The 55,145-nt window shown below is 58.1% G+C and carries 56 protein-coding genes (1 of these 56 running past the window's edge); 31 read left to right on the top strand and 25 right to left on the bottom strand.

The genetic code is table 11. From position 1 onward, the window contains the following. Window positions 1-527, top strand: the 3' portion of a protein-coding gene (locus G5253_RS13930) for an arylesterase (protein ID WP_421203574.1). Its footprint begins 85 nt before the window's first position; only the last 527 of its 612 coding nucleotides appear in the window; its start codon lies beyond the left edge, outside the window; its stop codon occupies window positions 525-527. 17 nt (window positions 528-544) lie between these two features. Here the strand turns inward: G5253_RS13930 and G5253_RS13925 are convergent, their stop codons facing one another. Beyond that, window positions 545-4,000, bottom strand: a complete 3,456-nt coding sequence (locus G5253_RS13925) for a NahK/ErcS family hybrid sensor histidine kinase/response regulator (protein ID WP_421203567.1) — start codon at window positions 3,998-4,000, stop codon at window positions 545-547. A 346-nt stretch (window positions 4,001-4,346) separates the two neighbouring features. Here G5253_RS13925 and G5253_RS13920 point away from each other — a divergent pair, with 346 nt between their 5' ends. Genes G5253_RS13920 through G5253_RS13910 form a run of 3 tightly spaced genes read left to right on the top strand, consistent with a single transcriptional unit; the run spans window position 4,347 to window position 6,399 of the window. After that, entirely contained in the window at window positions 4,347-4,958 is a 612-nt protein-coding gene (locus G5253_RS13920) for a DUF2975 domain-containing protein (protein WP_201949613.1), read from the top strand. Window positions 4,959-4,965: 7 nt separating this feature from the next. After that, complete coding sequence (locus tag G5253_RS13915; protein ID WP_201949611.1) at window positions 4,966-5,175, top strand: helix-turn-helix domain-containing protein; 210 nt, start codon at window positions 4,966-4,968, stop codon at window positions 5,173-5,175. Between the two features lie 6 nt (window positions 5,176-5,181). Next, window positions 5,182-6,399 carry a hypothetical protein gene (locus G5253_RS13910; RefSeq protein ID WP_421203566.1) on the top strand — a complete coding sequence of 406 codons (1,218 nt, stop codon included), beginning with the start codon at window positions 5,182-5,184 and terminating at the stop codon, window positions 6,397-6,399. A 77-nt stretch (window positions 6,400-6,476) separates the two neighbouring features. On the opposite strand, the gene G5253_RS13905 is transcribed toward G5253_RS13910, so the two are convergent. The 9 genes from G5253_RS13905 to G5253_RS13865 all read right to left on the bottom strand — a co-directional run bounded on the left by G5253_RS13905 (window position 6,477) and on the right by G5253_RS13865 (window position 18,106). Then, a complete protein-coding gene (locus tag G5253_RS13905) occupies window positions 6,477-7,631 on the bottom strand; it encodes a 3-phenylpropionate MFS transporter (protein WP_421203565.1) in 1,155 nt (384 codons plus the stop codon). A 480-nt stretch (window positions 7,632-8,111) separates the two neighbouring features. After that, entirely contained in the window at window positions 8,112-8,432 is a 321-nt protein-coding gene (locus G5253_RS13900; protein WP_421203563.1) for a hypothetical protein, read from the bottom strand. 393 nt (window positions 8,433-8,825) lie between these two features. Then, on the bottom strand, window positions 8,826-9,200 hold the full coding sequence (locus tag G5253_RS13895) for a lysozyme inhibitor LprI family protein (RefSeq protein WP_421203562.1): 375 nt from the start codon (window positions 9,198-9,200) through the stop codon (window positions 8,826-8,828). Window positions 9,201-9,202: 2 nt separating this feature from the next. Next, the gene (locus tag G5253_RS13890) at window positions 9,203-9,520 is read right to left on the bottom strand and encodes a hypothetical protein (protein ID WP_421203561.1); all 318 of its coding nucleotides are present in this window, start codon (window positions 9,518-9,520) and stop codon (window positions 9,203-9,205) included. A 23-nt stretch (window positions 9,521-9,543) separates the two neighbouring features. Continuing rightward, the gene (locus G5253_RS13885; protein ID WP_421203559.1) at window positions 9,544-11,757 is read right to left on the bottom strand and encodes a hypothetical protein; all 2,214 of its coding nucleotides are present in this window, start codon (window positions 11,755-11,757) and stop codon (window positions 9,544-9,546) included. 34 nt (window positions 11,758-11,791) lie between these two features. Beyond that, complete coding sequence (gene tssI, locus G5253_RS13880) at window positions 11,792-13,873, bottom strand: type VI secretion system tip protein TssI/VgrG (RefSeq protein WP_421203557.1); 2,082 nt, start codon at window positions 13,871-13,873, stop codon at window positions 11,792-11,794. A gap of 362 nt (window positions 13,874-14,235) precedes the next feature. Further along, complete coding sequence (gene hcp1 / locus G5253_RS13875; RefSeq protein WP_010634242.1) at window positions 14,236-14,754, bottom strand: type VI secretion system effector Hcp1; 519 nt, start codon at window positions 14,752-14,754, stop codon at window positions 14,236-14,238. A 229-nt stretch (window positions 14,755-14,983) separates the two neighbouring features. Continuing rightward, window positions 14,984-15,784, bottom strand: coding sequence for a LuxR family transcriptional regulator (locus tag G5253_RS13870; protein WP_421203555.1), 801 nt, complete (start codon window positions 15,782-15,784; stop codon window positions 14,984-14,986). A 216-nt stretch (window positions 15,785-16,000) separates the two neighbouring features. Further along, window positions 16,001-18,106, bottom strand: a complete 2,106-nt coding sequence (locus tag G5253_RS13865) for a TonB-dependent hemoglobin/transferrin/lactoferrin family receptor (RefSeq protein ID WP_270656370.1) — start codon at window positions 18,104-18,106, stop codon at window positions 16,001-16,003. Window positions 18,107-18,298: 192 nt separating this feature from the next. Between G5253_RS13865 and G5253_RS13860 the strand changes: the two genes are divergently transcribed. The 3 genes from G5253_RS13860 to G5253_RS13850 are packed head-to-tail and all read left to right on the top strand — an operon-like array spanning window position 18,299 to window position 20,271. Then, entirely contained in the window at window positions 18,299-19,270 is a 972-nt protein-coding gene (locus tag G5253_RS13860) for a ChaN family lipoprotein (protein ID WP_421203553.1), read from the top strand. Between the two features lie 25 nt (window positions 19,271-19,295). Beyond that, on the top strand, window positions 19,296-19,850 hold the full coding sequence (locus G5253_RS13855; protein ID WP_005335255.1) for a cysteine hydrolase family protein: 555 nt from the start codon (window positions 19,296-19,298) through the stop codon (window positions 19,848-19,850). A gap of 37 nt (window positions 19,851-19,887) precedes the next feature. Next, window positions 19,888-20,271, top strand: a complete 384-nt coding sequence (locus tag G5253_RS13850) for a hypothetical protein (protein ID WP_005335256.1) — start codon at window positions 19,888-19,890, stop codon at window positions 20,269-20,271. Window positions 20,272-20,357: 86 nt separating this feature from the next. Here G5253_RS13850 and hutZ read toward each other — a convergent pair whose 3' ends face one another. Further along, window positions 20,358-20,915: a heme utilization protein HutZ gene (gene hutZ, locus G5253_RS13845; protein WP_005335257.1), complete on the bottom strand. Its 558-nt coding sequence runs from the start codon at window positions 20,913-20,915 to the stop codon at window positions 20,358-20,360. Next, window positions 20,912-21,424, bottom strand: a complete 513-nt coding sequence (gene hutX, locus G5253_RS13840) for a heme utilization cystosolic carrier protein HutX (RefSeq protein ID WP_421203551.1) — start codon at window positions 21,422-21,424, stop codon at window positions 20,912-20,914. Before hutX ends, hutZ begins: the two co-directional genes overlap by 4 nt. 170 nt (window positions 21,425-21,594) lie before the next feature. On the opposite strand from hutX, the gene G5253_RS13835 reads away from it, so the two are divergent. From G5253_RS13835 to pepE, 5 genes are all read left to right on the top strand, one after another. Then, window positions 21,595-22,446: a heme/hemin ABC transporter substrate-binding protein gene (locus G5253_RS13835; RefSeq protein WP_421203549.1), complete on the top strand. Its 852-nt coding sequence runs from the start codon at window positions 21,595-21,597 to the stop codon at window positions 22,444-22,446. After that, window positions 22,443-23,474, top strand: a complete 1,032-nt coding sequence (locus G5253_RS13830) for a FecCD family ABC transporter permease (protein WP_005335261.1) — start codon at window positions 22,443-22,445, stop codon at window positions 23,472-23,474. The genes G5253_RS13835 and G5253_RS13830 overlap by 4 nt, the downstream gene beginning before the upstream one ends. Before the next feature lie 11 nt (window positions 23,475-23,485). After that, window positions 23,486-24,298, top strand: a complete 813-nt coding sequence (locus G5253_RS13825) for a heme ABC transporter ATP-binding protein (protein ID WP_199416793.1) — start codon at window positions 23,486-23,488, stop codon at window positions 24,296-24,298. 229 nt (window positions 24,299-24,527) lie between these two features. Further along, entirely contained in the window at window positions 24,528-25,889 is a 1,362-nt protein-coding gene (locus G5253_RS13820) for an endonuclease/exonuclease/phosphatase family protein (protein WP_421203546.1), read from the top strand. A 244-nt stretch (window positions 25,890-26,133) separates the two neighbouring features. Continuing rightward, window positions 26,134-26,871 (top strand): dipeptidase PepE, encoded by a 738-nt coding sequence (gene pepE / locus G5253_RS13815; RefSeq protein ID WP_421203544.1) that lies wholly within the window; start codon window positions 26,134-26,136, stop codon window positions 26,869-26,871. 120 nt (window positions 26,872-26,991) lie between these two features. Here the strand turns inward: pepE and G5253_RS13810 are convergent, their stop codons facing one another. The 3 genes from G5253_RS13810 to dnaB all read right to left on the bottom strand — a co-directional run bounded on the left by G5253_RS13810 (window position 26,992) and on the right by dnaB (window position 30,078). Beyond that, window positions 26,992-27,411: a secondary thiamine-phosphate synthase enzyme YjbQ gene (locus G5253_RS13810; RefSeq protein WP_421203542.1), complete on the bottom strand. Its 420-nt coding sequence runs from the start codon at window positions 27,409-27,411 to the stop codon at window positions 26,992-26,994. Then, window positions 27,411-28,484, bottom strand: a complete 1,074-nt coding sequence (gene alr / locus G5253_RS13805; protein ID WP_421203540.1) for an alanine racemase — start codon at window positions 28,482-28,484, stop codon at window positions 27,411-27,413. Before alr ends, G5253_RS13810 begins: the two co-directional genes overlap by 1 nt. Window positions 28,485-28,683: 199 nt before the next feature. Continuing rightward, entirely contained in the window at window positions 28,684-30,078 is a 1,395-nt protein-coding gene (gene dnaB / locus G5253_RS13800; protein WP_026035132.1) for a replicative DNA helicase, read from the bottom strand. A gap of 363 nt (window positions 30,079-30,441) precedes the next feature. Between dnaB and G5253_RS13795 the strand changes: the two genes are divergently transcribed. Further along, the gene (locus G5253_RS13795; protein WP_005335275.1) at window positions 30,442-31,302 is read left to right on the top strand and encodes a Tim44 domain-containing protein; all 861 of its coding nucleotides are present in this window, start codon (window positions 30,442-30,444) and stop codon (window positions 31,300-31,302) included. Between the two features lie 214 nt (window positions 31,303-31,516). Here the strand turns inward: G5253_RS13795 and ushA are convergent, their stop codons facing one another. Further along, the gene (gene ushA / locus G5253_RS13790) at window positions 31,517-33,241 is read right to left on the bottom strand and encodes a bifunctional UDP-sugar hydrolase/5'-nucleotidase UshA (RefSeq protein ID WP_421203538.1); all 1,725 of its coding nucleotides are present in this window, start codon (window positions 33,239-33,241) and stop codon (window positions 31,517-31,519) included. Between the two features lie 268 nt (window positions 33,242-33,509). On the opposite strand from ushA, the gene G5253_RS13785 reads away from it, so the two are divergent. From G5253_RS13785 to G5253_RS13775, 3 genes are all read left to right on the top strand, one after another. Further along, complete coding sequence (locus tag G5253_RS13785; protein ID WP_421203537.1) at window positions 33,510-33,854, top strand: DUF2956 domain-containing protein; 345 nt, start codon at window positions 33,510-33,512, stop codon at window positions 33,852-33,854. A 143-nt stretch (window positions 33,855-33,997) separates the two neighbouring features. Next, window positions 33,998-34,333: a hypothetical protein gene (locus G5253_RS13780; protein ID WP_107684268.1), complete on the top strand. Its 336-nt coding sequence runs from the start codon at window positions 33,998-34,000 to the stop codon at window positions 34,331-34,333. A gap of 113 nt (window positions 34,334-34,446) precedes the next feature. After that, window positions 34,447-35,316 (top strand): hypothetical protein, encoded by an 870-nt coding sequence (locus G5253_RS13775; protein WP_421203536.1) that lies wholly within the window; start codon window positions 34,447-34,449, stop codon window positions 35,314-35,316. 55 nt (window positions 35,317-35,371) lie between these two features. Here the strand turns inward: G5253_RS13775 and G5253_RS13770 are convergent, their stop codons facing one another. Both G5253_RS13770 and fkpA read right to left on the bottom strand, forming a co-directional pair. After that, window positions 35,372-36,778 (bottom strand): sigma-54-dependent transcriptional regulator, encoded by a 1,407-nt coding sequence (locus tag G5253_RS13770; protein ID WP_421203534.1) that lies wholly within the window; start codon window positions 36,776-36,778, stop codon window positions 35,372-35,374. Window positions 36,779-36,929: 151 nt separating this feature from the next. Continuing rightward, window positions 36,930-37,733 (bottom strand): FKBP-type peptidyl-prolyl cis-trans isomerase, encoded by an 804-nt coding sequence (gene fkpA, locus G5253_RS13765; RefSeq protein WP_005335283.1) that lies wholly within the window; start codon window positions 37,731-37,733, stop codon window positions 36,930-36,932. A 118-nt stretch (window positions 37,734-37,851) separates the two neighbouring features. Here fkpA and G5253_RS13760 point away from each other — a divergent pair, with 118 nt between their 5' ends. Beyond that, window positions 37,852-38,820, top strand: a complete 969-nt coding sequence (locus G5253_RS13760; RefSeq protein ID WP_421203532.1) for a hypothetical protein — start codon at window positions 37,852-37,854, stop codon at window positions 38,818-38,820. A gap of 14 nt (window positions 38,821-38,834) precedes the next feature. Next, the gene (locus G5253_RS13755) at window positions 38,835-39,050 is read left to right on the top strand and encodes a SlyX family protein (RefSeq protein ID WP_216952985.1); all 216 of its coding nucleotides are present in this window, start codon (window positions 38,835-38,837) and stop codon (window positions 39,048-39,050) included. Between the two features lie 102 nt (window positions 39,051-39,152). On the opposite strand, the gene slyD is transcribed toward G5253_RS13755, so the two are convergent. After that, window positions 39,153-39,755 carry a peptidylprolyl isomerase gene (gene slyD / locus G5253_RS13750; RefSeq protein ID WP_160881135.1) on the bottom strand — a complete coding sequence of 201 codons (603 nt, stop codon included), beginning with the start codon at window positions 39,753-39,755 and terminating at the stop codon, window positions 39,153-39,155. A gap of 143 nt (window positions 39,756-39,898) precedes the next feature. After that, the gene (locus tag G5253_RS13745) at window positions 39,899-40,102 is read right to left on the bottom strand and encodes a YheV family putative zinc ribbon protein (protein WP_005335287.1); all 204 of its coding nucleotides are present in this window, start codon (window positions 40,100-40,102) and stop codon (window positions 39,899-39,901) included. Between the two features lie 39 nt (window positions 40,103-40,141). On the opposite strand from G5253_RS13745, the gene G5253_RS13740 reads away from it, so the two are divergent. From G5253_RS13740 to G5253_RS13730, 3 genes are all read left to right on the top strand, one after another. Continuing rightward, a complete protein-coding gene (locus tag G5253_RS13740) occupies window positions 40,142-40,801 on the top strand; it encodes a hypothetical protein (protein WP_227342037.1) in 660 nt (219 codons plus the stop codon). 153 nt (window positions 40,802-40,954) lie between these two features. Further along, on the top strand, window positions 40,955-41,854 hold the full coding sequence (locus G5253_RS13735; RefSeq protein WP_227342036.1) for a chemotaxis protein: 900 nt from the start codon (window positions 40,955-40,957) through the stop codon (window positions 41,852-41,854). A 64-nt stretch (window positions 41,855-41,918) separates the two neighbouring features. Further along, window positions 41,919-42,905, top strand: coding sequence for a hydrolase (locus G5253_RS13730; protein WP_227342035.1), 987 nt, complete (start codon window positions 41,919-41,921; stop codon window positions 42,903-42,905). Here G5253_RS13730 and G5253_RS13725 read toward each other — a convergent pair. After that, complete coding sequence (locus G5253_RS13725) at window positions 42,884-43,987, bottom strand: GGDEF domain-containing protein (protein ID WP_227342034.1); 1,104 nt, start codon at window positions 43,985-43,987, stop codon at window positions 42,884-42,886. The genes G5253_RS13730 and G5253_RS13725 overlap by 22 nt on opposite strands. Before the next feature lie 145 nt (window positions 43,988-44,132). Between G5253_RS13725 and G5253_RS13720 the strand changes: the two genes are divergently transcribed. The 3 genes from G5253_RS13720 to G5253_RS13710 are packed head-to-tail and all read left to right on the top strand — an operon-like array spanning window position 44,133 to window position 45,828. Beyond that, window positions 44,133-44,357: a YheU family protein gene (locus tag G5253_RS13720; RefSeq protein ID WP_216952980.1), complete on the top strand. Its 225-nt coding sequence runs from the start codon at window positions 44,133-44,135 to the stop codon at window positions 44,355-44,357. A 52-nt stretch (window positions 44,358-44,409) separates the two neighbouring features. Next, window positions 44,410-45,279 (top strand): phosphoribulokinase, encoded by an 870-nt coding sequence (locus tag G5253_RS13715; protein WP_157162054.1) that lies wholly within the window; start codon window positions 44,410-44,412, stop codon window positions 45,277-45,279. 15 nt (window positions 45,280-45,294) lie between these two features. After that, window positions 45,295-45,828 (top strand): DUF4136 domain-containing protein, encoded by a 534-nt coding sequence (locus G5253_RS13710; protein ID WP_216952979.1) that lies wholly within the window; start codon window positions 45,295-45,297, stop codon window positions 45,826-45,828. Window positions 45,829-45,976: 148 nt separating this feature from the next. On the opposite strand, the gene G5253_RS13705 is transcribed toward G5253_RS13710, so the two are convergent. Together G5253_RS13705 and G5253_RS13700 are read right to left on the bottom strand one after the other, a co-directional pair. Further along, the gene (locus G5253_RS13705; protein WP_216952978.1) at window positions 45,977-46,273 is read right to left on the bottom strand and encodes an MliC family protein; all 297 of its coding nucleotides are present in this window, start codon (window positions 46,271-46,273) and stop codon (window positions 45,977-45,979) included. A gap of 97 nt (window positions 46,274-46,370) precedes the next feature. Next, window positions 46,371-46,775, bottom strand: coding sequence for an OsmC family protein (locus G5253_RS13700; protein ID WP_216952977.1), 405 nt, complete (start codon window positions 46,773-46,775; stop codon window positions 46,371-46,373). A gap of 300 nt (window positions 46,776-47,075) precedes the next feature. Here G5253_RS13700 and crp point away from each other — a divergent pair, with 300 nt between their 5' ends. From crp to G5253_RS13680, 4 genes are all read left to right on the top strand, one after another. Continuing rightward, window positions 47,076-47,714 (top strand): cAMP-activated global transcriptional regulator CRP, encoded by a 639-nt coding sequence (gene crp / locus G5253_RS13695; RefSeq protein WP_005335304.1) that lies wholly within the window; start codon window positions 47,076-47,078, stop codon window positions 47,712-47,714. Window positions 47,715-47,839: 125 nt separating this feature from the next. Then, complete coding sequence (locus tag G5253_RS13690; RefSeq protein ID WP_421203528.1) at window positions 47,840-48,640, top strand: putative RNA methyltransferase; 801 nt, start codon at window positions 47,840-47,842, stop codon at window positions 48,638-48,640. 343 nt (window positions 48,641-48,983) lie between these two features. After that, window positions 48,984-50,090: a porin gene (locus tag G5253_RS13685; protein WP_216952975.1), complete on the top strand. Its 1,107-nt coding sequence runs from the start codon at window positions 48,984-48,986 to the stop codon at window positions 50,088-50,090. A gap of 176 nt (window positions 50,091-50,266) precedes the next feature. Next, window positions 50,267-50,896 (top strand): murein L,D-transpeptidase catalytic domain family protein, encoded by a 630-nt coding sequence (locus G5253_RS13680; protein WP_216952974.1) that lies wholly within the window; start codon window positions 50,267-50,269, stop codon window positions 50,894-50,896. A gap of 73 nt (window positions 50,897-50,969) precedes the next feature. Here the strand turns inward: G5253_RS13680 and G5253_RS13675 are convergent, their stop codons facing one another. Next, a complete protein-coding gene (locus G5253_RS13675; protein ID WP_216952973.1) occupies window positions 50,970-51,401 on the bottom strand; it encodes a universal stress protein in 432 nt (143 codons plus the stop codon). Between the two features lie 193 nt (window positions 51,402-51,594). Here G5253_RS13675 and G5253_RS13670 point away from each other — a divergent pair, with 193 nt between their 5' ends. Next, entirely contained in the window at window positions 51,595-52,344 is a 750-nt protein-coding gene (locus G5253_RS13670; RefSeq protein ID WP_421203526.1) for a substrate-binding periplasmic protein, read from the top strand. Between the two features lie 18 nt (window positions 52,345-52,362). Here G5253_RS13670 and G5253_RS13665 read toward each other — a convergent pair whose 3' ends face one another. Next, a complete protein-coding gene (locus tag G5253_RS13665; protein ID WP_100653003.1) occupies window positions 52,363-52,815 on the bottom strand; it encodes an RNA methyltransferase in 453 nt (150 codons plus the stop codon). A 204-nt stretch (window positions 52,816-53,019) separates the two neighbouring features. On the opposite strand from G5253_RS13665, the gene G5253_RS13660 reads away from it, so the two are divergent. Next, window positions 53,020-54,111: a PfkB family carbohydrate kinase gene (locus G5253_RS13660; protein ID WP_421203524.1), complete on the top strand. Its 1,092-nt coding sequence runs from the start codon at window positions 53,020-53,022 to the stop codon at window positions 54,109-54,111. Further along, window positions 54,105-55,013, top strand: coding sequence for a pseudouridine-5'-phosphate glycosidase (locus G5253_RS13655; protein ID WP_421203522.1), 909 nt, complete (start codon window positions 54,105-54,107; stop codon window positions 55,011-55,013). The genes G5253_RS13660 and G5253_RS13655 overlap by 7 nt, the downstream gene beginning before the upstream one ends. The last annotated feature ends 132 nt before the right edge of the window (window positions 55,014-55,145 follow it).

Genomic DNA, 55,145 nt, shown 5'->3' with positions numbered 1-55,145 from the left:
ACAGCCTGAGCGCCGGCTATCAGATGCAGGTTGAGCAGAGCTGGCCTGCCCTGCTCAACCAGAAATGGCAGGAAGAGGGGGGCAAACACACCCTGCTCAATGCCAGCATCAGCGGTGAAACGACACAAGGGGCGCTGGCCCGTCTGCCCGCTCTGCTGAAGGAGCACAAGCCAGACTGGCTTCTGATCGAACTGGGGGGCAACGATGGCCTGCGTGGCTTCGCGCCGACCATTACCCGCCAGAATCTGGCCAGCATGATCGCGCTCGCCAAGGAGCAGCAGACCCGTGTGGTGTTGACCCAAATCCAGCTGCCCCGCAACTACGGTGCCCGCTATCTGCGCCAGTTCGAACAGATCTTTCCCGAGTTGGCCCAGGCTAACGATCTGCCCCTGCTGCCCTTCTTCATGGATGATATTGCGCTGCGCCCTGAACTTATGATGAACGATGGTATTCATCCCACCCCTGCGGCCCAGCCCAAGATCCGCGACAAGGTAGCCGGTTTTATTGAGCCCCTTATGGAGCCATAAAAAACATCTCCCCCTGTTTAACTCAGCAGCAGGCTGTTCATCAGGGCCCGCAGTTTGAGTGGTTTGACCGGTTTGCTGATGTAGCCATACCCCCGCTCGCGGATCTGCGCCTGCAGCTCGCTCTTGCGATCAGCGCTGATGATGATCCCTCCCAGTTCATCGCCACACACTCGTTGCAGCGCAGCGAGCGCCTCCAACCCGGTCTTGCCATCGTCGAGGTGGTAGTCAGAGAGCACCAGTCTCGGTACAAACCCCTCCGCCACCAGCGCCTCGGCTTCGGCCAGATCGACGGCGCAGCGCACCTCGCAGCCCCAACGGCCGAGCAGAGTGCTCATGGCGGTCAGAATGTCCCGCTCGTTGTCGATACAGAGCACGGCTACCCCCTCCAGCTGGCTGTCGCGCGCCACCGGCGCAGCCAGCTGATGGGCCGTGACCGGCCGGGTCGCCAGATTGAGGGTCACCGCAAAGACCGATCCCTTGCCCGGCCAGCTCTGCAATGTGAGCTGATGACCGAGCACCTGCGAGATGCCGCGGGCGATGGCAAGCCCCAGACCCAGCCCCTGCTCCTTGGCGGTGCGGGAGTGATCGAGGCGGGAGAACTCGTCGAAGATCGCCTCCTGTTTGTCTTGCGGGATGCCGGGGCCGTTGTCCCATACCTCGATGCGGATCTTCTCCCCCATCCGGCGACAACCGAGCAGCACCCGGCCACCCGGGTTGTAGCGAAACGCATTGGTGAGGAAGTTCTGCAGCACCCGACGCAGCAGCCGCACATCGCTGTGTACCGCATGCTTGCTCTCCACCACCGAGAAGTGGATCCCCCCCGCCTGCGCCAACACGCCAAACTCAGCCTTGAGGTTGTCGAGCAGATCGCGCAGGGCAAAGTCGAGCTTCTTGGCCTTGAACTTGCCCGCTTCGAGCCGCGAGATATCGAGCAGATCGGTGATGAGATCCTCGGTCGCCCCCAGCGCATCGTCGATATGGCGGGCGATGCGGGCCTGCTCGCCAGCATCGGGCAACATCTCCAGCAGGGAGGAGGTAAACAGCTTGGCCGCATTGAGGGGCTGGGTCAGATCGTGGCTGACCGCCGCCAGAAAACGGCTCTTGGATTGATTGGCCCGCTCCACCTGCTGGTTCACCAGCAATAGTTGGCGGTTGAGTTCGGAGAGCTCACAGGTACGCTCGGCCACCCGCGCCTCCAGATGTTCGTTCGCTTCGCGCAGCACCCGCTCCGCATCACGAAACGGGGTGATGTCGGTAAAGGTCATGACGAAACCACCGGCGGGCATGGGGTTGCCCTGCATCTCGATCACCCGCCCGTCCGGGCGTTCCCGCGCCGAAATATGGGCGCTGCCCCGCTTCATAAAGGCGACCCGCCGCGCCACGTGATCCTCGATATCGCCGGGGCCACAGAGCCCCTGCTGGGCGTTGTAGCGGATGATCTCCTCAATGGGGCGCCCTGCCTGAATAAGCCCCGGCGGATAGTGGAACAGCTCGATGTAGCGGCGGTTCCAGGCGACCAGCCGAAGCTCCCTGTCCACCACCGAGATCCCCTGCCCGATATGCTCAATCGCCCCCTGCAGCAGGCCGCGGTTGAAGCGAAACACGTCGGATGCCTCATCGACGATGGTGGCGATCTCCTCGAGCTGCATGTTGCGCCCCTGCAGGGCAGAGGCAAGCACCAGCCGTGCCGACGAGGTACCAAACACCCCCGCCAGCAGCCGCTCGGTGTGTGCAATCAGCTCGGCCGAAGCCTGCATCTGGGGCGCAAGGGTGCCGCCCCGCTCTCCGGCGAAGCGACCAAAGGCACGCTTGACCCGGCTTGAGCCGACAAAACGAGCCGCCAGCATCTCCAGCTCCTTGACCGAGACCCGCGCCTGATAGAGGGCAGCGGTATCGCGGCTCGGCTTGCCGACAAAGTTGGCCGCCTGCAGCCGCTCGCTCACCGCAGGGCGCGACAGCAGGGAACCGGCCACATAGCCGAGCAGGTTGAAGAGCAGGCTCAGGAAGATGCACCAGGCTCCGAGACTCAGCTCGCGAAACGCGGGCCAGTCCGGCGGCGCCAGCAATTCGGCCAGTGGTGAACCGGCCAGCAGCCCGCTCTCCACCAGCAGGGTCACGAACCAGAGGCTCACCCCGAGGCTCAACCCAAGATAAACCCCCTTGCGATTGCCATGACGCCAGTAGAGGCCAAGCAGCAGGGCTGGTGCAAACTGGGCCACTGCGCCAAAGGAGAGATAGCCGATGCGGGAAAGGCTGGTGAGATCGCCGAGCCAGAGGTAGAGCCCCCAGGCCGCCAGCAAGATCAGCAGGATGGCGCCACGGCGCACCTGCAACAGCAGCCGCACCAGCCGCTCGTCGCGCCCCTGCCGCCAGAAGCGGCGCAGCAGCACCGGCAGCACCAGATCGTTGCTCACCATGATGGCCAGCGCGATGGTGCAGACGATCACCATGCCGGTGGCCGCCGAGGTGCCGCCGAGAAACGCCAGCATCGCCATGCCATCGAAACCGAGGGCCATCGGCAGACTGATCACATAGGTGTCGGAGGCCATGTCGGCCCCCACCCACTGTTTGCCCGCCAGTGCCAGCGGCCAGATAAAGAGCCCCATCACGAACAGGTAGAGCGGGAAGATCCAGCGCGCCCAGTGCAGATCCTGCCCCTGATTGTTCTCCACCACAGTCACATGAAACTGGCGCGGCAGGCAGATAACAGCGCACATCGCCAGCACCGTGTAGATGGCAAGCTCCAGCAGGTTGCCGGGGCTCACCGCCACCACCTGCGCAAAGAAGTCACGGGTCACCTGCTCGTGAGCCTCGCCCGGTTTGCTCAGGATCAGCCAGAGGGCAAAGCCCCCCACCGCGATAAAGGCCAGCAACTTGACCACCGACTCGAAAGCAATGGCCACCACCATCCCCCTGTGGTGCTCGGTGGCATCGAGATGGCGGGTGCCGAACAGGATGCTGAACAGCGCCAGCAGCAGAGTGACCCCGAGCGCCAACTCGCTGGTATTGCTGGTCGGGCTGATGCCGCCACTGTTGACCATCAGCAGATCCAGCCCGGTGACGATGGCTTTGAGCTGCAATACCAGATAGGGGAGGATCCCCATGATGGCGATGAGGGCGATCACCATGGCGAGCCGCTGGGATTTGCCGTAACGGGCGGCGATAAAGTCAGCGATGGAGGTGATGTGCTCGCGCTTGGCCACCAGAATAAGGCGGGCCAGCAGCCGCCAGCCAAACAGAAAGACCAGCATGGGGCCAAGGTAGATGGGCACCGGCGACCAGGGCGATTCACTCGCCTGCCCCACGGTGCCGAAGAAGGTCCAGGAGGTGCAGTAGACTGCCAGCGACAGGCTGTATAGCAGCGGTTGCCCCTTGAGACGGTGCCGTTTGTGCTTGTCTGCCACGAAGGCGATCAGAAACAGCAGCCCCAGATAGGTGAGCGACAATCCGATCAGCAGCCATCCCTGGTGCATCGATAACTCCTTGTCCATGTTGAGTTTTTGTATACAACCTCGCCAGTCTAGAGAGGCAGCAGCCAAAAGTCATCCCCTTCGAACGGATTGAAATTATCGTTTTTCAATAAGTTTAGCCTTGACTCTATATCGCAAAACGATAAACACTAGCATCTGTTTATTGATAAACAATAATTTCATGCGCGCACGCTCCATCTTTTTTCTCTTTCAAGCAAGAGGTGAAACGATGAAACACCATACGCTCGGACACATCAGCGACCTGATCGAATGGTGCCTGCTGCTGACCCTGCTGACAGCACCGTTCATGGCCCTAATCTTTCTGTCACATTCCATCTGGAGATAAACGATGAAACACAACAAGCTCGAACGAATGAGCGGCCTGATCGAGTGGGTTCTGCTATTTGCACTGGTGGCCACCCCACTTATGACCGTCATGGGAGCCTGGTCACACCTGTTGGGTGGCAACGACTATCTGCATCAGGAGCTGGTCGATGCCCTGGCAGTGAATGACGGTTCCACACTCAGTAATGTCCCACTGAACATGCCCTCACCAGTAGTGACCACTACGGCCCCCTCGATTGCCGACTACCCCCTCAATGTGGGTACCCGCCTGCTGGCGACCTTGGTCATGCTGCTGCCTGATGTAGTTTTCATGCTCATCCTGTGGCAACTGCTCCAGCTGTTTCGTGGCTATCGATGCGCCATGCTGTTCACCTTCGACCAGATCCGTCGTTACAAAATGATCGGACTGCTGCTGTGTGCCAGTTTCATCGCCGAGATCATCACCACGCCACTGCTGGATATAGCGCTCACTCTGCAAGGCCCTGAACTGCACGGCACCATCAATATCAGCTCCTCAAACTTTCAGTTGCTGCTGGCCGGATTGATCGTCTCGGCGCTGGCACTGGTCATGCGCGAGGCCAAACTGCTGGCCGATGAACAGCAACTGACGGTGTGAGGAACATATGCCCATTATCATCCGCCTCGATGCCCTGCTGGCCGAGCGCAAAATGACCGCCCGCGAGCTGGCCCAGCGCATCGACATCACCGAGGCCAATCTCTCGATCCTCAAGAATGGCCACGCCAAGGCGGTGCGCTTCTCCACTCTGGAGGCCATCTGCCGTGAACTCAATTGCCAGCCCGGCGATCTGCTGGGCTACGAGCAGGAGCACTAACCCCTTATGAGTCGTCATATCACCCTGTTTGCCCTGTGGCTGCTGCCGCTGTGGGCCTGCGCTGGCAATGACGCGAGCGGCCCCCGCTATCTTATCGAGCGGGGCGCCAGCGCCAATGTGCTGCAAGTGCGCCTCACCATGCAGGGCAAGCCCCCTTTTACCCTGCTCCCCGCTCGTCAGTTGCCGGGCAGTGCCACGCCGGTTTCCCACGCGCAGGTCTGCCTTGCAGACAACCAGCCGGTTGCCCTCAACCAGCCCTTCTCCTGCAAAGAGGTTGGCTGGCAGATCACGCTCACACCGGCTCCGACAGTGGGTGCGGATGCCTCGGCCCAACAGTCGCTGCTGTTCGCTCCCAACCAGTGGCTATTGACCGAATGGGGTAACTTTGTGCGCCAGCAGGGGAGCCGCCAAGGGAAGGTATGTCTGCCGGATGGCAGCTGCCAACCGTTACCGGATGTCAACCAGCCACCGCTGATCTTGCCATTTGGTCTGCAAACTGTGCCCGTCACCAAGCCGGATCCGCGGCTGGTGCTGAGCCATGACGAGACCGCCAATCAGCTCGATCTGCCGGCCTTGCAGCAGCAACTGAATGAGATCATCGACTATCTGGCCTTCCAGCTCGATGTGGATCCACCCACTCACCCGTGGCAACTGGTGTGGCTGGGGCGGGATGTGGCGACCCGCTCTCTCGGCGGCGCCGCCGGAGATCAGGTGTTTGTCGCCAACTACCCCACCGAGGCTGGCAAACCGACGCCACAGGCCCCCTTGCGCCTGCTGCGCACCTCGGCCCACGAGGCGGTGCATATCCTGAGCGCTCGCCACTCTGCTCCACAACCCACCTGGGTCAACGAGAGCCTCGCCGAGTACCTCGCCATCAAGGCGCTGCGCCGCTTTCGGCTGCATCAGGTCACAGCGGTCAACGAGCTGGCCGAGCGGGGCAAACTGCTACCTCATAGCGAGAGCGGCCTCTATCGGGCAGCTCGCGAGGTGCTGGCGGGCGATCGCTCCTACTACCCGCTCTTTTACGTCAAGGGGAGCGCCTTCTGGGAAGCGCTGGAGCGGGAGCTGCAGCACAATGACGTGACGCTGGCGCAACTGCTGCCCCAACTGAGCTGGCTGCCGGATGGCCGCTTTGATGCCGCATCCAATGAGCTGCTTGCCGGCACCATCGGCTCGGATACCTGGCGCCGCCTCAGCCGCCTCTATCTGGGCGAGCAGCAGTAACGCCGCAAACCGCAGCAACGAAAAAGGGAGAGCCGTGGCTCTCCCTTTTGTTAGGTGATGATTCAAATAGACAAATATCAGGCTGGAGCCCTCTCCTGCGCAGAGGGCGCAGAGGGGCGCAGCCGCAGGAAGAAGACCGGCAAGACCACCAGCACCATCAGGAAGAAGATGCCGCCGCCAAGGGGCTCGAACATCACGCCGCAAAGTGCCATCAGGGCTGCCACCGTCATGCCGAGGCCAAGGGCCGCATAGAGCGCCTGAGTCGGGATCAACTGCTCGGCCGGTAGCTGACGGGTCATAAAGCGCACCGCCCCGAGATGACTCATGCCGAACGTCACCGAGTGGAGCAATTGCCCCAGCACCAGCACCCACAACTCGGTCGAGGCACCCAGCAATACCCAGCGCACCACACAACCGATGGCACCGGCGATAAAGAGACTCTGGGCGCCAAAGCGCTGCAGGAAACGCTTGTCGGCGGCAAACATGCAGATCTCGGCCACCACCCCGAGCGCCCAGAGATAGCCGATGATGGTGCCGCTATATCCTTGCGCCTTCCAGTAGATGGCGCTGAAACCGTAATAAGCGGCGTGGCTCCCCTGCAGCAGCGCGGTCAGCAACAGGAAGCGGCGCACCGGTGCGCTGCGCAGGGTTGCCAGCAAGGATGCTTTGGCCCGCTCGCCCTGACTATCCTGTGGCGCCGGATAGAGCGGCAGCCAGCTGAGCAGCAGCATCAGCACCAGCCCCGCCACCATGGTGTGCAAAATCCAGTCACTACCGAAGTTGCCCACCAGCGCCCCCACCAGGGTAGAGGCGACGATAAAGGCAAAGGAGCCGCACAGCCGCACCTTGCCGTAATCGAGGTGCGCCTGCACCACCATGCGGGTCGCCAGCGCCTCCCCCACCGGCATCAGGGTCGGATAGATAAAGTTCGCCAGCAGGGTCAAGCCCACCAGCCACCAGAGGTTATGACTGAGATAGAAGCCGAGAAACGCCAGCAGACTGAGCAGGGAGAGCAACCGGGTAACCGGCAGCAGATGGCCCGCCCCCTTGATCTGCCCCATCACCATCAGGTTGCCGGCAAAGCGGATCGCCATCCCTGCCCCCAGCAGCAGACCAATCATCTCGGCGCTGACGCCCACCCCCTCCAGCCAGAGCGACCAGAACGGCAAGTAAGCGCCGTAGACAAAATAGAAGGCGCCGAAAAAGAGCGCTAACCAGGAGAACGCGGGCATAGATCCTCTGCAACCGGATGACGGGAGCAGAATGATAACCCATCCTCCCCCGCAGATCCCGATGGAAACCCCGCGAAGAAATCGAAAAACTTCAATAAAATTGAACTATTACCGAATAGGCGAGGTCTACCTGGTAACACCTCCTCCTGGTTAGTGTTGCAATCCTTCCACCCGCCCATGGCGGGTTTCTTTTTTGTCCCCTAATCACTTTTTCTCATAAACAGGATCTGCACCTCGGATTCAAACTTAAATCCATCTTCACAACAAAAGATCATCTGGATACAGCACATCTTCGAGCTATCCTGCACCAAAACTATTTGTAGCGATAAAAAAACACCGGCGTTAAGCCGGTGTCAGGTGATAACTAGATCTATACACTCACTATTTCACAACCACGGCAATCAAAAACAATCCTCGTAATTTTCCAATGCCTGAGAGAAATAATACTGCTTTCCTTTAGCATTTATATAAAAAACATTGTCAAATGTTAGCACCCTGGTAACCAAAGTGATACTGCCCATTAACTTTGCCATCAATTATTTCAACCCAGTCACTATTAACTGCATATGGTCGACCTTCATCATTCGTCTCTTCTTTATGATTCACTTGAACTATAGTTATTTTATCTTTGCTTTTCCCATATTGAACATATCCTCCAACCCAACCCACAGTGGAGGCCCACATCATTCGCATTTTAATTTTACCATCTGTACTAACAAAGCAGCGATAGTCTACTCCGACATTTTCAGCACAACAAATAGAAGAAAACAGAATAAAAACCAAGACCAAATATTTATTCATTTAAGTTATTCTATAGTTATAATACTCTGCTCAACAAAATCTCGCCAATCTCGACAAAGCCGTCCATACCACTTTTCACCCATCTCCTACGGAGTACATGGTTGAGTATCTAGCAGAGTCAAAAATATTGGGTTCCCAGATTTCCCCACCGTACGGACTTACTGGTTCAACGCCTCCTCATGATGGATGCCTGGACTGAATTTGTTACTGGATAACTACCGTTCAAATTAAAGAAGCGACTTGGACAGGCCACTTCCATCTATATTTTTTGCCTAATATGTTGTTTTGTAAATATATGCTACACAACCATCTGATGGGCATAAAACTGATGCAGAGCCGCCCTTGGCCATCAGCCTTGCCTATCAAGGTAAATCATGAATGAATTGAATCTCATTATTCAAAAAATAACACTCTTTCCTTTGTTACATTCATAAGACATTTTTTAATTTCTATCAGTTGAGCAATAGAACTGTCTTCAAAAAAAGCTCCCCTCGCGTAACACTGAGCATCTCTGAGCTTAATCCAATATCTTTGGGATTGAACCAGTTGACTCCAGTATTTTTCTTTAGATTGCTTATCATAACCGCTAGATAACAATGTAGATTTTAAATTATTATATGTTTTGTTTAACTCAGCATCAGCTTGTTTTGATTTACTTTCATAACAAGCAGCAATATTGGTAGATGGCGCAGAGATATCACAATTACGATCTGTGTTTGAAAATACACTCAATGATATAAAAAAAAGAGCAAAAGATAGTCTTTTCACAGTTATTCTCCAGTTAGATATTTAGCTCTGTTACGCCCAGGCTCATATTGGCTCAAGGAGGGGTTGTTTTTGATGTAATCGGCGTATTTTTGTCTGTCATTTAACATGCCATAGACCATGGGTCTGGGGCCTTTCGTAAAACCCTGATAAACTAAATCAACAATAACATCTTTAACCTTATCATCTAAGCTTTCCCAATTGGTTTTATCAGATATAGATACACCTGGGATATTAGCATCCTGAATACTTTGAGCTGTAGTCCAGCGTTCATAGTTTGATTTTGCCCTGAGAACATAATCAGGGTATATTTTTTCAAACAAGCGATGTTGTGATTTCCTAGTTATTAAGGTTGAATCTTTATTTTCTGAAACAAAATTAGATGCCTCCCCCCTTTGATTCCTGCACCAGAAGATATTAATGAGGCGATATTATCAGGGCCCCCTGAGTCAGATAAATCACGGTATACATCTTCTTTTGAGCGACTTCCAATATCATAGCCACGACCAATGGTTACACCAGATTCACTATTACCAGGCCAATGGATTTTTCTTGAGAAGTAAGTACTATTTTCAACATCATTTCCTTCTTCATCAAATGTAAGTTGCCCCTTGGTGACTATGAACCATTTTTCATCCATCTCATCATCAGAGACAGGGTCAGCCACCAGCCCTATCATCCCCGCAGGATGAATAAACCAAGGCTTGATATCACCCAATATCTTACTGGCATCTTCCATCCACGCCATATTGTTGTGTACCTGCATGGCATATTCATAGAGTTTCGGCTGCTCAGCCAACTCCTGTTTTAAGCGCGGCCACTCCTGGCCTGGCTTTACCCATTCGCTTTTGTGCTTGATAAACAACATGCGCAACTTGCCCGCCAACTCCTCATCGGCCAGCGCGGCCTTGATGTCATTGCCGCTCAGGGTGCCATCGTTGTCCCTGTCTGTCACCAGCTTGTCATAGAGAGTGCTAAAAAACTCGCCTCCTTCTTTACCTTCGGTATCAGCTTTATCTAAAAATCCGTCGGGGTCACTACTGCCATCGACCAACTTGACACCCAACTTGTGCCAGTCGTGCTGACTGACCACTTCGACATCACTACCCTGCAATACGAACTCGCCAGCCAATTCCCCGTCCGCAGCAGTCCGTTCACGCACCTTCACAAAGTTGTTGGCACCGTGAGTGACAATATCAGACTCTTTCACCGCTAACGGTAAGACCTGTGGCCCAAAATTCGCTACACCGTGAAAACCATGTTGACTATCGTTGGTAAGGCGATAGGTAGTGACCTCTTTCTTTACTAGCAGGTAGCCCTGGCCACCGGTGACCCGCGCCTTGTTATTGATGCAATCTTCAAGCGCCTGTTTGTCATTCTTCGCAACAAACATCTCAAAGTGCACTGCTTTGCTGTCGGCATCCTTCTCGAAGCCGCTGGCTCCGGCAGTGGCTAGCTCATGCTCCCCCCAATGACCGATGATCTCTCCGGCCTGCACCGGTATCGGGTTTGCGCTGCGGTCAACGACAGCATCGTCTTTGAATTCGACGGGGATACTAGGTTCAGCGGTCAGTCCGGCCCCCATCTTGCTTTTTGCCAGCCAACCGGTGGCCCCTTTGCTGGCATTGGTCATCACCTGATTGGCGCTATCTTTGACGGCACCACTACCCGCCTTGAACACCTGTACTTTACGAAACTCAGTCGTGCCGCCATTGAGGTTCACCATCTGTGGTGGCTCAGTGGATACCACCACCTCACTGCCAGCAGGCAACCCCATGCTACCCACTGTGGTGTCAACAGTTTTACGTAACCATGTATTACTCGGGACCTTGTGGCGGGCCGGTTTACCTTCTGGTGGGGTCATCCACGTCGGCTTTTGCGGATATTCATGCTGCAACTGGCTCTGTGCGATATAGAACGGGCTGTTCGGTTCATCGACGTAGTGCACCAGAAAATAATTGTGGGCCTCATCCCTGTGGTTGAGCAGGTTGCTCGGGGTTTGCTGGAGCAACTTCACCTCAGCACCTGTTTTGGCATACACAGGACTACTGCCCGACAGTCGGCGTGTCAGCTTTTGGGGGTCTCCCTGCGCCACCGGTTCATAGGTGGAGACACCCGAGCCCTTGACGGTGACTCGCGCCGCCTCAGGACTGTTGTAGCTGTTCTCACAGGCGATGTGCATGTAGAGGCTGTAAAACGTCAGGCGATTCTTGCTCTGCTCACCGGCTTCGTAGCAATGACGTACCAGACAAAACGAAGGGGAGGTATACAAGTCAATCTTTCCATCTGGCTTGCCCTCTTCGGTGCTACGGGTCGCCTTGGCTGGTTTGGTCGCCAGTCGGTAGGCCACAATCTCCCCGTCAGCAATCGCGCGCACAGCGCCGCTCGGGTGCCAGCCTCCGCTTTTACTGAAGTGAATACCACCGTGCCAGATGCGATTGCGGCCTATCGGGAAGGTACCGCTCTTGAGACCATTGATCTTCTTGATAAATTCATCGAGGGATGCAATCTCGCTGGAGCCATTTTCACCCGCCAGTTGCATGGGATAGACGATTTTCATCTTTGTCATTCAATCCTAAGTTGTTCGTCGAACATCAAGCAGAGGGCTGATAATCGCTATCGGACTCCAGCACCTTGAGCAACGCCTCCATCGCCTTCTCGGTGGCAATCGCCTTGACCAGTTCAACCAGTTCCGGTGCTTTGACCACCTCGACCCCTTTGGGAGTAACAGGAGCCTGACCCGCCCAGCCAGAGCCTGCTCCTGGGCTGCCGCCGGCATTGAGTTTGATGGCGGGGCCCACCAGCTTGATGCCGCTCGGGTCAACTTTCACAAAGCTGCCCCCCCCCTTGAGGGTGATCTCGGAGCCCGCCTCTAGCACCAGCTTGTCACCCACCTTGATATGCACCTCTTCACCCGCTTCCACCAACAGGGATTGACCCAGTTTCTGGTGCAGGGAGGTATCCACCGTCAGCGAATAGTCCGCCTTGATGTGGTCGCGTTTTTCACCTTCAACTGTCAGGTGGTCATTGCCGAGGCTGGGCGGAGCGTCATCCTTGCCCGGCACCTTTCTGATGCGGGTGACCCGCTCGTTGTCGATGTCACGATGCTCGTCATGCTTGATGTGCCACGCCGCATCGTTTTCAATCAGCACATTCAGGTCTTTCTGACCGTGGATATAAATCTCTTCCCGTCCAGCCTGGTCTTCAAAACGAAGTTCGTTGAAGCCCTCACCCTGGTGGGTTTCGGTGCGCAGCACGGTGCGGGTCTTATTGGCGGGCAACTCGTAAGGTGGCCGGTTGGTGGCGTGGTAGGTACGACCGGTCACGATAGGCTGGTCGGGGTCACCTTCGAGGAATGAGACGATAACCTCATGGCCGATGCGCGGAATCGCCATCATGCCGTACTGACCGCCTGCCCAGCCCTGACTCACTCGCACCCAGCAGGAGCTCTGGTCGTTGGAGCTGCCATAGCGGTCCCACGGGAACTGCAGCTTCACCCGGCCATGTTCGTCGCAGTAAATCTCCTCCCCCTCGGGGCCAACCACGATGGCAATTTGCGGGCCGTCCACCATCGGCTTCTGAGGTGCCTCGGGGCTGCCGATGCGGGCACGCCAGGTAGTGCTCGCTTTCACTACGCCAAATTCGTTGTGGTAGACGGTCGGGCCGCTGCCGCCTTCTTCCTCAAGCGCCTGGGGTTGTTCACCGGTGTGGCGAATATGGACGATTTGCCAGTCGGTGTTGAGGCTGCCGTTAGGATGTTCGGTGAGTGAGAAGTGCTGGCCCGGCAGTAACGCGGCGCTGTTAGATTTGCCGCTACCCGCTACCGCGTCATTGCGCAGGGCATCGAGCCGATGCTGGGCAAAGGCCTTGCCGCTCGTGTCCTGCTTGTAGCGGCCCGGGTAGTCGAAGTGCTGGTAGGTATCCCGTTGGTGCTCGAGCTCTGCACCCTGCTTTTTGTGGGAGAGGCCATAAGCTGGCGTCTTGAAGCTGTAGTCTTTCAGCTCTACATCCGAGGGGCGCACCGCCTCGCGGTAGTGGAACTGGCGCACGTAAGGGCCTTGTTCCAGCGAGCGGTTGCCGAGGTTGAAAAAGAGCTCGGGGCCAGCAGTCAGGGCTGCGGCATCGTCAGCAAAGACGATGCGATGTTTGCCTGCTTCAAACTCGTGGAAGTAGAAGAGCCCTTCTTCGGCAGCGAGGCGATTCACGAAATCGAGGTCAGTCTCCCGATACTGCACGCAGTATTCGCGCTGGGCGTGCTCGTTTTTCAGGGCAAAGGCGTAGTCGGTGATGCCGTGCTCTTGCAGCAGGATACTGAGGATTTCATCGGGCTTCTGCGCCTGAAAGATGCGGGAGTTCTGGCGTAATCCCAGCCGCCACAGCGCCGGTTTAACCTCAAGGCTGTAACGGGTGCGGCGAAAGCCGCTGTCCCCTTGGGCAAACTCGCTCACTACCCCGCAGACCCGGCGTTGCAGCTCGCCGTTGTACCACACCATCAGCTCGCATGGCTGGTCCAGCACGGCGCCAAAGTCGACATCAGGCTGGCTACTCGCCAACTCCAGCTGCAGGTTGAACGGCCGGTTCAGCCCCTCATCCAGCTGAAAACTGGCCACCACAAAGGTGCTCTCGGGCAACGCCCCCACCTTGACGGTAAATTGCAATCCGGTTTGATTAGCCATGGCTTTCCCCTCTTGTCACGGCCAAGCAATGCCTGAGCCCTTGCCAACTCTCGCGCCCTACACGCCCTCGCCGCGCAGCCACGCTACCGCCCTCTCCGGTGCCGCAAGGGCCACCAAAGATAAGGGGGATAACAGGTTACGAGCGGTTCGGGTCTGCATCACAGGACACCCTTTAGTGCTTTGCCATCCCTCCGCACTCACCGACAGGGCATCAAACCCCAGCAGGGGGATGGCAAAACAGAAAAGCTCCAGCCAACCCGTTGGCCAGGCTGGAGAAAATGCACAGTACAAGAAGCCGGTTGAACAACCGGCTCAAAGACACATTACTACTTACAAGGAATACCAAAGTACCGAAGCAAGGCTTACGCCTCGATGGGGGCGCGCCAGTCGTCCGCACCGGAAGTACCGGCAACGGTGTGCTCCCAGTCAATCTTGCGGTAAGCCATGGAGACCTGGATAAGCTGGGTGAAGTCAGACTTCGCCGGGTCCTGGCAGTGGGGCATCTGGCAGTCGATGTCAACGATAGTGGCATCGGTCAGCACGGTAGAGAAGAAGTGCTCCTGCTTGCCCTCAACGGAGGTGCGATACCACTTCAGGGTCACTTTCGGCAGCATTTCGCCGGAAGCCAGCGCGTTGTACATCAGCGGCACGGCTTTGTTCAGGGCGACGGTGAACTTGAACGGCTTGTGGACACGCTGACCGGCAGGCTGACCGGATTGCGGGTCGGTCGGGACGGTGACAACGTGCTGGAACTCTTGTACCAGCATCTCGTCTTCGTGGCCTTGCACGAAGATGTTGCCGACTGAGTCAGAGGTGAAGGCTCCGGCGGTGATATTGCCCTGGGTTTTACCTTCGATGCTGATATAACATGGAGTTGGCATGTGTATGCTCCTAAATAAGTTGGTTAAACGAGATAGCACTCAACCAACCCTTTAGCAGCGACCATGCCACTTATTTTTATTCTTATTTTTCAATTAGTTAAATAAAAGACAATTCTCGCACGATTCCTTCATATGCAATAAATTGCGCAATATCATCAAACTCACTGGCAAAACTGTCATTTTAAGTGATTTTATCTGTGTGATGAGCAATTTTTTGCGTTATACAGCATCATGCACTGTCATCATCCACATTTTCAATCTGTGCCGTGTCAATGTTCAGTCTGACAATACCCTGCATCAGCGCCCATGATATCGCCTGATTTTTGCTGCTTGCCCCCAGCTTCTCCGCTATCCGTTCAAGATGGAAAGTGACGGTTCTGGGCTTGATCCCCAGGATCTGGGCAATATCACTCACTTGCTTGCCTTCGGCAGCCCACTGGCACACCTCCAGCTCCCGTAGGGTCAGTTCTTCCTGAGGAAGCTTCACGGCAAGACAAACACGGGCCACAGCCTCGAAGACATGCACCGCCAGCCAGCTTAAAAAGGGAGCAGCCGTCAGCCACTGATGCTCAGTTCGTGTAGTGCGTGTGATCAATGACAACAAGCCAACATGGCCATTCGGCCCGTGCCAGGGAATCGTGATCCCGTCGCGCAATCCCATCTCATGGGCCTGCAACATCACCTCAAGCCCCGCCATATCTTGTTGATCGCAACACTCGGTGATCAGGTTGGCCCAGAGGATAGGGGTACTCTGGCTCATCCCTTTGCGTACAACGGGATCTAACGTAAAGAAACGCTTTTTGTCATAGGTCTGTACCCATTCGGCAGGACAGCCGTTGAAAATCCTCACGTCAGGTCGCTGAATCGAACTGGGAAAGATGAATCCCAGCCGGAAGTGGTCAAAACCCATCTGCTGGCTAAGGGTACGCAGCAGGGCCACTATGGTCTGCTCGTCAGAGGCCTCATTGAAGCGGGTAATCAGCTCAAGAGCGTCGGCGGTGTCGAGGAAAAAGTTCGATGTCGAAGTCAAAAGCTAGGCACACCCGTTGTAAATAATTACTAAATGTCATTAACAATAAATCAAATAGCATAATATCTCGCCAACACAAAGAAAAAGGCGAAGCCAATGAATAACATGGTGTGAGCGGGTCACCTCACACCTGGCTACATGTATAAAAAATCCCCGCCTGTCAGGGCGGGGATCCGGTGCGGGCAACAGCCCGAGATCACTGCGTGTGTTGTCTTTTTAGAATACGTATTTGACCCGTGCACTCAGGTTGCGGCCCGGTTCGGTCATCATGCTGTTATCGGAGCCCTCGGCACGACCGGCGATGCGCTCGTAGCTGGTGTACTCCTTGTCAAACAGGTTGAAGACCCCGACGTTGAGCTGCAGGTCGGTCATCGGGTTGAACTGGGCGTACATATCCACCACACCCCAACCGGCGCTCTTCACGTAATCGTTGCCTTTGCTGTCTTTACGGACTTTGTCCATGTCGTCAGCAAAGCGCAGCGCTGTGTTGAAGTTCCATTGGGCCTGTTCCAGACGCACACCGACCGAGCCGTTGAGCGGGCTCAGGCTGTTGATGTAGTTGCCATCCCCATCCTTGCCTTCGATGTAGGCGAGGTTGCCCCAGACATTGACGATGTCGTTGAGCCAGTAATCCGCCTTGGCTTCGACCCCTTTGGTGGTCGCCTTGCTCAGGTTCTGGTACTGATAGACGGCGGTGCGCCCCTCTTTGCCCACTTCCACCATCTCGATGAAGTCTTCAAACTTGTTGTAGAAGCTGGCTACTTCATAGCTGAAGCCGTTGCTGCTGCCACGCACACCAAGATCGATGCCGTCGCTGCTCTCCGGATTGAGGTTCGGGTTGGGCTCGATGCGATAGCCGTAAGCCTGATGGTTCAGGGTGGAGAAGGCGCTGTCATACATGGGGGCCTTGAAACCGTGGCTGTACTGGGCGAACAGGTTGGCCGCCTCGTGGGCCTTGAACACCAGACCCAGCTTGGGTGACAGCTCCCCTTCCGAGAACTTGTGCAGCTTGTCGCCTGTGTAGGCCGGATCGTTGTCCGGAGTCATCCGGTAGTAGTCATAACGGGCACCCGGGGTCAGCACCCAGCGCTCGCCAAACTTGATCTCGTCAAAGGCCCACAGGGCGCTGCGCTCGCTGGTGGTAGCCGGGAAACTCAGCTCGTTGTAGCCGACAAAATCACCGGGGGTCGTCGGCCCCTTGTAACGGGTACGTTCGTTGTCGGTATGCTCGTATTCAGCCCCCCAGGCCAGGCGGTGGTTGGCGACCGCCTTGTGGAACTGCAGCTGGGCGCCGATGTTCTTCTGATCGAACACGTTGTGATCCAGCGAGTTTTTGGTCACATAGGGGTTGCCGGGGCTGACCGGATACTTGGATGAGGCGTACTGATCCAGCGTCTGCTTGGTGCGAGCGAAGTAAACCTTGCTATCCATCCGATCAGCCCAACCTTGATTCAGCGCGATGCCGTGATCCAGCACCACAGAGAGGTTGTCGGTCTGCTTGTCGGTGATGGGCTGATCAAAGACACGGGCAGTACCGGTACCGACCTTGTTGAGCTTGACCGCATCCGGCTCCTCGCCATCGGTCAGGTAGTCAACGGTCAGCTTGAGGAACTGCTCATCGGAGAGGTTCCACTTGCTCTTGAGCAGCAGGGCGTGGGTACCGATATCGAAGTCGTTTTTGGTGGAGTCGAAATTCTGGGTCACACCGCCATCGCGCCAGGTGTAGCGCAGCAGGTTCTCCACTTCACCAGTGCGCAAGGCGCCGGTAAAGCCCGCCATCTTCTGGTGGCTGCTGGAGGCGTAACCGCTGGTCACATCCAGATAACTATCCTTGCCCTTGAGGAAGTCGCTGGCATCCTTGGTGGTGATGGCAATCACGCCACCCAGCGCATCGGAGCCGTAGGCGGCAGACGCCGGCCCCTTGGCCACTTCTACCTGCTTGATCATGTCGGTATCGAAGTAGCTCTGGCCAACCCCGCCCTTGCTGTAGGCATCGTTCTGGCGCACACCGTCGCGCACCACCTTGACCCGGTTTTCCCCCATGCCGCGGATGATAAAGGTCTGCGCATCCCCCTGACCGCCGAGCACAGTCACACCGGGTTCGTAGCGGAACAGGTCGGCGACGTTGGTGACGACCTGCTCTTCAATCTGCTTGGCGGTGATCACCGAGATGGGGCCGGAGACATCTTCCAGCTTTTGCTCCATCCGTGAGCCGCTGACGACCACGACTTCATCCGCCTTCTGGGTGGCAGCAAAGACCTGGGAAGAGAGACCGGCTGCCACGGCGAGGGCAACCAGAGAGAGTGCGTTATGATGGGTCACAGCGAATCCTTATTGAGAACTGTTATCAAACAGGCCGCATATTACCCGGCTCCCGACAAAGATCAACAAGAAACGAAATCATTCTCATTTGTTTTGAACCAAATTGGTTTTACACTGTCGCCCTGTGTTGCCCTTATTCTCTATTAGCCCCCGAGATGCACCGGCATCCGGGCATATCAGCCGTGAGATCCCATGATTAGACGACTTCCCCTGCTTGCCCTGCCGCTGCTACTGGCAGCCTGTGCCACCCCCACCCAACCGACCCAGTCATCACAGTTGCAGACGCTCTATGACTACCGGCTAAGCGGCGAAAGAGAAGCAGACCTGACACTGGAACAGGCGATCGCGCGCATTGCCGACGCCGACATCATTCTGGTGGGCGAGCTGCACAGCCATCCCGCCGTGCATCTGTTGCAATCGCGCCTGCTGAGCGGGCTCTACACCGCAGGTCAGCAGCACGGGCGGCCATTGGCCCTCTCCATGGAGCAGTTCAGCCGCGCCGATCAGAAGACGCTGGATGCCTATCTGGCGAACCAGATTGGTGAAGCGGCCTTGATCCGCGAAGGCAACGCCTGGCCCAACTATCCGAGCGACTACCGCCCGCTGGTGGAGTTTGCCAAAGCTCACCGGATGCCGGTGATCGCCGCCAACGCCCCCAAACCGCTGGTGAGCTGTGTCGGTCAGGAGGGGGCTGAGTGGCTCGACAAACTGCCAGCCACACGTCGCAGCCAGCTGGCCCGCCAACTGACGCTCGGGGATGACCCCTATCGCCAGAAATTTATGGCCTCCATGCACCACGGCGATGCCGACAGCAACGCCCGCCGCTTCGCCGCCCAGACCAGTTGGGATGACACCATGGCCGAGAGCATGGTGGATTATCTCGCCAAGCACCCGGGCCAGCAGATCATGCATATCGCCGGCAATTTCCACGTCGAGGGGGGGCTTGGGCTCGCCAGTCGCATCGCCAGCCGCAATCCTGCCCTCAAGGTGGCGCTGGTCGTGCCTCGTACAGATGAGACCTCTGTTGCAGATCGCGCAGCCGATGTGCAGGTAACCATCATGCCGCTGCCTAAGCGCTGGCAAAACAGTGACGAGATGAAGCAAGATATGGGCGCGCTGCATCAATCCCGCAGTCGTGACTGCAGCCAGTGGCTGCAACCCTAATCTTCCAGGAAACGGCGGGTAAAATATGGATGTGTTACTGATCATCGATGTGCAGCAAGGCTTGTTCAACGAGCCCCGTTACCGCCAGGAGCAGGTGCTGGCCAATATCAATCGGGCTGCGGCCCATGTCAGGCAGCAACAGGGACGGGTCATCTATATCCAGCATGACTCGCCCCCCGGCACCGAACTGGAACCGGGCACCCCGGGTTGGCAGTTGCACAGTGCGCTGCAACCGGCCAAAGGAGATAGCCGGGTGCGCAAGACAGCATGTGACAGCTTTCTCGATACCGAGCTTGCCTTCCTGCTGGCCGAGCAGCCGGTCGATCGACTCATTCTCTGTGGCTGTGCCACCGATTTTTGCGTCGACACCACGGTGCGCAGTGCCGCCTCCCATGGGTACGAGGTGCTGGTGTTGAGCGATGGTCACACCACCGCCGATCGCCCCCACCTGAGCGCGGCCCAGATCACCGAGCACCATCACTGGATGTGGCGCCACCTCAGCCTGCCGGAGGGGCGCAGTGTGACTCTGCTCACCACCGACGAACTGCTGGCAGTAACACCCGCCCTGCAGCCATGCTAATCTGCGAGCCTCGTCTCGTTTCTCACCGGAGTCTGTCGTGCGCCTGTTGTCTGCCACCCTGTTGTTGATTGTTCCCCTGCTGTCGGCCTGCTCCAGCTTGCCCGGACAGAAGTATGACGGGCCGGAACCCCTGTTTCTGACCCACATCAACGAGGAGGGGAGCAAGCGCTTCACCTTTGAAGCCGCGCCCAACGACACCTTGCCGCGCGGCCTCTCGGCGGCCCAGAGCCAGCGGTTGCTGGAGCAGCGGGAAGCCTTGCAGGAGAACCTGCTGACCGAGACCCTGGCGACCAAGCAGTATTGCCGCCAGGGCTACATCGTGCTGAGCCAGACCTCCTGGAAGGTGCGGGGAGAGTGCAACGAAACGGCCACCGACGCCGATCGTCGCGCTTTTCCCAACAAGGCCAGCTGGCAGGATTGAACTGGCGGATGAGATAACGCAATAAAAACGGGCAGCCAATTGGCTGCCCGTTTTGTTATGACGGCTGTCGTGGTCGACAGGGATCGTCAGACCGGCGCATCGGCCGGGCTGGTGAGCTCGGCACCGTTGTCGATGCGCTTGTGCCCTTCCACCAGATGGACGAAATCCACCAGCTCGTCACCGGAGACCGCGAACGCCTGGCCGAAGCCCTTGACGAACAGCCCCTGCTCCGGCTTGAGGCGGAACAGTTTGAAATCCTTGAGGTTGGAGAGACCCTTGATGATCTCGCCAAAACGCCCCTCCAGCGCAGCGACCGCCTTGCTCCAGCGGGCGTCGTCACGGGCTACCACTTCAGCCACCGCATCGAAGGTCAAGCGCTTGCGGGCAAACAGCTCGCGGGCACCGCTCTCATCCTCGATCAGCATCAGGGATACCCGGGGCACCTGTTGTAGGTTACGGGCGTGGCGAGCGATCTCGGAGATCAGCACATAGTAGCCATCTTCCTGCAGCACAAACGGGGCATAGCTGGCGTTGGGATTGCCTTCACCATCGACGGTGGCGAGCTGCAGGGTGCGGCAGCTGTCGCGAAACTCGCGGATCTCCGGTTGCAGGCGGTTCTGCAGACGCTCCTGACGTTCACTCATGCTTTGACTTCCTCTTGAGAGTTGTGGCGCAGCGCCATGAAACGGGTGACCTGATCGGCCAGCAGCTGGCGTTTCTCGTCGCGACCCAGATAGACCTTGAAAATGCAGCGGCCGGAGTGACCGAAAAACTGGAAGGAGTGCCCCTCCTTGCCCATGAACAGCTTGCTGACCAGCGCAATCCACGCCACGTTGTCGAGCTTGAGATGACCATGCAGCTCACCGTCGCGGCCCATCAGGTTGTAGTAACCGCGTGCGTCCTTGCCTTTCGGGAAGGGGGCTTTTACCTCGAAGATGGATCCTTCTGATTCGACGATGGTGGTCACCGGGCCCCAGTCGGCCAAATCTTCCAGCAGACCTTGTGCGCGATCGGCGGGTAGCAGGGTCACCAGCTCGGCGGGCAGATGGCGAACCACCTCCCATTCGCTGATGGCAAGCTGGGCCGCCAGGGTGGACGGATGAGCGCCGGGATCCTGCTCCAGCAGCGCGTGAATGCGTTGTGCAATGCTCATGTTTTCTCCCTCTGCGGGACCATCTTGTCCCGCTGTTTATCATGGCGGCTACTCTAATAAAGCACCGAAACCAATGCAATTGATAATTGCTATCATTATCAGTGCATTTTTTCCAAAGCCTTGATATTCTCGGCGGCACACCCGTTTCATTCACCCCTTCGGAGGTTAGCATGGGCCGTCGTCTTGCCCTCGCCATCACCCTGCTCTGCAGTTCACTCTCTTCCTTCTCTGCCGTTGCTGCCGACGGACAGAAAGAGCGTATCGTCAGTATCGGCCCGGCCACCACAGAACTCATTCTGGCCCTTGGCGGTGAATCGAGCCTGATCGCCACCGATGTCAGCAGCCCCTTGCCAAAAGGGTTGCCCAAGGTGGGTTATCACCGGGCACTGGCCGCCGAAGGGATCCTGAGCCTCTCCCCCACCCGACTGGTGGGCAGCGACGAGATGGGCCCGGCCCCGACCCTGGATCAGCTGCGCCGTGCCGGGGTCAAGGTAGAGGTGCTGGATACCGCGCCGACTCTCGCCAACCTCAACCAGCGCATCGACACCCTCTCCAGCCTGCTGGGCGACAAAGCCGCTGGCGATCGCCTGAAGGCAGAGATCCAGGCCCAGACCGATCAGCTGGCGGCGCAAGCCAAACAGAACAAACCGCTCAAGGTCGCCTTCCTGCTGCTGCACAAGGGGCAACCCACCAGCATCGCCGGGGGGGACACCACCGCCAGCGCGCTGATTTCGCTGGCCGGCGGCATCAATCCGGTCGCCGAGTTGCGCAACTACAAGCCGGTATCCGCCGAATCCCTCATCGAGATGCAGCCCGATCTGGTACTGGTCAGCGGTCGTGACTGGCAGCAATATGCCGACTCGGCCAAGGTGCTGGCAGAAGTGCCCGCCCTGGCCGCCACCCCGGCTGGCAAGCGTAACGCCATTCACGCCATCGACGGCCACGCCCTGCAAGGGGGCCTGAGCCTCAACTCCCTGCAACAGGCGAACCAGATCGCCCAGTGGATCAAGCAGGGGTCATGATGCGGTTACCCCTCTCCTGGCTGCTGGCCTTTACCACGGCCGCACTGGCACTGTTGCTGCTCGGTTCGCTGGCAACCGGCCCCATGACCCTCACCCTGGGCGAGAGTCTGCGGGCGCTGTTTGCCGGGCAGGAGAGCGGGATTGAGTCGCACAAACTGCTGATCGTGCAGGAAATTCGCCTGCCGAGAACCCTGCTCTGCATCGCAGTGGGGGGGATTCTCGGGCTCTGTGGCGCCGTGATGCAGGGGCTGTTTCGCAACCCCTTGGCTGACCCCGGCATCATAGGTGTCTCCGGCGGTGCGGCGCTCGGTGCGGCGCTCGCCATCGTGCTGCTGGCCCCCCTCGGCCAGCAGCTGCAAGCCACCATAGGGGTTGGTCTGCTGCCGCTGCTCGCCTTTCTCGGCGGCGCGCTCACCACCACCCTGGTCTATCTGCTCGGCACCCGTGAGGGGGGCACCTCGGTCACCGTCATGCTGCTGGCCGGGGTAGCCATCACGGCGCTCTCCGGTGCAGTGATCGGCCTGCTCACCTATCTGGCGGACGATCAGATGCTGCGCAACCTGAGCCTGTGGCAGATGGGAACGCTGGCGGCAGGCAAACCGGCCGATGTGGCGCTGGCCCTGCTCACCTTGGCGGCCCTGCTGTGGCTCTTTATGCGCGATGCCAATCCCCTCAATGCCCTGCTGCTGGGTGAGGGAGAGGCCCGTCATCTTGGGGTCAATGTGCAATCCCTCAAGCGCCGCCTGATTCTGCTCACCGCCGCGGGCGTCGGGGTGGCGGTGGCGGTATCGGGGATGATCGGCTTCGTCGGGCTGGTGGTGCCCCATCTGGTGCGCCTGCTGGCAGGCCCCAACCACGTCAGGTTGCTGCCACTCTCAGCCCTGCTCGGCGCCGCCCTGCTGCTGGCAGCCGATATGCTGGCACGCACCCTGCTGGCCCCTGCCGAGCTGCCGGTGGGCATCATCACCGCCCTGCTCGGCGCCCCCTTCTTCATCTGGCTGCTGGTAAAAGGCCGCCGCGCCCTGTGATACGGACTGTTATGCAACCACTCTCATCCTCACTCTCCTCCCCCATGTTGAGCTGCACCCGACTCAGCCTGCGCCGTGGCCAGCGCCAGATCCTGGATGGGCTCAATCTCGACCTCGAGAGCGGCACCCTCACCGCCCTGCTCGGCCCCAACGGGGCGGGCAAGAGCTCTCTGCTCAAATGCCTGACCGGCGAGCTGGAATATGAGGGTTCCATCACCCTGTTTGGTGCAGATCGCCAGCAGTGGGACAGCAGCCAGCTGGCCCACCGACTCGGGGTATTGCCGCAAAGCTCCTCCCTCAACTTCCCCTTTCTCTGCGAGGAAGTGGTCGCCATGGGGCGCCTGCCACACAGTGAACCGGCGGCGCGGCGCGACGAGATTGTGGCGGCGGCCATGACCCATGCCGGGGTCGAGCATCTGGCCAAACGGCTCTATCCCGGGCTCTCCGGCGGCGAGCGGCAGCGGGTGCAGTTTGCCCGGGTGCTGGCGCAGATCTGGCAGGCTCCCTCCCCGACCGAGCAAGCCGAGCAACCCCGCCTGCTGCTGCTCGACGAACCCACCTCGGCGCTGGACCTGAAATACCAGCATCAGCTGCTCACCATGGCGCGCGCCCTCGCCAGCCGCAATACAGCTGTGCTGGTGGTGCTGCACGACCTCAATCTGGCGGCGCGCTATGCCGATCGGCTGGTGATGCTGGAACGGGGTAAGCTGATGGCCGATGGCACGCCTGCCGAGGTGCTCACCCCTGAGCTGATCGCCCGTCTCTATGACTATCCGGCACAGGTGATCCACCACCCCGAAAGCGGCCTGCCGATGGTGGTGTGACAAATTCAGAGTGCGGTAACGGCAGGAAGCGCGCTATTCATCCCGGAAACTGCAGCGTATAAACCGGTTTTTCACACCCCATATCGCCCTGCTAACATTCATCATCGCCAGATATGTGGTGTGAATATCCTCACACTTTGCTCAGGCAAAACCCCCGCAGCATCACCGTCTACTTATAATGGCGCCGCCTCACGAAGGCATAACTCATTGATGCTACGGAATAATTACAATGAAGAATATCAACAAGACCCTACTGGCTGCCGCCATCTCCCTCGGGATGCTGGCTGGCTGCAACAGCGACAACGACTCAAAGGCAGCTGATCCCATGGTTCGTTTTGCCACCTTCAACCTCTCTTTTGACCGCACTGCCGCCGGTATGCTGACCGGTGAGCTGGCGCTGACCCGCACCGAGCAGGATGCCCTGCTGACCCGCCTCGCCGAAGGGAGCCTGAGCGGCGCCACTGAAACCAAAGCCAAGAACGTGCAGCAGATCCGCAACGTGGCGGAGATCATCCAGCGCACCCGTCCGGATGTGTTCCTGCTCAACGAGTTCGACAACGACGGCAAAGGCGAGAGCACCGCCGATCTGAAAGCCTTCAACGACAACTATCTGGCTCACGCCCAGCACGCAGAGGTGACGGCCATCAGCTATCCGGTGATGCAGAACTTCGCCACAAACACCGGCCTGATGAGCGGTTATGACCTCAATCTGGATGGCAAGGTCAACAGCGGCCCCGACGATGCCTGGGGCTTTGGCAACTACCACGGCCAGTACGCCTTTGCGGTGATGTCCAAATACCCCATCGACACCAAGCAGATCCGAACCTTCCAGAACTTCAAGTGGAAGGATATGCCGGGCGAGCAGAACCCCATCATCGATGACTGCAACAATCCCAAGGTCAAGATCCCGGCCAGCCGCCAGTGTGGTGATGCCTGGTATTCAGACGCAGCCTGGCAGCAGTACCCGCTCTCCTCCAAGAACCACGCCGATGTGCCGGTACGCATCAAGACCGAGAAGGGTGAAGAGGTGATCCACTTCCTGATCTCCCACCCAACCCCGCCAATCTTTGCCAACGCGGCGCGTCACACCGTCAAGCACAACCGCGCCGAGATCGCCTTCTGGAACGACTACGTCAAGGGTCTCAGCTACATGACCGATGACAAGGGCACCAAGGGTGGGCTGGCCAAAAACGCCAAGTTCGTCATCGCCGGCGATCTCAACGCCGATCCGCTCACCGGTGACGGTGACCTGAGCGCCATTCAGGATCTGCTAAACAACCCGCTGATGAATCAGGCCATCACCAATGGCACCCTGATCCCGGTCAGCGAAGGGGGCCCGGAGTGTGTCAGCAAGGGGGCCGACTGCAAACGCAACCTCAATCGCCCCAACCCGGAACGGATCACCAACTCCAGCGTGCTGCAGCTGGATCACGTCATCCCCTCCGCCAACCTCAACGCGGTCAAGAGCGGCGTCTTCTGGCCGGCCAGCTTCGAGGCCGGTTATCACCTGGTCTATGATGCGAAACTCGGCATCGCCAAGGGAGTCAGTTCGGATCACCGCATGGTGTGGGTCGATCTCAAACTCGACTAACTCTGCCATGACCCCGCTGCGGCGGGGTCTTTTATTGGCAATGGGCGGCGAGCTGAGCTCTGCTTATTAATCCACCAGTTAGCATTGAGTTATCTATCCATAACTCCTCCATAGCCGTTGAATGGGCCTCGCGATCACAGAACCGCCGCGCCAATGGTGGTAGCATGCCTCCTCTTGCCATCCGGCCGCACGGCGGCTCCGGTGGTCCTCCCTCCTCCGCTTTCACTTTTTGAGGAACGATTTGATGGAACTGCTTCTGCTTAGCAACGGTAAAGCCAACGAATTTCCGGGTCTGCTCGGCTGGGCCCGGGATCGGGTTCAAAGCCTGCTCGCGCGCAAACAGGTCAAGCGCATTCTGCTCATCCCCTACGCGGTGATCCGCAGCGACTGGGATGCCCGTGCCAACGAGCTGCAGGAGAGTCTGGGAGTCGATGCCATCAGCATCCACCACTTCGATGATCCGGTCGATGCCATCAATCAGGCGGACGCCATCTTTATCAGCGGCGGCAATACCTGGCGCCTCAACCAGATGCTGCACGAAAATGGCCTGATCGTGCCGATCCAGCGTGCCGTGCGCGAGCGGGGCGTCCCCTATGTGGGCTGGAGCGCCGGTTGCAACGTGGCGACCCCGAGCATCCGCACCACCAACGACATGCCGGTCTGCAACGCCGCCGTGCTGCCGGCGCTGGGCCTGTTCCCGCTGCAGATCAACCCGCACTATCTGGACGCCAGCATCAGCGGCCACATGGGCGAAACCCGCGACGAGCGTCTGGCCGAGTTCTGCGCCATCAACCCGAGCGAATATGTGGTGGCCCTGCGCGAAGCGAGTCTGCTGCAAATCACCGGAGAAAACGGCAGCGAGCGTCTGGAGTACTGGAGCGCCCGCGAGCAGGACTTCAAGATCTTCAAACACGGTCAGGAGCCGCAAGCCTTTATGGACGCCGCCCCGCTGGCCGAGCTGACCCCCTTCAAGGTCTGCTGAGCCACGAAGATCGCTTCACCACTGGCAGGCGGATAGCTCGCGAAATCGTAAAAACAAAAGAGGGATGGCTCGGCGCCATCCCTCTTTTTTATCGTCATCTTTCAGCTAGTTGTAGTCTGATTACTCACCCTGCAGAGTCACCAGCACCTTGCGGGCGCCACCATCGACGCGATGCTCGCCAAGCCAGATCCCCTGCCAGGTACCGAGCGCCAGCTGACCATCGCGGATCGGCAGTTGCAGGCTCACCCCGAGCAGGGAGGATTTGATGTGGGCGGGCATGTCATCCGCCCCCTCATAGGTGTGGCGATAGTAGGGGGCATCTTCCGGCGCCAGCCGGTCCAGATGGGCCTCCATATCGCTGCGCACGCTGGGGTCGCAGTTCTCATTGAGAGTGAGCGAGGCAGAAGTGTGTTGCAGCAGCAGGTGCGCCATGCCAATCCGGTAATCCGCCAGCATCGGCAGCTTGGCCACCAGCTCGTCCGTCACCAGATGAAAGCCCCGCGAACGGGGCTTCAACGTCAGCAGGCACTGCTGCCACATCAGACGTACTCCATAAAGACGCGGGAGGTGAGTTTGGTGATGAGTTCGTAGGGGATGGTGCCAATCTCGTCTGCCACCCGCTCCACCGGCAACCCCTCGCCCCACAGCACCGCTTCGTCGCCGGGCTTGTCGGTCGCGCCCGGGCCCAGATCGACCGTGCTCATATCCATGGAGACACGCCCCACCAGCGGCACGATGCGGCCGTTGATCAGCACGGAAGTACCATTGGGCGCCATGCGCGGATAACCGTCACCGTAGCCGATGGCGATCACCCCGAGCCGGGTATCGCGATCCGCCTCCCAGTTGGCGCCATAACCCACCGGCTCGCCCGCTTTGTGATCCCGCACCGCAATCAACTGGGTCTTCAAGGTCATCACCGGCTGCAGGTCGTAATCGGCCGCCACCGTGTTGGGGAAGGGCGACACGCCATAGAGGATGACACCGGGGCGAACCCAGTCGCAGTGGGAGTCTGGCCAGGCCAGAATGCCCGCCGAGTTGGCCATGGCACGCTCGCCCGCCAGCGGTGCGGTCAACTTGCTGAACAAATCGATCTGCTCGCGGGTAGTGGGCTGCTCCAGCTCATCGGAGCGGCTGAAGTGGGTCATGATGTTGAACGGCTGCACCACGTTCTTGCACTTGCCGAGTCGTTCGATAAAGGCGGGCATCTCGTCGGCACGCACCCCGAGGCGGTGCATGCCGGTGTCAAGCTTGAGCCAGGCCACCACGGGCGCTGGCAGCTCAACCTGCTCCAGCGCTTCGAGCTGCTCCCAGGTGTGAACCGCCGTCTGCAGATTGTTGGCCGCCAGCACCGGCAGATCGTCGGCGGAGAAGAAGCCCTCCAGCAGCACAATGGGCTTGACCACGGCGCAGGAGCGCAGCATCAGCGCCTCTTCGATGCGGGCCACCGCATAGGCATCCGCATCCACCAGGGTGCGGGCGACCGGCAGCAGTCCATGGCCATAGGCGTTGGCCTTGACCACAGCGATGATCTTGCAAGCGGGAGCGTGGCGCTTGACCACGGCGAGGTTGTGGCGCAAGGCCGCAGTGTTGATTTGGGCAGTAGCCGCTTTCATGGTTTTCCCTTACGAGGGCACAAATGGTCTCCCCCTCATCGGGCCGAAGACCGCCACTCACTTATCGTCGTCGAAGGCCGGACCGGCATAATTGTCGAACCGGGAAAACAGGCTCTGGCTGGCTGCCTCTCAATAAATGGCAAGCGGGTCAGAGCGGTGGTGGCAATCCTGACCACAGGATTGCCATGATTGTTACTTATCAATAATCATCGTCAAACGCCGGACCGGCATAGTTGTCGAACCGGGAGAACTGACCCTGGAAGGTGAGGCGCACTCTTCCGATAGGGCCGTTACGCTGCTTGCCGATGATAATCTCGGCAATCCCCTTGTCCGGGCTGTCATCGTGATAAACCTCATCACGATAGATAAACATGATCAAATCCGCATCCTGCTCGATGGAGCCAGATTCACGAAGGTCAGAGTTGACCGGGCGCTTGTCGGCCCGCTGTTCCAGGCTTCGGTTGAGCTGGGAGAGCGCCACCACAGGGCACTGCAGCTCTTTCGCCAAGGCCTTGAGGGAGCGAGAGATCTCGCCGATCTCTAGGGTACGGTTGTCAGAGAGCGCCGGCACCCGCATCAGCTGCAGGTAGTCCACCATGATCATGGATAGGCCACCGTGCTCGCGCGCCACCCGACGGGCACGGGAACGTACATCGGTCGGAGTGAGGCCGGAGGCGTCATCGATATACATCTTGCCCTTCTCCAGCAGCAATCCCATGGTGGAGGAGAGGCGTGCCCAATCCTCGTCGTCGAGCTGACCGGTACGCACCTTGGTCTGATCGATGCGACCGACCGAGGCGAGCATACGCATGATGATCTGCTCGGAGGGCATCTCCAGCGAGAAGATAAGCACCGGCTTGTCGGCAGTGAGGGCCGCATGCTCACAGAGGTTCATGGCAAAGGTGGTCTTGCCCATGGAGGGACGGGCCGCCACGATGATCAAGTCCGAACGCTGCAAACCGGCGGTCATCTTGTCGAGATCGTTGTAACCGCTCGATACCCCGGTCACCCCGTTGTGCGGCGTCTTGAACAGCTCTTCAATCTTGTCGACGGTCTGCTCGAGGATGAGCTTCAGGGGCTGGGGCCCCTCGTTGGCGCTGGTGCGCTGCTCGGCAATCTTGAATACCTTGCTCTCGGCCAGATCCAGCAGATCGCCGGAGGTACGGCCTTGCGGCTCGTAGCCCGCTTCGACTATCTCGTTGGCGACCGAGATCATCTCCCGTACCACCGCCCGCTCGCGCACGATTTCGGCGTAGGCGTTGATGTTGGCGGCACTCGGGGTGTTCTTGGCGATCTCCACCAGATAGGCGAAGCCGCCCGCCTCTTCCAGCTGTTCGGAGCGCTCCAGCTCCTCCTGCAGGGTAATGAGGTCGATGGGGTTGCCCGCGTTGGAAAGGCGGGTCATGGCCTGGAAGATCAACCGGTGCGGACGGCTGTAGAAATCCTGATCGATAACCCGTTCGGCAACCCGATCCCAGGCATCGTTATCCAGCATCAGGCCGCCCAGTACGGACTGTTCGGCCTCAAAAGAGTGGGGAGGAACTTTCAGCTGTTGTGTCTTGGCGTCTTTTTTCGCCGTCACTTGCTCTGCCATACACATAAAAACCGCAGCGGGAAGGGGACGGGAATTTTACAAAAGAAAGCCAACTACGGCGAGCCCTATCTGGCGGCTCATACCATCATAAAGGGCCAAACCAGAGTCTGCTCTACCTTGACCATTTTGATTTTGCTTCGCATTTTGCGCTCCTTGCGACTCAATCTTCTGCTTTTCATCCGGTTTACTCCTCTTGTTTGACGCCGCATCGCGGCAACCTCGTTCATGAATAATTCATGCCAGAGGTGATATTGATGAATACAAGCTGCGACACAATTAGGGACAGGCAGCCTGCCATGCGCCTTGCTGAGCTTGCCAAAGCGGAGCATGCCCCACCCACAGACGAGAGTGAAAAGAGTCAAAATGAAAAAGATGCTGACCCTGTTTGCCGTGATCCTGGCCATTGGCCTGGGGGCACCTCACGCCGAAGCCAAGAAATTTGGCGGCGGCAAATCCTTTGGTAAAAGTTACAAAACTGCGCCGGCCCAGCCTGCGGCCAAACCGGTCGACAACAAGAATCCGACACTGAATGCCCAGACTCCGCCGAAAAAGAGCGGCATGATGGGTGGCCTGCTGGGCGGCCTGCTGGCTGGCGGCCTGTTTGCCTACCTGCTGGGCAGCGGTGCCTTTGAAGGTCTGCAAGGAATGGACTTCCTGCTGATCGCCCTGCTGGCGCTGGGTGCCGTCTTCCTGATCCGTACCCTGCGCAAGGGCAAGGTCGCGACGCCACAGCCACAACAGGCGGCCTATGCGGGCTATCAGCCACCGCAATCCGCGGCCCCGCAACAGTTTGAGCAGAGCAACAGCGCACCGCAAGCCACCGGCTTTGCCGACAGCGACGTGCCGTTCCGCCTGCCGCCGGGCTTTGACATGAACAGCTTCCTGGCCGGTGCCCGCGATCACTATCGCACCCTGCAAGAGGCATGGAACAAGAACGATCTGGAAAAAGTGCGTGAATACGTCAGTCCCGAGCTGTTCGAGCAGCTCAAAGCCGAGCGCGCCGAACTGACTGGCGACCAGCATACCGAAGTGATGTATGTGGATACCCAGCTGGTGCGCGCCGACTACGGCAGCGATTGGGCTCAGGTGAGCGTGCGCTTCAGCGGCCGCTACATGGACCGTCAGGAGCAGGTCGAGGAAGATATCAAAGAGGTGTGGCACCTCGAGCGCGATCTGGCCAAGAACAATGCCCCCTGGCATATCGTCGGTATCGAGCAGCTGTAAGGTTTAGATTGTCACTACGCAAGAGGCGGCCCATGGGCCACCTCTTTTCATTTCATCCCCTCACCTGACCTCCTACAGGCGATGGCTATCGTCATTGATAATTGAAGAGTTGTGACCAATCCCAAGATGACATGTCACCACGCACATAACGACAAAGGGCAGCCACCGGCTGCCCTTTGGGATCACATCTGGGGGTATGCGCCCCGCAGACGAATCAGTTACACCCTTCGGTAGAGGCTGAGTTCAGGTAGCTCACCTCATTGCCTGGCTGATAATCGGCCACGTTGATGGTCTTCTTGATCTCGATGTACTCCTTCAGCACGGCAGCATCGACCAAACCGGCGTTGATGGTATTGATCTTCGGATAGCCGTCACCACCGGAGGCGCTGAAGCTCGGGATCGCGAAGCTGTAAGTTGCTGCCGGATCAAACGCCTTGCCACCGATACTGGTGATATTGACGCTCTTGGCCTGACAATCTACCGCCATGTTGATACCGCCAAACTGGGCATAACCACCGGTATTGCGGGTCTTGCTTGCCACCTGGCCCAGATAGGTCGCCAGCTCGCTTCCCTTCATGACAGCCTTGTTGACCGTGTTGCCAAACGGGTGCACCAGCAGCACGCTGCGGTAAGTGATATCACCGGCCGGGATGCTGTCACGCACGCCGCCTGAGTTGACGATACCAAAGTCGACCCCCAGCTTGCTGCTGGTCGCCGTGGTGATGAGGCGACCCAGGTTGGTCTGCTTGTTGCGAACCGAGTTGCGATCACCAACCAGCAAGCCATCCGCCGAGCCAATGACAACATTCAGCTCTTGCTGACCTTTCTCCTGATAACCCAGCAGGGTGTTATACAGCTCGGGATCCTTGGTGATCTCGTCCTGTACGAACTGCATCTTGGCCGGATCCTTGGTTACGGCGCCGTTGGCATCGATCGCCTCGCCCTTGGCGTTGCGCTTGATCAGGTTGACCGGGATCAGGTCATAGCTGGTCAGGGTCAACTTGCCATTCTGGTACTCAAACTGGGCACGGCCCACATACTTGCCCCACTCGTGGGCCTGCATGATCCAGGTGCCGTTTTGCTGATCCGGTTGGCAGTTATCACCCGGTTTGAAATTGGCGTACTTGTTGGTGGTGCCCGGCTCCATACAGACCGGATTCTGGGAGTGGCCACCAATGATGGCATCCAGAGTCCCTGCCGGCAGTGCACGAGCCATCTCTACATCGCCCGGCGCATTGCTGCCGTGCTGACCATTCTCGTAATGGCCCATGTGAGTGATGGCGAAGACCAGATTGGCCTCCTTGTTGCTGCGGATCTGCTGGCCCAGTTTGGCCGCCTCGCTGGTCGGATCGCGGAACTCCAGGGTCTGCACGTTGTTGGGATCAACCAGCTGGGCGGTATCCTCGGTAGTCAGACCCAGTACGGCGACCTTGAGACCGCTCTCCAGCTTGAACACCTTGTAGGGGTCAAAGTAGTGCTTACCGCTGGCCTTGTCATAGATGTTGGCCGAGAGCATGGGGAACTGGGCCCACTTGCGCTGCTTCTCCAGCACGCTGAGAGGGTTGTCGAATTCATGGTTGCCCACTGCCATGGCATCGTAGCGAATGTTGTTCATCGCCATGAAGTCAGGCTCGGCATCCTGCAGATCGGACTCCGGCACCCCGGTATTCACATCACCACCGGAAAGAACCAGTACGTCACTGCCAGCAGCCTTGGCATCGGCACGCAGCTGCTCGACCAGAGTCTTCTGGGCAGCCATACCATACTCATTTTCAGCGTTGTGCCAGAAACGGCCGTGGGTATCGTTGGTGTGCAGGATGGTCAGTTTGCAGACATTTTCGGTGCAGGGTGCAACGGTGTCATTGCTCGAGGTATTACAGCCAGTCAGTGCAGCAAGCACGGCCAGTGCCACGCCGCCTTTGATAAAGTTATTATTCATTTCCATATCACCTTGATTGTTTTGTTATTTATCAACCCTGTCCAGCGGGTCGGGCGCCAATATAACAAACAACAGATGACCGTTTTTCATCGATGACTCACAAATTCTGCTAATTGTGATCTTCGGCCCAGCATCCGGCTTCCTGCTGATTTATCAGGTTTTTTGTTGAGCAGTCACTCACTTGCCCCCCTCCCGCACCAAGGAGGCGCCACCCGGACGCGCCTTTATGGCATACTCCCCAGCCAGCCATGCCCGAGGAGATGATTTGATGGCCAAGTACGACAAGATTTCCCCCGAGACCCAGCAGGAGGCGATGAAAATTGCCCGTGCCAACCAGAAGCCGGGGCAGAGCAAGGAACAGACCCAGCTTATCGCGCAAGGGATCCAGAAAGGCATCGACGAATACAAGAAACAGATGAAGGCGCGGGCCCGCGAAGCGAGCCGCCAGAAAAAATTGCAGGCCAAAGCCAGGCAACCACAGGGCGCGCCACAACCCGAAGAGCAAGACGCTCAGCTGGAGCTGGTTGAAGTAAGCCATCAGCATCCCCTGCCCTGGATCTTGCTGGTGCTGAGCTGGCTGGGATTTGCTGCAGCCTGGTTCTGGTTGCACTAAGACGCGCGAGCAAACCTTTATCCGGGATCCTCTTCACAGCCCGGGCCCGGGCTGCTGGTGATTACCTGCGAAGAGTGGTTAAATCCCGCGCCTCTTGCACCGGACAACCGGTTTTTTGACGATCAGTTTTCAGGAAAGATGTTATGAACCCCGCTCCGCTCTATCTGCTGGCCCCTTTTGTTCTGTTCCTTGTGACCATGCTGCTCTATCGCATTTCGCCGCTGCGGGCGGTCGCCGCCGGTGGGGTACGCTGGTTTATCCTCCCCGCCTTCACCCTGTTCATTTTGCTGATCATCATCAATGGAGCCGCCAATCCCGCCCTGCGCGATCCGGCATTCCACTGGTTGATGCCGGGGCTTGGCTTTGCCCTGAGCCTGTTTCCGGCCCTGCCCAAGGCGCTGGTGCCACGGCTCGCCATCAAGGAGGGGGCCTTTGCCGCCCTCGGTCTGATGCTGATGAGCCTGGCCATGGTCTATTGAGCAACTGGCCACAGCCGTTAACATGACTCAAGGGGCGCTCTGTGACGTGCGCCCCTTGTACAAACAATGGCCTGCAGGCATCTTGATGACAGGATAACCAGCAAGGAGGCCAAATGGACAATCCGCCCGATTTCATGGCGCTGTGGGATTATCAGGATCCCGCCGCCAGCGCCCTGCGTTTTCATACCCTTCTTCCCGAAGCGCGCGCCGCTGCCGACCTGCAACTCGAACTGGAGTTGCTGACCCAAATTGCCCGCACCCATTCGCTGCAGCGCCAGTTTGCCGAAGCCCACCAACTGCTCGACGAGATAGCGCCTCGCCTCACCGATAAAACCCCCAGAGCGCGGATCAGGGCCCTGCTGGAACGAGGCCGCACCTTTAACTCGGCGGGCGACAAAGCCAGTGCCAAACCGCTGTTTGAACAAGCCTGGCAGTGGGGACTCAAGGAGAAGGAGACCTATCTCGCCATCGACGCCGCTCACATGATCGCCATCGCTGCACCGCTGGAAGAGCAGAGCCGCTGGCATCAACTGGCGATGGAGCTGGCGGAGCGCAGCAGTGACGAGAAGGTGCGTGGCTGGCTGGCCCCCCTTTACAACAATCAGGGCTGGACTCTGTTCGAACTGGGTCGCTTTGAGGAGGCGAAAATCCAGCAGCAGAAGTGTCTGGCCTGGCATCTGCAACATAACCAGCCGGCCAAGGCGTTTATCGCTCGCTGGAGTCTGGCTCGCCTGACTCGGGCCCAGGGTCAGCACCAGCAGGCGCTGGCAGAGCTGCACCAGCTCAAGGCCGATATGGCCGAGGCTGGCGAACCTGAGGATGGTTATCTGTTCGAGGAGCTGGGGGAGAATGCCTTGGTGCTGGACGATCCGCTGGCCGCGGAATACTTCTCCCGCGCCTGGTTTCTGCTGTCACAGGACCGCTGGTTCAGCGCCAACGAGGGGGAGCGACTGGCCCGCCTCAAGCGCCTCGCCAAACTCTGATCCCCCAAAATAGAAAGGGCGGCACGCTAGCCGCCCTTTCTGCTGGCAAGATGGTTCAGGCCCGATTGGACCCCTCCCACCCCTGCTTTTTACGGTAAATGGTGGAGGGGCTGATCTCGAGCAGTGCCGCCGCCTTGGGAATGTTGCCGTCACAGCTGGCGATGGCCTGTTCGATCACCTCTTTCTCCACCAGCCAGAGCGGACGAATTGGCCCGTTGGCCACCCCGGTGGCTGCCGGAACCGATGCCACCGCTGCCGCAATCGCAGTCGGTAGCTGGGGACGAACCCCATTGAGCGGTGGCGGCAGAATATCCGGGCTCACCAGCTCCTTGTCATTGAGCACCACGATATTGCGTACCACGTTTTGCAACTCGCGTACGTTGCCAGGCCAGGGGTAGTCAAGCAGCACTCGCGCCGCCTCAACATCGAAATCCTTGAAGCGTTTGTTCTCCTCCTTGGCGTAGCTCTGCAACAGGGTACGCGCCAGCAGCAGGATATCCTCGCCCCGCTCCCGCAGCGGCGGCAGGGTGAGGGGAATGACGTGGAGCCGATAGTAGAGATCCTCGCGAAAACGGCCCGCTTTTACCTCTACCAGCGGATCCCTGTTGGTGGCGCAGATAAAGCGCACATCCACCGTCTCGAGCTTGCCGCTACCGACCCGCTGCACTGTGCCGGTCTGGATAAAGCGCAGCAGCTTGCTCTGCAGATCCAGGTCCATCTCGCAGATCTCGTCGAGAAACAGGGTACCGCCATCGGCCAGACTGGCCGCCCCCTTGCGATCCCCCTGCGCACCGGTAAAAGAGCCCTTCACATGACCGAAGATCTCGCTCTCCATCAAATCATGGGGAATGGCGGCGCAGTTGAGGGCAATAAAGGGCTGTTCGCTGCGGGGACTGCACTGGTGAATCGCCTCGGCACACACCTCTTTGCCGGTGCCGCTCTCGCCAGTGATAAAGACGGTCGCCTTGCTGGGCGCCGCGCTTTCGATGATGCGATAGACCGCCTGCATCGACATGGAGGCGCCGATAAAACCGAAGAAGGAGCTACGCTCGAAGTTTTCCCGATAGTGGGCAACCAGCGAGCTCAACTGCTGGTGTTTCAAGGCATTGCGAACAGTGGCGCAGAGCCGCTTGCTGTCAAACGGCTTGGTCAGAAAATCGAAGGCACCGAGGCGCATCGCCTCCACCGCCACATCCACCGAGCCGTGGGCGGTGATCACCACCACCGAGCAGGGCAGTTGCTGTTCGGTGATCATTTGCAGAATATCCATACCGGACATATCCGGCAGCTCCAGATCCAGCAGCACCACGGGGGGAGGACTTGCCAACAACTGCGCCAACGCTTGCTGACCACAGTCGGCCAGCACCACCTCATACCCCTCCTGGCGCAGGTACTGTTCATAGACCACCGCCAGACTACGGGTATCTTCCACCAGCAGGACACGCGATTTATTTTCAGCCACTGGACTCATCCTTGTATTTGATTCTGCGATCTATTTTGCCTTATTTTCGCGCGCAAACCCAACGCCAAGACAGCTCTGTTATCCCGCGATTGCAGGGAATACACAAGTAAAAACGGCTCCTTAAGGAGCCGTTTTTAACTACAAGAAGGGATTACTTCTTGGCATCGTCTGCAGTCGGCTTCTCGATAGCCAGCAGCTCAACGTCAAACACCAACACGGCGTTCGCCGGAATGGAGCCTGCACCGTGCTCGCCATAGGCCAGCTTGGACGGCAGGAAGAACTTGAACTTGGAGCCAACCGGCATCAGCTGAACGCCTTCGGTCCAACCCGGGATAACCTGGTTGAGCGGGAAGGTAGCCGGCTCGCCGCGATCGACGGAGCTGTCGAACTTGGTGCCGTCGGTCAGGGTACCGGTGTAGTGAACCTTGACGATGTCGGTAGATTTCGGCTTGGCGCCAGTGCCCATCTTCTCGACCACGTACTGCAGGCCGGATTCAGTGCTCTTCACACCCTCTTTCTTGGCGTTGGCAGCCAGGAACTCTTCGCCCTTCTTCAGATTCTCAACGGCGTCTTTCTCGGCCTTGGCCTTGGTCAACTCGTTGATCTTGGCGTCGTAATCCTGCAGTACCTTCTGGATCTCTTCATCAGTCATCTTGGCTTCTTTGCCCAGACCGTCAGTCACCCCTTTCAGGATCACGGCGTTGTCCAGTTTGATGCCCAGTTCCTGCTGACGCTCCAGGGTATTGGCGATGTAACGACCCATGGAGAGGCCAATTGCGTAGCCAGATTGCTCTTCAAAGCTCTTGGCTTCGGCCTTGGTCGCCTCTGCCGGCTTGCTGGCTTCTGCCTTCACTTCGGCGGTATTGGCCGCAGCAGGCTTCTCGTCTTTTTGGCAAGCAGTCAGACCGACGGCAACGGCCGCCGCCAACAGGGACACCTTCAGAAATTTGTTCATCAGTTTCTCCAAACTCCAAATACCGCTCTCGGTTCCATCGTGAAATGAGAGGTTTATCGTGATAAGCGCCTTATACTAACGCCGTGATCGCAGGTAACAAAAGCGTGAGACCGCAAAAATGATAAAAAGTGCCATTTATCTGGTGAGCCTCTGTTTAATGCTCACCGGTTGCGAGCAGAGCTCCCAACCCAACCAGCAAATGCCCCTCGCCAGCACCAGTCTGCTAACCGCAGACCTCTCCAGTGATGGCCAGCAGGCCATCGTCTCCAGCATCGGTCAGGGCATCATCGTCTGGGACTTGGCACAAAACCGCCAGCGCTGGCGCTGGAAACAGTCCGATTCACCGGATGATCTAGTCTCCATCGTCCGTTTTGCCCAAGGAGATGGTTTCGCCGTTACCGCCACGGCGACCACCTTTGCCACCTGGCGGCTTCAGGACGGGCAGTCACAAGGCTACTACTCACTTCCTGAATCCAGGCTGAGGGACATCGCGCTCTCTGCCGACGGTCGTTATGTGCTGATCGGGCGGGAAGATGGCAAGGCCGAGTGGCTCGACACCCGAAGCGGCCGTCGCCTGCAGTTTCTGGGGCACACCGAACAGGTCAATACGGTGGATCTCTCCGCCAACGGTCGCTACGCCCTGACCGGCGGCAACGACTACAGCGCCTATCTGTGGGATACCCGTAGCGGGCAGGTGATCTGGCGGTTCAACCATGGTGGCCGGGTGATCATGGCCAGACTGGAGCCGAGCGGCCGCTACGCTTTCACCGCCGACAGCAGCCGGGCCAGCATCTGGGATCTGAAAACCGGCAAGGAGGTGAGTCAACTGCAATATGATCACCGCTTCGAGGTCTACACCAGCGCCCGCTTTGCCAACGATGGCAAGTGGCTCATCACCGGCGCCCCTTCCCGTCAGCTCTCCCTGTGGCAAGTGAGCGATGGTGCCCTGCTGCAGAGCTGGCGCGTCTCGCCGCAACCCAAGGTGAAACCGCCCAGCGCAGTAGTCTACGGCGTCGCTTTGCGCGACAATAGCCACCTTGTCAGTGCCAGCTCCAGTGGTCTGGCCGAAATCTGGACAATCAAGTAAGGACCCGAAGGCCCATGAGTCAGCAACTTAACGATCGCATCGAAACCCTGGAAACCCGTCTCGCCTATGCGGAGTACACCATAGAGCAGCTCAACGACGAGGTAACCACCCAGGGCCGTGAAATCGATCGACTCAAATACCAGATCCAGCTGCTGATCGACAAACTGCAAAGCGTACAGCCCAGCCAGATTGCCAGCATGGCCGAAGAGACCCCGCCGCCGCACTACTGATCCGGTGCCATCTCTGGTCAGGCAACATGGCTTGGCATAGCTGTCAGCCAATAAAAAAAACCCGCGTTCACGCGGGTTTTTTTATCATCGGCATGGCCGTGATCAGTGGTGATGGCCCTTGCCACCACAACCGCCGCCACCGCAGCAGCCGCCGTGGCCGTGATCCTCATCGTGGTCGTGACCATGACCACCACAGCAGCCGCCGTGATCGTGGTCATGACCGTGATCGTGACCGCAACCACCGGCACCGTGAACGTGGCCGTGGGCCAGCTCTTCGGCAGTGGCGGCACGCACGTCCTTGATCTCGACCTTGAAGCCCAGGGTTACGCCTGCCAGCGGATGGTTGCCATCCACTTTGACGAACTCTTCGGACACTTCAACCACGGTCACCGGACGGTGACCATCGTCGGTTTCAGCCACAAAAGTATCCCCTTCGGAGACTTCCATGCCGTCGAACAGCTCGCCCGGTACTTCTTGTACCAGTGTCTCGTCATATTCGCCGTAGGCCTGGCTCGGTGCCAGAGTCACTTCGAAGGCTTCACCTACCGCGCGACCTTCCAGCTCGGCTTCCAGGCCAGAGACCAGGTAACGGGTGCCGTGCAGATAGACCAGCGGCTCTTTGCCGACAGTGCTGTCGATGACTTCACCGTGCTCGTCGGTGACTGTGTATTCCAGCGTAACCACGCTCAGAGGAGCTACTTTCATGTCAGGATCCTGCGGATAGAAAAAAACGGGCTCAGAATACCCTAAAAAGCGGGCCGCGCATATGCCGTGCGGCGCCACGGAGTGACGAAAAAAACGGCAACAGCGTCAGCGAGGAGACCCGCACTCCACCCGCCGTTGCCACATCAGGGGCGAAACACCCCGATCACCTCTTCCGCCTCGCGAGTCTGCTTGTCGACCTCGGCAGGCGTTTGTACCTGGGTATCGCCACAGGCGACGCAGGTCACCTTCTCGACTCCATGCTCCAGATACAGCATCATGTTGTCCAACTTGCCGCACGCCGGGCAGACTGCACCGGCAATGAAGCGTTTTTTACGTCTGGTTTCCATATTTGTTACCTCCAGGCAGCATCATATCAGGGTTTTTACATGCATCACGCCATCGAGTATCACCATTTTTCCTGCCAGGGCCTGCACGCCGGCAACCGCAAACGAACTCCGGTCGGGCAGCTGTTGCGGATCACCCGGGGCGCCGCGCTGCTGAGACTGGGCCAACATGAGCTGTTGCTGCCGGCAGGCAGCAGCTTCTGGCTCTGCGCCGATGCCCTTGCGGCCTTCAGCCCCCTCAGCGGTTGCGAGTACGATCAGCTGAGCGTCTCTTTGCGCGTGGCTCAGCCGCAGCAGGCAGGCTGGCTACAAGCCACTCCGCTGCTCGATGCCCTGCTCGACTCTCTGGCCCGGTGGCAACGTCCGAAAGAGTGGCAAGGGGCCTACGGTCAGCGACTGCAGGTGATCCTGGATGAGCTGCAACAGTGCGCCATCAGCCAGCAGGGTTACGGTAAGCTGCAAGCCTGTTGGCAAGCGCTGGCCAATGGCCAGCCGGAGTCTCTGCAACTGTGGGCACAACAAGCCGATGTGCCGGTGGAAGGGAGTGAATTGCAACAACAGTGGCAACTGCTGCAGGCGCTCAGATTGCTCAAGGGCGGCAGCAAACCCGCGCAGGTGGCCAGCAAGCTGGGTTATGCCGATGAGGCCACATTGCAAGCGACCTGCCAGCTGTGGGGTGTTGGCGAAGATGGAGCTCAATAACCGGACACAGGTATGAATGCGCCAACTAAATTGGCTGAACGAGTCCAGTTTTTTGCCAGATGGTCGTTAACAAGGAAGGGCCATCCCCCCCGTAATCCTTTATGCTAAAGGCCTGAAGTGACTGCCAACCTTTCGACCAACAGGACATCTGCCATGACGAGCAAAGCCAATCAATCCCAGGGCATGTTGCTGTTTCACCTTTCAGCCCAGCAATCCTTTGCCATAGGCACCCTCAAGGTAAAGGAGATAGTCCCTTACACCCAGCTGACCGCCATGCCGCACTCGCATCCGACCGTGCTGGGGGCCGCCAATATGCGCGGCGCCACTATTCCGGTGATCGACATGGCGATGGCGGTGGGTTATCGCCCCATCAGCAAGGAGGAGATGCCCCACTGCTTCATCATCATCACCGATTGCCGCCGCACCCTGGTGGGCTTTCTGGTGCGAGGCATCGACAAGATCACCGAGTGCAACTGGCGCGATATCGAGTCACCTCCCGCCGCCCTCGGCCACAATGTGTTTGTGACTGGTGTCACCCGGGTCAATGACCAGCTGATCCAGCTGCTGGATGTGGAGCTGATCCTCTCCCGGGTCTATCCGGACGATCCGAGCCACCTCTATCCGGTGCTGACCGATGTGCAGCGGGAGCGGATCAAGCCGATGCGGATCCTGCTGGTTGATGACTCCTCGGTCGCCCGTCGCCAGCTGATGGCAGCCCTCGATTACATCAATATCCCTTATGAGGTCTGTACCAATGGCAAGGACGCACTGACCCTGATGCAACAACGTGCCAGCCAGCAGACCCCCATCGATATTCTGGTGAGCGATATCGAGATGCCTGGGCTCGATGGCTACGAGCTGGCCTTCGAGGTACAGAGCGACAGCAAACTGGCGGGGGCCTACATCATCCTGCACACCTCCCTCTCCAGCGAGATCAGTGTGGAGCGGGCCCATCAGGTGGGCGCCCATGAGGCGCTGACCAAGTTCGAGGCCAACGAGCTGATCCAGGCCATGTTGCGCGGTGCCGAACATCACGATCGCCTGCTGAAATAAGCCAATGACTGGCGGGAGCTGAACACCTCTCGCCCCTCTATCTTCGACCCAGACCGACGACGCCATGCTGACCGAAAGCCACTTCCACGCCCCCTGGTGGGCCCGCAATCCTCATCTGCAGACCATATTGCCCAAATGGCTGCGCCGGACTCCGGCCCGATTTGTGGCCGAGCGCTTCGAACTGACTGACGGGGATTTTGTCGATCTCGCCTGGAGCGGCGAGATCACGACAGATTCGCGACCACTGGTGGTGGTCTTTCACGGGCTGGAGGGGAGCATTCACTCCCACTATGCCAAGGGATTATTCACCCATCTGCAGCAAGAGGGCAGAGAGGCCGTGCTGATGCACTTTCGTGGCTGCAGCGGCGAGCCCAATCGCCACCTGCATGCCTATCACTCCGGCGCCATCGGTGATGCGCAGGAGCTGATTGCCGAGCTGAGCCAACGCTTCCCGGGCAAACCGCTGATCGCCATCGGCTTTTCACTGGGTGGCAATATGCTGGTCAACTTGCTGGCACGGGCCTGTCCTGCGGCATTGAAAGCGGCAGTGGTAGTCTCAGCCCCGCTGCAACTGGCCAGCTGTGCCGAACGGGTCAATCAGGGTTTCTCAAAGGTCTATCAGAACTATCTGCTGCGTACCATGCGCCGCAATTTGCTCAGCAAGATCAGCCAACAGCAGAAAGCGAGTGAACGCTGGCAGCCCCGGCAAGTGGAGCAGATTGCCACCCTGCGCGATTTTGACGAACTGGTCACCGCTCCGCTGCACGGCTTTCACAGTGCCAGCCACTACTACCAGAGCTGCTCGGGACTACCGCTGCTGGCTCAAATCCCCATCCCGACCCTTATCCTGCACGCCGCCGACGATCCCTTTATGTCACACGCGGTCATTCCCCGGCCGGATCAACTCTCGCCCACGGTGCGCTATGAGCTGAGCCAGCGCGGCGGCCATGTCGGTTTTCTGCACGGCACCCCCTGGCGGCCAAAGTTCTGGTTGGATGAGCGGATCAGTCACTGGATTGCCGAACAGACTCAGGGTGCGGTGCAGAACTGATTGCGACCCCCAGCCTTGGCCATGTAGAGGGCCTGGTCGGCCCGCGCCAGTAGCTGCTCACCACTCTCCCCGCCTTCCAGTGTCGCGATCCCCTGACTGATGGTCACCCGACTGGCAACATCGGATGCCAGATGCTCAAGCTGCAATTCGGCCAGCCCATCCTGCAGCCGCCGCGCTACCGCAGCGGCGCTCTGCCTGTCGGCATCGGGCAGTAGCAACACAAACTCCTCGCCGCCATAACGGGCGGCCAGATCCGCCTCACTGCGCACCGAACGCATCATCAACTGCGCCACCTCCCGCAGGCAGACATCCCCCGCCTGATGGCCATAGTGATCGTTAAAGCGTTTGAAGTAGTCCACATCGATGAGGATAAGGGCAAGCGGGGCGCCGCTCGACTGACTATGGGCTTTGCAGCGTTCGAGCTCCTGACTGAAGTGGCGCCGATTGGCAAGACCAGTCAGTGGATCCTGCTTGGCCAGTGCATCGAGGCGCCGCAACAGGGCCAGATTGTCATGCTCACGCATCACGGCCAATTCAAACCAGCGATGCAGCATCCGGCGACCAACCTCCAGCGCCATTATGGTACATACCACCTCAAGCAGATAAAGCTGCGGAAAATCCACCTCCAGCCACCACAAACGCGCAACGCCAAATAGCAACGGTACACTGAGATAGGCATACAACACGCGTCGGTCGGGATAAAACGCGATCAGCGCAGCCAGTAAATTGAGGCGCATGATCCCGTTGGCATAACTTGCCCCTCCTCGCAGCTCAACTTCACCAATGGTGAAGATATGCAGCGTCCAGACGCCCCCCCAGACCAGCATTACGACCAATGCGCACCATAGCCAGACTCGATCCTGCAGATGATTGCAGAGCAGGGCTGCAACCGGCAGCAGCAGCAGCACGACCATGACAAAGCCCAGCTCACTCTGAAAGCGCCATGGCAGAGTACCGTCACTGGCCAGGCCTGCCTGGCTGTAGACCTGGTAGCGTATCGCCAGAAACAGCACAACCAGCCAGTTCAGCAACCAGAACCAGACCATGCCGCGACTGATGGCCTGGCGACGAGCAAGATCCATGTGAGCCGATATCGTTGAGGGGGCCCGGCGTTGCTCTTCAGACAACATGTCTCACACTCCACGAAACGCGTAAAAAGAGGTTGCACTCATTTTATTGCGCACAACAATAGCTGACGGTTATACCCTTTTGCATCGAGATCCCTTCATGATAATCCCCTGGCAAGCGTTGGATGCCGATACCCTGACCAACCTGATCGAACAGTTTGTGCTGCAAGAAGGCACCGAATATGGCGAACATGATGTTTCGCTTGAAGCCAAAGTCGCTATGGTAAGGACTCAATTACAGCAAGGCATCGCCGTGATCGTCTATAGCGAGTTGCATGAATCGGTCAATATTGTGCCACGCGATCGTTTCAACGAGCCGTCTTGACCATCTCGGGTTCACGCCCGTATAACGAAACTCCCAAGGAAGAGAGCATTCTATGTCGGCCAAGCATCCCATTATCGCCGTCACCGGGTCGTCCGGTGCCGGTACCTCTACCTCCACCATCGCCTTTCGATCCATGTTCCACCAATTGGGTTATCAGGCAGCCGTGGTGGAAGGTGACAGTTTTCACCGCTACACCCGCCCCGAGATGGATGTGGCAATCCGCAAGGCACGTGAACAAGGACGCCACATCAGCTATTTTGGCCCCGAGGCCAATGACTTCGGCTTGCTGGAGAGCTTTTTTCAGGGCTATGGCCAGGATGGCACCGGCCAGTATCGCCGCTATCTGCACAGCTTTGACGAGGCGGTCCCCTTCAACCAGATGCCCGGCACCTTCACCCCCTGGCAGCATCTGCCGAGCGACACTGACCTGCTGTTTTATGAAGGGCTGCACGGTGGTGTGGTCACTGAGGATCACAACGTAGCCCGCCACGTGGACTTTCTCATCGGCGTGGTGCCCATCGTCAACCTGGAGTGGATCCAGAAGCTGATCCGCGATACCTCGGAGCGCGGCCACTCCCGTGAGGCCGTAACCGACTCCATAGTCCGCTCCATGGATGATTACATCAACTTCATCACCCCGCAGTTCTCGCGCACCCATATCAACTTCCAACGGGTGCCGACAGTGGACACCTCCAATCCCTTCAGTGCCAAGGTGATCCCGAGTCTGGACGAGAGTATGCTGGTGATCCGGTTTCGCGGCATAAAACAGGTCGATTTTCCCTATCTGTTGTCGATGATCGACGGCTCATTCATGTCACGAATGAATACCATCGTCGTGCCGGGTGGCAAGATGGGGTTTGCCATGGAGTTGATCCTTAAGCCACTCATCCAGCAACTACTTGAAACCGGCAAGATCACTTAAGCCAAGGAGTTCACAATGCGGTTAGCGTTTATCTCTGTGGTATTGGCCGCCCTGCTTGGCGGCTGCAGCAGCGGGCCGACGGCCCCCACGCTGGAGTCCGGCACCATGCTGGTTCGTCCGATTGGCAACTGGACCTATGGCGCAACCCCGCGCTACGCCCTGGCCGAGCAGTATCAATTCGCCGGTGAGCTGGCGGAAGGGTGGCTGGAGCCGATGCAGCAGGCGGTGAGCCGGGAGCTCAATGGCAAGGGGTGGCAGAGTGCGCCGCTCGACGAGGCGGATCTGTGGGTCGCCATAGGCGTCGCGGGCGGCAAGGATATGAGCGATGGCGAGATTTTCGCCCGCCTCGGCATGACGCCCGGGGTCTATGCCTCGGCCAACCAGCGCAAAGGCTCGCTGGCCATAGTGCTGCTCGATCGCAAAACCCAGAAAGCAGTCTGGAGCAGCATCATCCAGCTGACCAGCGATGTAAGCATTGCTGATAGCCAACGTCAGGCGCTCAGCCAGCAGCTCGCTGCCGAACTGCTTCATAGCGTCCCGACCAATTAACAGTTAATGCTGGCTTATTGAAAAGGGATGGATAGAAAAACGGCTTGCCTCCCGGCAAGCCGTTTTTTGTGGTCTCACAGTTTTGTCCCAGTCTGGTCTTGGCCAGACTGGGACACGAAGCTGCACGCCTTCAGATATCTGTGGACACTTATTTGAGCGTACAGGTCAGCAGCGTAACCCCTTTCTGGGTGAGGAGCGCCTGTTTCTCCTGATTCCAGAAGGTGGTCAGGCCGTCAGAATATTTGGCGCCAGACTCTGACTCCACACGCGCCAGTTTGTGGTAAACCCCGGCATAGGGGAACTGCACCATGTCAGCCTGGGCATCATAGGTAATGGCCAGCATCTCTTCGCCACACTGGTATTGGCTGTATTGATACTGGGTAGGTTGCGGGCTGCTGCACGCCGCCAGACCCAACAGGGGAAGCAGAGCGATCAATTTTTTCATTGCACTTTCCTTATGTGATGGCCTTATGTAATGGCCTTGTGCAGAGGCCTCATGTGACGGCCTTATGCCAGGGTACCAACGAAACAATCGTCAGTTATCAAGCTTCAACAATTTGATAACTATGGGTAATTTGTACCGCTTTTTCCAACATCAGGGAAACAGAACAGTATTTTTCCATCGACAGATCGACCGCTCTGGCCACCTGTTTCTCTGCCAATCCCTTGCCTGTCACCACGAAGTGCAGATTAATCTTCTCGAAAACCCGGGGCACGCTATCAACCCGTTCGCCACTGACCTCGACATGACAAGCGGTCACCGACTGGCGCGCTTTTTCTAGGATGGAGACCACATCAATAGAGCTGCAGCCACCGACCGCCAGCAGGATCATCTCCATCGGGCTGGCCCCCTCACCGGGGTTGGCTCCATCCAGGATCACCTTGTGACCGGATTCACTCTCACCCACAAACTTCATCCCTTCCACCCAGCTGACCTTGGCTTTCATCTCGCACTCTCTCCTGTTAATCGTGATGATGGATCCCTAGCATAACCCAGTCGCTTATCTCTGCCGAACAGGGGGAGTTGGGATGGAAATAGATCAAAATCAACATCTCCGACCTCTATCTTCCCTAGAATGGCCGAAGCAGCGCAGCAGGCATTACCCAAAGGGCTCTTGCAAAAGGGCGCAAAGCCTTGTCAGCACAGACAAAGGCTCTTATCCTACTGCGACTAATACAAGGAATGGCAAGATTGGCAGCTTGCCCGGACGCACAAGTCCATAAAAAGACACTACAGAGGAATTCTCATGGTTATTGGCAAACCGCAAAGCGATCCCACCCTGGAATGGTTCTTGTCGCACTGCCACATTCATAAGTATCCCGCGAAGAGCACCCTGATCCATGCGGGTGAAAAAGCGGAGACCCTCTACTACATCGTCAAGGGCACTGTGGCCGTCTTGATCAAGGACGATGAGGGCAAAGAGATGATCCTCTCCTATCTGAACCAGGGTGACTTCCTGGGCGAGATGGGGATGTTCGAGGAGAACGAGAATCCCGAGCGTTCCGCCTGGGTTCGCGCCAAAGGCTCTTGCGAAGTGGCCGAGATCTCTTACAAGAAGTTCCGCCAGCTGATCCAGGTCAACCCGGACATTCTGATGCGTCTCTCTGGCCAGATGGCCAAGCGCCTGCAGCACACCAGCCAGAAAGTGGGTAACCTCGCCTTCCTGGATGTGACCGGCCGGATCGCCCAGACTCTGCTCAACCTGGCCAAGCAGCCAGATGCCATGACCCACCCGGATGGGATGCAGATCAAGATAACCCGTCAGGAGATCGGCCAGATCGTCGGCTGTTCCCGTGAAACCGTGGGCCGCATCCTCAAGATGCTGGAAGAGCAGGAGCTCATCTCCGCTCACGGCAAGACTATTGTGGTATTTGGTACTCGCTGATGCCCCATCAACAGGCCTAACTGAGGCCTTGGGATAAAAAAGGCTGCTACGGCAGCCTTTTTCGATCCTCTCCCCTATAATCCCGAACGCCCTTCACTGTTCCGGCATTCGCCCAGAGAGTTACTATGCATCTTCAATGTCCCCGCTGCCGCAGTCCGCTCCATCTTCATGAAGCCTCCCAGGGGCGCTATTGCGACAACAAGCATCACTTCGATCCGGCACCGGAAGGTTATCTGGACCTCATCCCCGGCAAGAAAAACCCCAAAGACAGCGACAGCCGCGCCCTGATGCGCGCCAAACACCATTTCCTGGAAGCCGGCAACCAACTGCCGCTGGTCGAGGCCATGGCCGCCCTGCTCTCTCCCCTTGCCCCGCAAGAGCTGGTTCATCTGGGATGTGGTGAAGGCTACTACTGCCGCGCGCTGGCAGAGCGCCTGCCCGGCTGGCAGTTTGCTGGGGTTGATATCGCCAAGAACACCATTTTTGCCGCCAAAAAAGCGCAGCCGGACGGCCAGTTTGTCATTGCCGATCCCGCTCGCGCGCCGTTGCAACCGGGCTCTGCTCAGGTGCTGCTGGTCAACGCTCTCAAGGTCAAGACCGAACAGCTGGTCAGCTGGCTGGCCCCCGGTGGCTATCTGCTCTATCTGCAGCCAGGCCCGCGTCATCAGTGGCAACTGCGGGTCAGCCTCAATCCGGTGAGTATGGAACACCCTTTAAGCTGGCCCTCGCTTGCCGGTCTCCGACTGGTAAGCCAGGAGCGCTGCCAGTTCCCTATCTCTATGGATCAGACCATGCGCGCCTTTATTCTGGAGACAAGCCGTCTCGGCTGGCGCGCCAACGGCGAACAGCGCCATGCCTTTATCCAGCAAGGCCCGGCACAGCTGGAACAGGATTTGCTGATGACACTGTGGCAAAAAGCAAGCTGACCGCCAGACAGGAGCACGGCAAGTGCTCCTGTCCCATTTTCCTCCCGCCACTCTTCTCCCCCTTCGTGATACGCCTCACAACTTGAGTCATCGACCTTATTGGTCAGGCCAGTTTTAATGTCAAAACAGCCAATAGAGAATAATTCATTGAATTTAATCTCTTTTTAACCTGTCAAAAAACGTCATATCCAGTATCAACAGCGCCCTTCAGCACCAAATTAAACGACGACAGATTCAGGCCCAGTCAAGGTTCAAGCGCCTACCGTGTGGCTATCGGACCCTTTCCGATTTCCATAGAACCGACCACAGGTTCGGAAGTGTTTACATCAGAGGAAATAAGGATATGAAAAAGTCTGCACTGACTATGGCCATCTCCAGCTTGCTGCTGGCCAGTGGCGCCCACGCTGCTACCGTTTACAACCAGAACGACACCAAGCTGGATATCGGTGGCCGTGCCCAGGGTGCCTACTACGGCACTGACAACAACAGCGCCGAAGGAGATCAGAGCTACTTCCGTCTGCACGTTGCTGGCGAGACCAAGATCGCTCCCGAGATGAAGGCATTCGGCTTTGCCGAATACAACCTGCCGACCTCCGGTTCTGACAACGATGAACTGCGTTACGCCTATGCCGGCATCCAGCACGACCGCTTCGGTGCCTTCAGTTATGGCCGTCAGGATGGTCTGTTCACCAAGGCCGTAAACAACTATACCGACGTACTGCCCGAATGGGGTGGTGATGGCCTGGGCAAAGATACCGAAGTATTCGGTACCGGCCGTACCAACGGTCTGGCTCAGTACATCTTCAACTACGAAGGTCTGACTCTGGGTGCCCAGTTCACTGGTAACAATAACCCGCAAAATGCTGGCCGCAGCGCCATTGCCGAGTCCTTCAACGGTAACCTCTACAACGGTGAGAGCTGGAACAGCACTGGTTCCAAAGAGGGCTTTGCCTTCTCTGCCAACTATGACTTCGATATGGGTCTGAGCCTGGGCGCTGCATACAACCAGGCTGGCAAAACTGCCGAACAGGCCCGCTACGCAGCCTTTGGCGGCGAGAAAGATGCCAAGCTGATGGGCTTCGGTGCCAAATATGCTGCAGGCGACCTCTATCTGGCGGCAACCTATTCCCACGGTGAGAACCACCTGTTCGTCAACAACGGCTACGCCGAGAAGATGGATGGTTACGAAGCCGTTGCCCAGTACACCATCGGCAAGTTCAAGCCTTCTCTGGCTTACCTGCGCACTGACGTCAAAGATACTGCCCACGGCATTGACGACACCTACACCGAGTACGTATCCATCGGTGCCTGGTACAACTTTACCGAGAACTTCAACGCCTACGTTGACTACAAGCTGAACCTGCTTGACTCTGTTGATGGCAAGTCCACCAACTCTCTGGGCAAGAACACCGACGACGTTGTTGCTGTCGCCCTGCAGTACAACTTCTAAAAGGTTGACTGTCGGTTATACCCTGTGAAACCAATGTCTACTGTTTGAATTTCTTCCGGCCGCTCTGCGGCCGGTTTTTTATTGCGCGTTTTCAGCACCTTGCATATAACTATCGAGCGGATAGCTGTAATTTCAGCCCGTTGGACAAGCAAGGATGCGCAAAGAGGGGAGCAGGGATGACAGAGTTACTCGGAAAACGGTGGGGGCCACTGTGGCCAGTGTTACTGTTGCTGGTGAGCATCGGCTGGAGCGGGAATAGCGCCGCCAGTAGTGAGCGCAACCTCTATCAGCAGCTTGGGCTGGCCGGCAAACTCGACAGACAAACCTTTCAAAAAGCCCTTGTCAGCTATCAAAGCGTACGCAGCAAGCAAAAATCCATCCTGACCATCATTGATTACAGCAAGCCTTCGACTCAGCGCAGGCTGTTCGTCATCGACATGAAACGTCACAAACTGCTTTATCACACCTGGGTCAGTCATGGCCGCAACTCTGGTGAACTGGCCGCAGAGCGCTTTTCCAACCAGCTCAACTCCCGACAAAGCTCCCTCGGTGTCTATCGTACCGCAGAAACCTACTTGGGCAAGCATGGCTACTCCCTGCGGCTGGATGGGCTCAGCCCCGGCAAAAACTGCAATGCCCGCAAACGTGCCATCGTGGTGCATGGCGCCGCCTATGCCAGCCCAAACCATCTCCGCAAATATGACAAACTGGGCCGCAGCTGGGGCTGCCCCGCCCTGCCAAAGGAACAAGCCAGGGCCATCATAGATACCATAAAAGGGGGCAGTGTCATCTACGCCCACGGCTAGCAACGACACCATAAAATACAAGGCCAGCAATCGCTGGCCTTGTTTGTCACGCTCTCACACTAAACGGGACGAGTTATTGGCGCACCACCAGGACCGGGCACGGAGCATGACGCACCACGGATTCGGCAACGCTGCCTACCAGCAGATGGCTGATGCCGGAGCGGCCATGACTCCCCATAACGATCAGTTCAACCTCGTCTTCCTTGGCCTGGATAATGATTTCATCCGCCGCCCTGCCAAAGCGAATATCAAACGTTGCCGGGATAGGCAGGGTTGCAATCAGCTCTTTGAGTTGGGCTCTGGCCTGACGCTCCATTTCGTGAGTGATCTCAACGGCTGTCATATGAAGAATTTTGTAACTGTCAAAGCCGTGCAGTTGGTCTACGACATGGATCAGCTTGAGCTGGGCCTCATGGCTCTGCGCCATGAAGACGGCATAGTCGAGTACCGCACGGGACATTTGGGAAAAATCGACAGGACAAAGCAGAGTTTTGATCGATGGCATAATGCAGTCTCCTCTACTGATTGGGGTACTATTGAATCTTGAGATCATCATAACCATCAGATTGAAAATAACTCTCGACCCTGTCGCAAAATGAACATCAGGGATTTTTTCTGTACGCCGTCGCCATCAATGCCATGGTATAAAGTAGGGTATCAGTGTTTTTCCCTCTGCCCCAACGAGGCCAGCTCTGACCATGCTACGCATCTGTCTGTTGCTCTATTGTCTGTTCACTGCGGCGAATTGCCGGGCAGAGTCTATTGACGTTTATTGCGATGATTGGCCCGGTTTTTGTCAAAAGGATGGCAAAGGCCTCTATCTGGATCTGGTGCGAGCCATCTACCAGCCTCACGGCTATCAGGTAACCCCCCATATTGTGCCCTATAAGCGCGCTCTCGCTGTCATTGCAAAAAAAGGGGGAGATATCGCCATGGGGGTATATCGCGATGAAGTCTCCGGCGTCCAGCAATCTCGCTATCCGGCATCAGCGGATGACCTGACCGTGTTCATGCTCAAGAAATGGCAACCCCAGTGGCAAGGGGAGAAAAGTCTGGAAGGGCAAACCGTGATATGGCGGCGGGGATGGGCATTCGACAAGTACATTGCGGTCACCATGCAGTGGCATGAAATTGACAGCGATGAGCTGGCTCTGCAACTGCTTGGTAAAGAGCGATATCGCTATTACCTCACTGCCGGCGTGCTCTATGTGGATGAGGCTATCCCTCCCGAGCTGCATCGCGTCTTCCTGCGCTGGATCCCGACCTATCCCATTTTTGCCGCTACCCAGCAAGGCAACCGGATGTTACAGCTCTGGGATAAGGGAATGGTTGAGTTGATCCGCAGCGGGGGTCTGGCAGAGATCTATAAGCACTATCAGCTCTATGACTACTATCAGGGTTTTATCGAAGAACTGGAACAGAAAGTGGCTGCCAGCCCTGCAGACTGAATGATAACGTTGCGCTAATTACTCTCCCCTCATTCCCTTGGCCAAGCGGTCATAGAGGATCACATTGACCGAGGCAGCCAGATTCATGCAGCCTTGAGTCGGCACATAAACCACATCTTTCACCGCGCCATAGAGGGCAGGATCGAGCGTGCCATCCTCCGGTCCGAAGATATAGAAGGCACGCTCCGGATGAACATAGTCTGGGAGTGGCGTAGCGCCGTCGATCAGATCGACCACCACGGGCACGCATCCCTGCGGGATAAACGCCATCAGATCATCCACCCCGAGCAGCGGGATCTTCTCCACCATCTGCTTGGTATCAGTGGCAAAGCGGCGCGCCAGCTCGAAACGGTTGCCGGTGTAGTAGACCTCGTCCACCCCGTAACAACCCGCAGCCCGCATCACAGAGCCGACATTTTCCGGAGACTTGGGATTGACCAGCCCCACGCAGCAGAATGCACTCTTTTCCATCATCTCTCCTCATCTTGCGGCGGCCATTATAAGCCGTTGCAAGGCCACCGACCCGTTAAAAGTCCCCTCCCCGGCTAAACCGCTTGCCAACCCAGCTTTGAATGTCGATTTTTTGTGCGCAAGCCGACAAATTTTGTACAAGTAGATAGCCAACAAACGTTTCCCAGCAATAATGGACAAACGTTTGTAAATGGATGTTTGTCTATGACTGAGCGTGAACAAGAGATCCTCGCCCTGCTGCGTCAGGATCCCATGATTGCCCAGCAGGAGCTGGCCGATCGCCTTGGCATCAGCCGCTCCGCGCTGGCCAGCCACATCTCAAGCCTGATCCGGCAGGGATATGTGCAAGGCAGAGGTTATGTACTGCGAGAGGGCCCCTACGTAGTGGTGATCGGCGGTGCCAATATGGATATTTGCGGCACCAGCCACGACAACCTGCTGCTCGGCGACTCCAACCCGGGCAAGGTGCGCACCTCGGCCGGTGGTGTCGGCCGCAATATCGCCGAGAATCTGGCGCGGCTCGGCAGTGATACCCGGCTGCTGACTGCAGTCGGCAACGACCAGTATGGTCATCATCTGCTGGAGGTAAGCCAGCGGGCCGGCGTCGATGTGCGCCAGACTCTGGTGCTCGATGGCCACACCACCTCCTGTTATCTCAGCCTGCATGATGGCAGCGGCGAAATGAGCTGCGCCATCAACGACATGGCCATCATAGAGCAGCTCACTCCTGCCCGCCTGACCCCACTCGGTGGCTTTCTCGGCGGTGCCCGGCTCTGGGTGCTCGATACCAATCTGGCCATCCACACCCTCGACTGGCTGTTTGAACGGCAAGGTGATCACGCCATCTTTGTCGATACCGTTTCGGTGGCCAAGGTGGAGAAGATCCGCCCCTGGCTCGGCAAGATCCACACCCTCAAACCCAATCGCAGCGAAGCCGAGCAGCTGTGCGGCATGACCATCGCCGGGCCCGAAACCTGGCCCATGGTGGCCGCCTGGTTCCACCGCGCCGGGGTCAAGCGGCTGTTCCTCAGTCTGGGTGAACAGGGGATCTTCTACAGCGATGGCGAGCAGCAGGGCCACCTGCCGGTGCTGGGCAGTCCGGTACTCAACGTCACCGGCGGCGGGGATGCCTTTATGGCTGGCCTCTCCCACGCCTGGCTGCAACAGCTCGACATTGCCCAGACCACCCGCTTTGCCCTGGGCTGTGCCGCCCTCACCGTCAATTGTTCCGATACCGTTTTTTCCGGTCTGAGCAAGACCGCCGTTGACCGCATACTGGAGGAGTACTCATGCTGAACGCTTACCTCGATATCCAACCGGAAGTCGCTGCCGCGCTGGCTGTCGGCAAACCGGTGGTCGCCCTCGAATCCACCATCATCTCCCATGGCATGCCCTATCCGCAGAACGTGGAGACGGCCCGTCAGGTGGAGCAGGTGGTGCGCGATAACGGCGCCATTCCGGCGACCATCGCTATTCTCGACGGCCGCCTCAAGGTGGGTCTGGATGCCGGTGCGCTGGAAGCGCTCGGCCGGGCAGGCCACAGCGTGACCAAGTGCAGCCGCCGCGATATTCCATTTGTGCTGGCACGCAAGGGGATGGGGGCTACCACGGTCGCCTCCACCATGATCATCGCCGCCATGGCGGGGATCCGGGTCTTTGCCACCGGTGGTATCGGCGGGGTACATCGCGGCGCGCAGGAGACCTTCGATATCTCAGCCGATCTGCAGGAGCTGGCACAAACGCCGGTGGCCGTAGTTTGTGCCGGTGCCAAGTCGATCCTCGATATCGGCCTGACCCTGGAGTATCTGGAGACTCAGGGCGTGCCGGTGATCGGCTATCAAACCGAGGGGCTGCCCGCCTTCTACACCCGCGAGAGCGGCTTCAAGGTCGATTATCGCCTCGATACCCCGGCGGCCATCGCCGAGGCGCTGCGCCTCAAGTGGGAGCTGGGACTGGCGGGCGGCGCCGTGGTGGCCAACCCCATCCCGACCGCACACGCCATGCCGAAAGCTGATATCGACGCAGCCATTGCCCAAGCACTGCGTGAAGCGGATGAGCAGGGGATCAAGGGCAAGGCGTCAACCCCCTTCCTGCTGGCCCGCGTCTGCGAGCTGACCGGCGGCAACTCACTGGCGGCCAACATTCAGCTGGTACTGAACAACGCGGCGCTTGGCGCCCGCATCGCCGCCGCGCTTTAATTGCACACCGATACCTCGCCATGTAAAAGAGGGCCTCGCGGCCCTCTTTGTTGTTTTTGTCCCGTCCTGAATATGGTTTACACCTTTCCCCCCAATAAATGGAGAACCCGATGGGACAAGGTGTGAAACGGA

The sequence above is a fragment of the Aeromonas sp. 602658 genome, from assembly GCF_049173005.1.
GTDB lineage: Bacteria > Pseudomonadota > Gammaproteobacteria > Enterobacterales > Aeromonadaceae > Aeromonas > Aeromonas veronii_A.
This window is presented reverse-complemented; position numbering and strand designations above follow the sequence as displayed.

What these genes read in the sequence shown, in the direction of transcription:
- G5253_RS13925 (WP_421203567.1), bottom strand. Translation starts at nt 4,000, where the DNA reads ATGCACCAGGGATGGCTGCTGATCGGATTGTCGCTCACCTATCTGGGG.
- G5253_RS13920 (WP_201949613.1), top strand. Translation starts at nt 4,347, where the DNA reads ATGAAACACAACAAGCTCGAACGAATGAGCGGCCTGATCGAGTGGGTT.
- G5253_RS13915 (WP_201949611.1), top strand. Translation starts at nt 4,966, where the DNA reads ATGCCCATTATCATCCGCCTCGATGCCCTGCTGGCCGAGCGCAAAATG.
- G5253_RS13910 (WP_421203566.1), top strand. Translation starts at nt 5,182, where the DNA reads ATGAGTCGTCATATCACCCTGTTTGCCCTGTGGCTGCTGCCGCTGTGG.
- G5253_RS13905 (WP_421203565.1), bottom strand. Translation starts at nt 7,631, where the DNA reads ATGCCCGCGTTCTCCTGGTTAGCGCTCTTTTTCGGCGCCTTCTATTTT.
- G5253_RS13900 (WP_421203563.1), bottom strand. Translation starts at nt 8,432, where the DNA reads ATGAATAAATATTTGGTCTTGGTTTTTATTCTGTTTTCTTCTATTTGT.
- G5253_RS13885 (WP_421203559.1), bottom strand. Translation starts at nt 11,757, where the DNA reads ATGAAAATCGTCTATCCCATGCAACTGGCGGGTGAAAATGGCTCCAGC.
- tssI (WP_421203557.1), bottom strand. Translation starts at nt 13,873, where the DNA reads ATGGCTAATCAAACCGGATTGCAATTTACCGTCAAGGTGGGGGCGTTG.
- hcp1 (WP_010634242.1), bottom strand. Translation starts at nt 14,754, where the DNA reads ATGCCAACTCCATGTTATATCAGCATCGAAGGTAAAACCCAGGGCAAT.
- G5253_RS13860 (WP_421203553.1), top strand. Translation starts at nt 18,299, where the DNA reads ATGATTAGACGACTTCCCCTGCTTGCCCTGCCGCTGCTACTGGCAGCC.
- G5253_RS13855 (WP_005335255.1), top strand. Translation starts at nt 19,296, where the DNA reads ATGGATGTGTTACTGATCATCGATGTGCAGCAAGGCTTGTTCAACGAG.
- hutZ (WP_005335257.1), bottom strand. Translation starts at nt 20,915, where the DNA reads ATGAGTGAACGTCAGGAGCGTCTGCAGAACCGCCTGCAACCGGAGATC.
- hutX (WP_421203551.1), bottom strand. Translation starts at nt 21,424, where the DNA reads ATGAGCATTGCACAACGCATTCACGCGCTGCTGGAGCAGGATCCCGGC.
- G5253_RS13835 (WP_421203549.1), top strand. Translation starts at nt 21,595, where the DNA reads ATGGGCCGTCGTCTTGCCCTCGCCATCACCCTGCTCTGCAGTTCACTC.
- G5253_RS13830 (WP_005335261.1), top strand. Translation starts at nt 22,443, where the DNA reads ATGATGCGGTTACCCCTCTCCTGGCTGCTGGCCTTTACCACGGCCGCA.
- G5253_RS13825 (WP_199416793.1), top strand. Translation starts at nt 23,486, where the DNA reads ATGCAACCACTCTCATCCTCACTCTCCTCCCCCATGTTGAGCTGCACC.
- G5253_RS13820 (WP_421203546.1), top strand. Translation starts at nt 24,528, where the DNA reads ATGAAGAATATCAACAAGACCCTACTGGCTGCCGCCATCTCCCTCGGG.
- pepE (WP_421203544.1), top strand. Translation starts at nt 26,134, where the DNA reads ATGGAACTGCTTCTGCTTAGCAACGGTAAAGCCAACGAATTTCCGGGT.
- G5253_RS13810 (WP_421203542.1), bottom strand. Translation starts at nt 27,411, where the DNA reads ATGTGGCAGCAGTGCCTGCTGACGTTGAAGCCCCGTTCGCGGGGCTTT.
- alr (WP_421203540.1), bottom strand. Translation starts at nt 28,484, where the DNA reads ATGAAAGCGGCTACTGCCCAAATCAACACTGCGGCCTTGCGCCACAAC.
- dnaB (WP_026035132.1), bottom strand. Translation starts at nt 30,078, where the DNA reads ATGGCAGAGCAAGTGACGGCGAAAAAAGACGCCAAGACACAACAGCTG.
- G5253_RS13795 (WP_005335275.1), top strand. Translation starts at nt 30,442, where the DNA reads ATGAAAAAGATGCTGACCCTGTTTGCCGTGATCCTGGCCATTGGCCTG.
- ushA (WP_421203538.1), bottom strand. Translation starts at nt 33,241, where the DNA reads ATGAATAATAACTTTATCAAAGGCGGCGTGGCACTGGCCGTGCTTGCT.
- G5253_RS13785 (WP_421203537.1), top strand. Translation starts at nt 33,510, where the DNA reads ATGGCCAAGTACGACAAGATTTCCCCCGAGACCCAGCAGGAGGCGATG.
- G5253_RS13780 (WP_107684268.1), top strand. Translation starts at nt 33,998, where the DNA reads ATGAACCCCGCTCCGCTCTATCTGCTGGCCCCTTTTGTTCTGTTCCTT.
- G5253_RS13775 (WP_421203536.1), top strand. Translation starts at nt 34,447, where the DNA reads ATGGACAATCCGCCCGATTTCATGGCGCTGTGGGATTATCAGGATCCC.
- fkpA (WP_005335283.1), bottom strand. Translation starts at nt 37,733, where the DNA reads ATGAACAAATTTCTGAAGGTGTCCCTGTTGGCGGCGGCCGTTGCCGTC.
- G5253_RS13760 (WP_421203532.1), top strand. Translation starts at nt 37,852, where the DNA reads ATGATAAAAAGTGCCATTTATCTGGTGAGCCTCTGTTTAATGCTCACC.
- G5253_RS13755 (WP_216952985.1), top strand. Translation starts at nt 38,835, where the DNA reads ATGAGTCAGCAACTTAACGATCGCATCGAAACCCTGGAAACCCGTCTC.
- slyD (WP_160881135.1), bottom strand. Translation starts at nt 39,755, where the DNA reads ATGAAAGTAGCTCCTCTGAGCGTGGTTACGCTGGAATACACAGTCACC.
- G5253_RS13745 (WP_005335287.1), bottom strand. Translation starts at nt 40,102, where the DNA reads ATGGAAACCAGACGTAAAAAACGCTTCATTGCCGGTGCAGTCTGCCCG.
- G5253_RS13740 (WP_227342037.1), top strand. Translation starts at nt 40,142, where the DNA reads ATGCATCACGCCATCGAGTATCACCATTTTTCCTGCCAGGGCCTGCAC.
- G5253_RS13735 (WP_227342036.1), top strand. Translation starts at nt 40,955, where the DNA reads ATGACGAGCAAAGCCAATCAATCCCAGGGCATGTTGCTGTTTCACCTT.
- G5253_RS13730 (WP_227342035.1), top strand. Translation starts at nt 41,919, where the DNA reads ATGCTGACCGAAAGCCACTTCCACGCCCCCTGGTGGGCCCGCAATCCT.
- G5253_RS13725 (WP_227342034.1), bottom strand. Translation starts at nt 43,987, where the DNA reads ATGGATCTTGCTCGTCGCCAGGCCATCAGTCGCGGCATGGTCTGGTTC.
- G5253_RS13720 (WP_216952980.1), top strand. Translation starts at nt 44,133, where the DNA reads ATGATAATCCCCTGGCAAGCGTTGGATGCCGATACCCTGACCAACCTG.
- G5253_RS13715 (WP_157162054.1), top strand. Translation starts at nt 44,410, where the DNA reads ATGTCGGCCAAGCATCCCATTATCGCCGTCACCGGGTCGTCCGGTGCC.
- G5253_RS13710 (WP_216952979.1), top strand. Translation starts at nt 45,295, where the DNA reads ATGCGGTTAGCGTTTATCTCTGTGGTATTGGCCGCCCTGCTTGGCGGC.
- G5253_RS13705 (WP_216952978.1), bottom strand. Translation starts at nt 46,273, where the DNA reads ATGAAAAAATTGATCGCTCTGCTTCCCCTGTTGGGTCTGGCGGCGTGC.
- G5253_RS13700 (WP_216952977.1), bottom strand. Translation starts at nt 46,775, where the DNA reads ATGAAAGCCAAGGTCAGCTGGGTGGAAGGGATGAAGTTTGTGGGTGAG.
- crp (WP_005335304.1), top strand. Translation starts at nt 47,076, where the DNA reads ATGGTTATTGGCAAACCGCAAAGCGATCCCACCCTGGAATGGTTCTTG.
- G5253_RS13690 (WP_421203528.1), top strand. Translation starts at nt 47,840, where the DNA reads ATGCATCTTCAATGTCCCCGCTGCCGCAGTCCGCTCCATCTTCATGAA.
- G5253_RS13685 (WP_216952975.1), top strand. Translation starts at nt 48,984, where the DNA reads ATGAAAAAGTCTGCACTGACTATGGCCATCTCCAGCTTGCTGCTGGCC.
- G5253_RS13680 (WP_216952974.1), top strand. Translation starts at nt 50,267, where the DNA reads ATGACAGAGTTACTCGGAAAACGGTGGGGGCCACTGTGGCCAGTGTTA.
- G5253_RS13675 (WP_216952973.1), bottom strand. Translation starts at nt 51,401, where the DNA reads ATGCCATCGATCAAAACTCTGCTTTGTCCTGTCGATTTTTCCCAAATG.
- G5253_RS13670 (WP_421203526.1), top strand. Translation starts at nt 51,595, where the DNA reads ATGCTACGCATCTGTCTGTTGCTCTATTGTCTGTTCACTGCGGCGAAT.
- G5253_RS13665 (WP_100653003.1), bottom strand. Translation starts at nt 52,815, where the DNA reads ATGGAAAAGAGTGCATTCTGCTGCGTGGGGCTGGTCAATCCCAAGTCT.
- G5253_RS13660 (WP_421203524.1), top strand. Translation starts at nt 53,020, where the DNA reads ATGACTGAGCGTGAACAAGAGATCCTCGCCCTGCTGCGTCAGGATCCC.
- G5253_RS13655 (WP_421203522.1), top strand. Translation starts at nt 54,105, where the DNA reads ATGCTGAACGCTTACCTCGATATCCAACCGGAAGTCGCTGCCGCGCTG.